This window comes from Shewanella intestini (assembly GCF_018221465.1).
In the GTDB taxonomy this organism is placed as follows: domain Bacteria; phylum Pseudomonadota; class Gammaproteobacteria; order Enterobacterales; family Shewanellaceae; genus Shewanella; species Shewanella intestini.
The window spans coordinates 115,344-156,751 of the sequence record NZ_JAAIKR010000008.1; the positions used below are offsets into that span (position 1 = coordinate 115,344).

A 41,408-nucleotide genomic window follows, 5' to 3' on the forward strand; every position below is an offset into this window, starting at 1 on the left:
TGAACTCTTCAATACCGATGGCACTGGCCCAAGCTTCGACAATCCTTGTACTCAAATTTTTTCCTTGGTAGGCATAATGCCCCAAATGACTATAAGCATCATTATTTAGAAAGATTGCGACATGATAATGGTCCGTAGCGGCACCTGCGCATTCTCTTACCCATACATAACGTAACGAGCAAGGATGTACACGCTTTCCCTCTCGCCCTTTAACTGCTCTATCATGTTTAATTTTTGCATCAAGTGATTTGAAAAACTTGCTAATAACTGATGAGTCGTAAAAGGTTGGCGAATCAGCAAAATTAATAACAGGCAAGTGTAAATCAAACCTGATCATAACAGTACGGGGATGCTCATTAAGTGCGTGTTGCATGGTTCTTAGGGTAGCGTCTAAGTACTGCTTGATTAATGGCTCATGGTAAACCCTAAAACCTTGGTATTGGCCGTTATTGATAATTTGAAGATTAGGATTTGTTGGATGATGTGGGTTCATTTTTTGTACTCCATATGGATTATTGTTCATAACCTATATGGCTTACGTATTTTTTAACTTATTTGAATGACTACACTACACTACACAGTACCAAGTAAATACCGACATCACGGCAATGCTTTAGCCATCTCTAGGCTCGTTAGATTGCGACCATAATAAATTCTTCCAACCACCAGTAATAATACCAAACAGACACACAAAAATATAAACGCGAGAAAAAGGCTAGGCGCACAAAGGCAAATTAACCTAAAAACAAAAAGCTCAACACTCGAAAGTTATGTTTTTGAGATATTAATGGTTTCTTCACTAGCCCTACTTTGAAACGACAATCAACGCGCTCCAACTTAGCTATCGCCCCTTCATGAACATAATCACCATATAATGGTACGGCAAGAGATGGAATTGGGCTTTGCCCACGACTAGCAATAGATAGGACTTGTAAACTAACAACCGCTTTCTCAGAACGCTTATCTGGTGAAATATCTTCATTGCATTGCTCTCCAATAGCCACCAAGCTATAGCCAGTATACGGTTTAATGCTTAGTGTTACTGACTCGTATTGACTTTCAAAACGCATGAGTTGCTGCTTCAACTCTTTTCGTGAAAGCAAAATCGTCTCAGCTAACACACCGTAAAAGTCATCACCTTGAGCAAAATTCGCCTTATTTTTAATAAGCTTTTTAAACTTACTATCAGATAGGCTCTGTAATTCACATACAGAAATCATATTCGTTTTAAATTTCTTAACAGGTAAAAACTGTCTCAATAACTTTTCGACTCTAGATAAATGATAATTTTCGTCATCTGAATCATTCCATACCAAAGAGATAATAAAATAGCTAATCAACTCCAACTGTCTAAAAAGCTTAGCTTTTGATTTAATCTCATAAAAAAAGTAACTCGCAAGACACAAACTTAAATCAACCTTACTACTTTTATACTCATTAAAAATCTCACTAGGGTTGCTTTTAATTTTAGAAAAAACGTTTATAGATTCATTTATATTTGCAGTCAAAAACGGAATATTGATGCGTGGCTCGACTCCCAAACAAGTCATTTGACTGATTTCCTCCACTCTATATATCAAAGGAAGCCTAGTGAATAAACGACTTACATTAACACCACCAAAGTATGAAATACCTTCTTGCTTAACTGCTTTGCTAGCAGCATTTTTTAACCTGTTATTTTTTAATCCTGTCAGGTTCTCTAATCTCGCAGCTAATTTATCGAAAACAACATAGGACTCTTGAATAAGAATGCTCGCTAGAATTACCATTCTTTGCTCAGCGGAATCGTCCTCTTTCAATGGCTTCATTAGCCAGTGATATAATAATCCCCAAACAGGTTCTTCTATTAAATCTGAACCAATTAAATTAAGTGAATCATTGCTTAGGCGAAAAGCAGGCACACCAACTGAGTTATAAATATGTGCTGGTTTTAGGTCATGAACATACCCTTGTTCAACAAGGTAGAGCAATGAACGATTAAACCTAGCTTTAGATAAGCCAATTGATTCCCAACTTTCCTCCAATTTTGGAGCAATGGTTCGTTGACCAAATATGACATACCACTTTAATAAAATGTATCTAGCATCTGTTTTTGCACCAACCATACTGTACAGTAGTTTCCTCAAATTCCCTCCAGAACACTAAAACCTTGCCTACAACGCCCGTAAAATGGCTATTCACTAATAATCAAATCATAAATTATAATACTAGTAATTATACTAGTAATTCTGGTAGAGTACAAAAAACAATCTCCCTGATTTCGCAACATATGAATAAACAATCAAGCAATAATCACTTCCACGACTTGTTCTACTTTATTGATTCAAACGATCAAAATACGGTCAATTGGATAAAACATTACGTTAAAAAACAGGGTTACAATGTAGATAATCTTGGTGATATATACTGCATACTTAATTATTTAGCAGGCTTAATTCCTTTTTTAGAACAAAGGTATTTCTCAGATAAAATGAAATGGGCTTATAGAACACATAAGTCAAGAAAAAAGAAGAAAAGCACCCAAATGTTAAATGTAATTATCGATAAGAATTTAATTAATAGCATTGATAAAGAGAGGGAAATATATAACTTATCTAGAAGTAAATTTGTTGAAGTGAATTTAAACGGTACTTTTAAAGATGAAAGGTACCTAGAAGCCCAAAAGCAAATTAAAAACGAACACAGTAGAGTTATTCAGCAAAAAGAGAGTATTGATAATTTAAAACAAAGGCTTAATACAGCTAACTCCTCATTAGAAGAGGTGCAAGAAACACTAAGTATGTTTTATGAAACGATAAAACAACGAGCTGTACTTGATAAAGAATATGACAAACTCGAACTATGCGAACTTCAGACATTATATCAAAATGCAATGAACATAAAAAAAGCCTAAACTGATAAAGCTGATACTACAGTTGCAAACCACCTCTACACATTGGCAGTACCTTCTTAAAGGTTATCGCGGGTTAAATTGTTATTGATAGATTGGCCAATTTCAGTTAAGCACAAGGAAAGAAGCGGTTTAAAGTAAAGGATTGCCAATACAAACCCAAAATTAGTATACCAATAAGTACCCCATTAAAAAGTTAAACCCACCAAAAACCATTATAAACATATACATAAAGATTTGATTCAGATGACGCCGCCCCACCAAATTAAGTAATTAAGACGTCTCAGGACGTCTTTTTTATTGCCTGAAAAACGTAAAATCAATGACTTACGGTGTCATAAGGTCTTATGAGGTTTCATAGAAGCGCAAAGTCTTGGTATTCCATCTGGTATACCAAGGTATTTTCCTCTATATCTGGAATGCTAAAGATTAACTACTACCACTGGGAGCTTGATTTATGGCCAAAAGAACAACACAGTTGACCGACACTTAATGAACAAGGTTTTGAGGCTGACTTAATTGAAGCGGCTCTATCCCATGTTGATGACAATCAAGTTCGAAGTGCTTATAACCGAACTGATTATCTAGAGCGCCGCCGTCCTATGATGTGTTGGTGGAGTAGCTATATTGAAGAAGCTTCAAAGGGCAGCTCTACTTTGACAGGCAAAAGCAATTTAAGGTGGTAAATGGTAAGTAAACCGTCAGTTTATCTGGGCAGTTTACACCATGCCGCCCACGCAAGACTAAATCATTAATTTTCTTTGGGATTAAATTAAAATTGGAAATTATATCCATGTTAACACCCTAGAGTTTTGGTGCATAATAGACTCCCCCATTATTATCGCTTAATGCTAATAACTCCAGTCCTCATACGCCAAAGGCAAGCTATTGAGTAGATTCCTGCGCTCGCGCCAATCAGGCATATTTTTATCCATAATGGCTCTGAAGCGGTCGTTATGGTGGCGTTCAATCAAGTGGACTAGCTCATGCACCAATATGTACTCCATGCACTCTGGTGGTTTTTTAGCTAGCTCTAGGTTAAGCCACAACCTTTTTGCTTGTATGTTGCAGCTTCCCCACTTGGTCTTCATCTTCTTAATGCCGATATCATTTGATTCAACACCTAGCTTCGTTTGCCAATGAGGGAGTAACTTAGCGATAGACTCTTGCATTCGCTTGCGATAAAAACCATTGAGTAACTTAAGGCGATTATCGACACTGGTATTTTTTGTTACTGCTAGCTCTAGTTTAGTTACGCCTTTTTCTGTCACAGCATGCTTACCCGCAGTATCAACAATACTCAGTCGATAGCGTTTCCCCCAAAGATAATGACTTTCACCGCTCACCATTTCTCGACTTGATTGGCGAGGCTGGGCAGCAAAATCTGCCTGCTGTTGCTTTATCCAAGCTAACTTATTAATGATGGCCAAACGGATTGCTTGATCACCAGTACCGTGTGGTACTGACAAACGCACACGTCCTTGGGGCGGCAATACACTTAAATGTAGATTTTTAATCGCTTTACGATTTACCTGAACCTCAATACCACCAATTTTAATGTCTTCGCTGCCTGTTACCGACATTAATGATATTCCTTTTGCGCTTTCACTCGCTCCATCACTTCCACAATATCAACGTCATAGCCTTTGGTTTCTTCGCGAATAGCGTTAGCTATTTCACGCTCTTTAAAGCGATCACCTAACCAATCGGCTTTTTTGGTATAGCGTACAGCCGTATCAATTTTGGCTGTCAGCACTTCATCATTACCCAAATTGTCATACAGTGATTGCTTAGCTGCCGTATCAACAGAATCAGGATAACTTGCGCTACGATTACCGCTAGGGTTTACCACTTTTTTAGCCAGCTCTCTGATCTGCTCAAGGTATTCTTGATAGTTCAGCGCTTTTTCACGGCGCTGTCTAATAATCTCATCTAACAATGACGACATTTGATCGTAATATTTCGGGTTAATTGGGTTTTCATCCACAATCGTTTTACGCACATTGTTCTCAATAGCCTCAGCCATCGCGTCTTCATTCTCGCGTAGGTCTTTAGGTAATGAATCTAACCCTTCACCGTTGTTATTCACTACTAAATCAATGAGACCTAATTCTTCAAAATCCATAAGTAATTCACTATCATCAGCACGAATGTACATATCCAGAAGATGGCGCATCGCAGGTTCAAAGCGCTTCATTTCCAGCAAGTCGCCACTGGCTAACTTAACCTCGTCACGTACCTTCTCAAAGTAGATAACTTCTTGTCGGATACTGTTGGCTTCAGTAGGTGAATAACCCGCTTGCTCCATCTCATTAGCCAAGTTGGCGTATGCCCTTAACAGCTTAGCTACTGCTTGATACAAGGTTAAACGGAGTGCTTCTTTTTCTGAGCGCTCATCGATATCAGAGGGTTCAACACCTGACTCTCCACAAAAGTAATGGATAAAATCCTTGGTATCACGCGGCGCTTTTACAGGTTCACACAAGGCACGAACCATTTCTAACGCATTGTCTAAATCTTCACGAGACTGCACTAGACGATCTTTAAGCAGACCTGCGACATCATCTTGGTCGTAACCATCAAACGCTTCTGCGGTGTAGTCCTTAATCGCTTTATCCAAAGAACGGAATAAATCTTTATAATCGATAATATAGCCGTATTCTTTATCTTCACCATCAAGACGGTTTACGCGGCAAATAGCTTGAAAAAGGTTGTGATCAGCCATGCTCTTATCAATGTAAAGGTAGGTCGCAGAAGGCGCATCAAAACCCGTTAGCAGCTTATCTACCACTATAAGCAAACGCATTTGTCCGGGTTCCTTGATGAACCGGTTCTTCACCAACTTTTCAAACTCTTCTACGCGTTTTGCTGCATCATCTTCACTTTGTTCAAAATAATCTGCCAACATTTTCCGGTAGGTATCATACTTGAATAGTTTCTCGGTTAAGCCTTCTCCCGACTCTTCACCTTTTATCGAGCCCGCTGCTGGCTGATAGCTGGTAACAATGGCACACTTGCCCGCTAAATCAGTTTTACTAAATAAGTCATATACAACACAAGCTTGATGCACACTGGCACACACCAGCATTGCATTGCCTCGGCCATCCATTAGCCTTGGTTTTAACTCCATATCCATCAAGATATCGCTAACAATCTGTTCTAAGCGAGATTTACTCGACAGCACCTTCTGCATGGTGCCCCACTTCTGTTTAAGCTGCATCCTCGCAAGATTAGAGATACCTTTAGTCTTAGCTTCAAACCATTGGTCGACTTTCTTTTGTGACGTTAAATGCTGATCAATATCACGCGCTTCATAACGTAAATCGAGTACCACACCATCTTCTACCGCTTCATTGAATTTGTAGGTGTGAATATAAGGGCCAAACACCTCTAAGGACTTTTTCTTGTCCTTCTTCATCAGTGGCGTACCAGTAAAGCCAATAAACATAGCGTCAGGGAGGATGGCCTTCATTGCGCTATGCAGCTTGCCTGACTGGGTTCTGTGGCATTCATCCACAAACACAAACAACTTACCTTGGGCGGTAAAGTTACTCATCACACTACTAGATAGTGATTCAATATATTCAGCCGTAGCTTCCTCACTCTCTTCATTATCGTCTTCACCATTACGACCAAACTTATGTACTAACGAGCACAGCAGCCATGGATTCGGCTCACCTAAGGTGGCAATGAGATCACGGCCACTTTTAGTACGATAGATTTCTTCATCAACGCCGGAGAATACCGTCTCAATCTGTTCATCAAGCTCAGTGCGGTCAGTAACAATGAGTACCCGTGAGTCACTCACGTTCTCTCTAATCCATTTAGCCAACCACACCATGGTTAAGCTTTTGCCTGAACCTTGGGTGTGCCAAATGATCCCACCTTGCTTGTTGGCTGAGTGAGATTTCACATGCTTTTTAGCGGCTTGAACTCCAAAGAACTGATTATGGCGGCAAGTTTTTTTAACCCCAGCATCAAACACAATAAAATCATGGATTAGCTGTAAGAAGCGCTTCTTATCACAAAGTTGTGCCAGATGAGTATCTAAGATGGTATCAGCCGTAATATCAGAGCGTGGTAGAGCGGTATCACTACTTGGTTCTTTCCATTCTAGATAGTACTTCTCTGTGGTTTCGATGGTGCCATAACGAATGCCTTGAGTGTCGTTACCTGCCATGACTAGCTGCATGCTGGTAAAGAAATTACGAATGAAGGATTTTTTTTGGTTATCGAGGTTTTGACGAATACCTTCACTCACAGATACAGACGAACGCTTAAGCTCAATAACCCCCAAGGCAATACCATTTACATACAGTACAATGTCAGGTCGTTTTTTATGCTCGCCTTTTACTGTCACCTCTTCTGCTATGGCAAAGTCATTCGCTTCGATGTTTTCCCAGTCAATTAGCCATACGGTCTGGTTTAGTTCACCTGCGCCTTCTTTCTCTTTTACGCCATAACGCAGTAACCGATAGACTTCTTTATTGGCGTCGTAAAGCTTTTTGCCTTCACCAAGTGCTGCGGCCATATCCAACTTTCGTAAAGTACGTGCAATCAATGCTTCAGGTATGCCACGCTTTTTTAACCAATTGCTTAGCAGATTAGTCTCAACGTTGCGATTACCTTCGCGGTACTCCCAGTTACCTAGGTAGTCATACTTTAACTGGTCCCGAAAAAATCGAATCACGCGATTTTGGGTTGCACGCTCTTTTTGGCCTACAGTACTCATCCATTAATTCCTTTCTATCAAACCCTTTCTAGCAAATAGCTATCAAGCAACGATCAAGCAAATTACAGCAATATAAATCAAGCACTTAAATAAAAATCAAGCGGGTAATCGAGAAGTTTTTGCTATTTTATCAAGCAACGATCAAGCAAATCAGCTCCAGTGAGGCACATAACGCATCGCTTTTGCCCCGGCTTCAGGATCATATGGCTTTACCAGCCCGCTACTTACTGCATCTTTAATCACTCGACTCACTGTGGCGCTGTTTTTGGTCTCGATACCAAAGCGCTCTCTCAATGAAGCGTTGTTCATGTGCTCACGGCTCACGTAACGTAAACAGCAATGCTGATAACAAGCGCGAATACGATCTTCCTTATCCATCTCTGCAAATGGCTTATGACCAAATAACACTGTGCGTGTATGCCTGTCAGTAACTTCAAAAATGGGGGCGGGCAATTGATACAACTCGGTTTGGAATATAACTTTATCAATACCTGTACCACGCTCTTCACACACGTTGATACGGCGCATAAACGAGGCCAGCATTTCATTGCGGCTTTGTGGTGGAGTATCAATAAACCGATCAGTATCCACCAGTGGTATTCCCGGATTAGTTATCTCCATCCGGGTATCAAACAGCTCTATCATGGGACCAGTACCCGTTATAGAAAAATCTTGATGAATAATGGCATTAGCCACCAGCTCACGAATCGCCAACTCTGGATACATTGGCACCTCTTTGCGAAATGCCTTGCCAATCTCTTCGTTGGCTGGGAGTAATGTTTTTATCCGATCTATCAAAGCCTCAAAGCCAACTGCATAGCCCTTGTTACCTTCTAGCTCACGAATTGTTTCAACACGACTGTTTCCTTTGTATTGAATAAGACGCATAGCTTTTCGGCCAAGATGCTGAAAACTTTGCAGCTTTTTAGCAAACAAAATCGCCCCAATATTAGCAATGCTCCAATGGCCACTGTCGGTTTTACTGATCAGCCGATCTGCTTGCAAAGCGGCTAAAATACCATCGCGTCCTTCCGGCAATGGCTGACCAGTTAATTCAAAATAAGCAGGGTAGTCGAGCAGTTGTAACACTTCCTCTGCGCTGCTGTTTTCGGTAGCCGCTTGCTGTTCAAAAGGTACTTTGTCAAATACACGCCATAACTCGCGCTCTTTCTCAGCAAACTCTCGCAGTTTCTTTTTGTACGACCCCACGCGAATGTACTCGGTGCCATCAAATTGCACTGGGGTATGGCTTGCGGCTTGTATTTCTAAAATCACTACAGGTTTTTCATTGGCGCTTTCGAACGTATAAAACTGAAAATGGATTTTAGGGGCGGTTTTTTGCAGCAACCAGCTTTCTAATTCTTGCTGCTTATGACGCGCGCTAGCTGGTTTAAAGTCCGTACCAATTACTTCTTGAGTCTTATCATCCACTCCCCAAACAATGTAAGCAGACTGCTTACCGAGCAAGGCTGCCGAATTGGCCAAAGCGGAGATATACTCACCCACCATCGGCGCATCAGCATTGTTATGTTTAAACTCCACCCACTCGGTTTCGTTTGGAAGATGGCACAGCTCACGCAGTAGCGCTTGTAGTTGCGCTAGGCTTTGCTCAGTCGGCATGCGGCTCTCCTTGCGATTTCGTATCAACCTTATCAAACGGCAAGCGGGTTTTACCTGTAAGCAGTTCTTGCATCATACCTTGTTTAATTTGACGAGTTTTAGATAGGCGTTGCTGTAGCGCCTGAATTTCCTCGTCCATATCGGAGAGGATGGTAGCAATGGCAGTTTGTTCTTCTTTTGGAGGAACAGGTAATGGCACGTCTTTTAAATTAGCCTTAGAAAGGCCATAAACTTTTAGCCCGGTTGCCAGTCGATCAAATATTGCTTTTACAGCTACTATTGTGTGTAAATAGCCTTTAAAACCATTCGCGAAGACATCATTTTTATCTCTTAACAAAAAAGTATGTAAACCTGAAATGATTTTTTTTTCACTCAAGTTAAGCACTTCAATACTTTTACCAATACCATCATAATCTTCAGATGCGTCAGCCATAATGACATCACCTTCCTTTAACAATATGGCGGAAGTTATTTTGTCTTGGCTTATATGTGGGATATTCGCTTTTGAAACATTTAAGAGATTATCCCACTTTGTATGTATATCACCATAATGGATATAACCAACCTTTCCTGATTCAGATAAATCGCTACGCGAATTTGTTGCTGTCGTCAAAAATGTAAATATCTCACCATAAGTTTTAACCTCCCAATCCTCAGGGGTTTCACCTAGTTCACTTGGTTGAGTACCTTTAGTTTGCCCTTGCTTGTCGCCATCAGTGTAAGTCGCAAACTGTGGCAAACGAGTCTTGCCTGTCAGTAGTTGCTGCATGGTGGCGGTTTTTATCGCTTGTTTTTTGGCGATGAGTTTGTCTAACTCACCGAGTAATGCGTCTACGTCTGACAAAGCATTCGCGATGGCTATTTGTTCTTGTAATTGTGGAACTGGAACCTTGATCTGCCCTATCTGTGTAAGAGAGAGAAAAGGTTGAGCACCTCCAGAAGACAAGGTTTCTAATACGCTTTCTCTCTTAAAAATCAAAGACTGGTTTAGATACCGACCATCTAACTTTTGGTCATTTGGTTTGATAAGGGCCACATTTTTTAGACTAAAATGATAATTTACAGTTACCAAAGCAGTAGTTGCAGTGCCTGCTCCTATGTTAACCATTAAAACATCACCTAATTCAGGGTTGCAGCGCTTATAAATTTCATCATGTATTTTTTGAGGTAAGTAGTAACATGAGCCGTAATCAATACTATTCTCTTTGATATGAATTGCAGTGAAAAACGGTACGCCTTCTTTCACAGGCCTAGGAGTATCATGTGTTCCATCTGTAACTTTACTTGCAATAGAAGATATATTTTCAACATCCCAATCATCAGGTATCACTTGCTTGGTAGCTTGACTCATAGCGTCCACTCCAAACCCATGGCTTTCAGGTGATTTGCGACTTTATCGCTCAAGTCATCAACCGATTTGGTGAGTGTTGGCAGTGGCGCGCTGTAACGCTCTTCCAACTGTTTTACACGATTAGCCATTTGCTGGGTTACGCGCTCAATTTCAGCAACGATATTAGTTTGTAAGGTGGTTAACCATTTATCATCAACTATCAGGCTTTTTATTTCATCAATGCTCAGTTTCGGGTATTGGTTGAAGACAGCTAAATCTAAGGCTTCTTGCGCAGTTTTAACCGCCTTCTTAGCGGTAGCATCGCCATTAAACAGCTTAGTCGCTTGCTTCAGAACTAAGAGCTCCTCGCTATCGGTTGCGAGCTTAGTTCTTGCAGTTACGCTAGCTTTTGTAATTTTGTCTTTATCATTAATAGCCTCAACCAATAAACCGTCCTCGCCCCCTTGCTCTTCAAGATAGCTTTCCAGTGCTTGAGTGGCTGCATCTTGCTTGGCTTGTAGCTCGTCAATGGCCTGCTGCTTATCGGCAAAGTAACGCGCCACGATGAGGCTTGGCGGGAGCAGTTCAGCTTTGTATTTTTTCTTAGCAATCACTAAATCTGGCGTTTCTTTACTCTTGTTACTAGAAGTCTCGCCTTTAACAGCCACCAGCTCACGCAGTACTTTGCCCGCGATCCAGTCATCTTGTACCAGCACATAAACATCGTCTTGCAATGTATCAGCCCAGTAATCCATGAGGATTTGGTAAATATCGTATTTACTTAGCAGTTCGCTGTTGGCGTAACCTGTTAGTAGTTGCTCTGAAATTTCATGGATCAGCTCTTTAGGGCTATCACCTTGGGAGATCTCCGTTAAAGCAACCTGTTTAATCCATGCTTTAAACGGCAACAAGCTGCGCTTGGCGAAGTCCTTAAATTCTTGATGAGCTAGAATACTACTTTTGACCTTGCTCGCTTCTACTAAGCCATGGCTATAGCCTTCTCGCACTGCTTGACCTTGTTTTGCACCGAACAAAGTGGCTCGAATATTTGGGAACACTTGCCAGAAATGCTCAAGGGCATCGATATCTTTATTTGGGATACCACCCTGTAGGTGGGCACTTAAATCGTGTAGATCTTCTGGTTCACTTGAGTCGATATAACGAGGGATATTAAGGTTGTAGTCATTTTTAGCGATTTCATCAACGCTAACTAAGCGGCTAAAACGCTCTAGCTCTAACCCCTTATTAAACACACCTACGATTTTGTGAATGTCTTGGCTTCGTAGGCGGTTTTTATTACCATCTTTAATAAAGCCCTTACTAGCATCAATCATAAAGATTGAGCGACCTTGCATCGTACCCTCTGACTCTGCGACTGCTTTTTGCGCGTGTTCTTTATCGATAACAATAATACAAGCAGGAATACCCGTACCGTAGAACAGGTTAGCAGGTAAACCAATAATGCCTTTTATGTAGCCTTGCTTGATTAGATTTTTACGAATATCAGATTCAGCATTACCACGGAATAACACCCCATGCGGCAAGATCACCGCACCTTTACCTGTACTTTTTAGACTGGTAAGGATATGCAGCAAGAAAGTGTAATCGCCATTTTTTTCTGGTGGAGTACCCCAAACAAAGCGCTTAAACAGATCGTCTTTTGGGTTTAGGCCACTGGTCCAGTTTTTATTAGAAAACGGAGGGTTGGCTACTGAAAAGTCGAATGTTTTCAACTTGTCTGCGGCGTCTTTCCATTGCGGGTCAGCAAGGGTGTTACCTTTCCAGATTTTAGCCGTCGCATTGTTATGCAAAATCATGTTCATGCGTGCCAATGCACTGGTGGCATTGTCCATCTCTTGGCCAAAGATAGATAAACCGCGCGGAGCTTCATTACTGGCTTTTAATAATAGAGAGCCTGAACCACAAGTCGGGTCATACACTGTCGCATCTTGCGGGGTGTCTTTGGTGATACCTACCACTTTAGCTAGAATTTGAGATACTTCTGAAGGCGTATAGAACTGCCCCTTAGATTTACCCGATTCTGTCGCAAAGTGACGCATTAGATATTCATAAGCATCACCTAGTAGATCATCACCATCGGCGCGATTATCTGACAAGTCTAAGCCTTGGAAAATACCCACCAACTTAGTAAGACGGTCAACCATCTCTTTGCCTTTGCCAAGCTTATCTTCATCGTTAAAGTCGGCTACGTCTATCACACCTTTTAAGTCATTCTCTTCGGCAAGGGCTGCGATAATTTTGTTAATTTTGTCGCCAATTTCTTTATCATTTTTAAGCGTAATCAAATCATCGAAGCTGGTACCTGTTGGCACCACAATCATGCCGAAAGGGTCGCCTTTGTATTTGTCTGATACGTACTTCATAAACAACATGGTCAGTACGTAATCTTTGTACTGGCTGGCATCCATACCACCGCGCAGTTCGTCACAGCTTGCCCAAAGAGATGAATAGAGTTCTGTTTTTTTAATGGCCATTACTTGAGAAACCTTAGTTTAAAAACTTGATGATAATTGGGCAGTTATAATTGTGTTGTGTTTAAGCCAGCCGCTTTTAAGCGAGCGGTTAGGTTGCGCATTTTTGAGAATTCAGTCCCGAAGCTACTTTTTAAGCCTACGCCTTCACAGAACTCTTTAGCTGTGATGTTTTTTAGGTCATCCGCATACTTGATCATTTGTAGGTGCATTTCTGCGGTGTATTGATTGCGAGGAGCATCATTTAAGGCTTGCTTAATGCTGTCGAAAATGGCTTGTTCGGTCATGTTATTGTGCCTTTGGTTTGCATATAGTCACACACTTTTAGCTAATTTATATAAATTAGCTAAAATCAGTGTTGATCACAATCAATAAATGAGCTTCAATGCTCATATGTGAATATAAGGGTTTTATTTATTCCAATGCCTCTTAACCGTAGCGATCCCAAAATCTAGTACTTCAGCTGCTTTAGATTGAGGTAACCCTTTGGCTTTTTGAGCTTGTACTAAGGCTGTTGTGTTGTGCGCTGCTGGTCTACCAAGCTTTTGGCCTTCGGCCTTAGCTCGAACTCAGCAAAGGCTGAGAACATCTGCAGCATCAGTTTACCCTCAGCACTTGAAAGATCTGCTACGGGGAGATCAAGGCAAACGACTTTGATGCCTTTTTCTGTAAGCAGGTTAATGGTGTTTTGTACGTCTATGTTATCTCGGCCTAAGCGGTCTAGCTTTAATACCACCAGAATATCACCACGTTCCAGCTGGTGATTGATTAGCATTTTAAACTTTTAGCGTTTCATAGCTTCAACTGAACCAGAAACTGTTTCACTGATAACTCTAGAATCATTCACCTCATAGCCTTTTTTCCTGATAGCAATAATCTGATTCTCGGTGGTTTGCTCAGTTGTAGAAACGCAACAGTAAGTGATAATGAGGTATCACTTACCTTTAATGACAACTATAAATACTTCAACCAAGGCTTATTGCTTTGGTGTTTATATTGGCTAAATCGTTTGGTTGGAAAATACAATAATACCGCTAACACTGCAGCCATTGTCCAAATATAACCAATATGATCAAAGCCAAAGAGCTCGCCCTGATTAGGGCCAATGACATTCACTGCAAACTTATACATCACTAGCAATAAATACAGGTGCACAATGTAGAAGAACATAGGTGCAGAGCCGATAGTTGATAACACATTACCAATACGTGGGTGAATATTTTCCATCACCCGCAAACACAGCAAGGTAATACCAATGGTCGACAATAAAAAGGCTAAAGAAGGTGGATACTTAGTGAAGTTTAGAATGGATTTTACGGTCATCACCAAGGTGTCGCCTTGCTGCCAATCAAGTGTTTCACCATAAAGATTAAAGCCGCGTAGCACAGCCAATATCGCTAAACAGCCCACACCTAAAGCCAGTAACCACTGATGACGCTTGTCAGCGGCAAAATGAGCACTGTATATAGGGCCTAAGCAATAACCCAAGATAATTAACCCAATCCATGGCAGAACGGGATAACTTGCCCGTATACCGATAACATCCGTTGTTAAAATGGTGCCGCGATCATGCAATATGGCCCACAAAGTGTAACCCCATTCATCAGGGGAAAAGTTAATAGGCGTTAAAAGGTTATGACCAAATACAATGGTTAAACCAATGGCTATCAACCATGCTCTTGGCAAGTTAATCACCATGGCTAACGCTAACATGCTGATACCAATTGCCCATATCACCTGTAGCCAAATCATTTGATAATTACCCATCCACTGGAATGTAATTACCGTGCACTCTAAAGCAATTAAAAATAGCCCACGTTTAATTAAAAATGTGCGCGCACAACGTTGTTCGCCAAAGGCCGGATGACGGTAAAGCCATGCCGATAACCCAGTTAAAAACACAAACGCAGGCGCACAAAAGTGAGCAGCAAAACGTGTGAAGAATAACTCAGTGCTGGTTGCATCTAAGTTCATAGGATCTGTAACTTGCTGCTGATAAAAAAATCGCTCCCGAACATGATCAAGTAGCATAATCAACATGACTATCCCACGCATGATATCAATGCTGTCGATACGCTTTTTTATGGTGGAGGCGGTTTCAATTGTCATGAAAAACTCTCTTAAAATGGCTAAGGTGTAACGTAACCGCCGCAAGTATCAAGCCTCAATGTTAACGTAACCATCTTATCCGCCTAATATTAATTGTTAAAATCAGGCTACAGTGGCAGCGGTACTCACCAGCAAGACCACATTTAAATGGCGTATTATGACCATAATGGCAAACATTCAGTGCTGTTTTGATTGAGAAAACGCGATGACAAGCAACAGAAAGTGCGTTACACAAAAAATCAAATAACCGATATAAGCTATTGTTAATATCAGCTATTTTACAAAAATAATACTTAGATTTCTGTGATGAGCACTGTATATAAACAACGATAAAAATCAACCATTGCAGCACAATAAACACATTATGTTGCAACTGTTTTGTCACAACAAAGCCATCCTCTATCAGCCCGATGGTTAAGCGGTAACAACGAGCCTCTGCCCTTAAGTTGGTAAGCAAACCTGAGTTATTTTTTGTAAAAAGGTGAGATAATTGTTAGTTTGCCAAACAAGGAAAATCAAAAACCATAAAAAATATGATTAATAAGAAAGGATTAATTAATACCAATACCAATACCAATACCAATACCAAATAATATTTAATAAATGTTTTTTATTACAACCAAAGACGTTGGCCATTCAAATAAAAAAGAAAACGCATTAAATAAAGAGATTAGTTTATCAAAGCGCAACATTAACAAATATTAATACACATAAGTATTAGTTATCTTATACAATTTAAGCATCTACATTATTGATGACACATAATGAAAAAAAGAATGGTTTATTTCACATTGCTACTTTCTTTGTTGGGACAGTTTATTCTGACTCCAGCAATGGCGATGCCGAAATTCTTACATTCTGTAGCTATGGGTCAAATGCAGATGATGCATAACATGCCGATGACAACGAGTATGCCTCACGCAATAAAGGGACAACACTCGACTGAATGCCATCAACATATGAAAATTGCAGCATCACAGATAAATTGTTCTGCACTTTGTGCCAATATGGGGCATATTAATTTCATTGCCCATTTCCCCTCAGTCATCAACATTGACATTTTCGCATTATCTTCAATATCATCACCACAAAGTGATGTTATTCATCTCGCCGGTTGGACCGCTCTTACCGCCGAGCAGTCTCGCTTATCCCGACCTCCCAAACATCAACTTGCTTAATATTATCTTTATTTCTATCAAATAATTTAAGTTATTGTTGATGTTAGGTTTTATGAAATAAAACATACCTAATGCGCTGTAAAAAGTGCATGACTATGTGACTATATTCATCTTTTACCTAGCACCAATTCATTGAATCCTACAGATTCAGTTTGTTATTGGAGCTTTACCATGAAAAACTTTTATCTCTCTGCCCCCGTTTTATTCACACTAGCTTGCACATTTAATGCCTTTGCTACACCAAGCGAAAGCATCACAGTTAGCCTTCCCGACCCTCTTACTATCGAATCAATCGACGGAACACCACTCGTTACTCCTGTTCATTCGGTGCATTTATCAAACGAAAATCAGCAACTTCAGCTGCGTTATATTGACCGTTTTGAAGATAATGCCGACACTGCGCACCCACTACAAAAGTCAGCAGCACTTTATATTGATATCCCCTCTTTACTCAAAAAACTCACGACACCGCTACCACAAAACATTGTTGTATCAATGCCTTCAATTAATAACGCTGAGCAAGCCAAGCAATACCTGGCATCACCATCAGTGACCATTAACACGACTTCAAAAAAACTAAATATTAAATTATTAACGTTAAACCAGTACTTGTTATCGATTACTAACAAATACAAGAAATAATAAATCGGCAATTTACCTTGTGAAAAACTTATTATTTATCACAAGGTAATTTCCACAGAGACAGAATTAAAGACGAAGTTAACTAATTAGCTTCGTCCGAGCTCGGCTTGTTATTTAAAAGCTGTTAAGCAATAAGTTCAATTAAATTATTTAATAATTATTCGAGAGTAATTCCATGATTAAAAATATAATTTTCATTATATCAATGGCCTGTTATTCATCGGCTTATGCCCAAGCACTATCTCCGATAGATAATCACCCTTTATCACTCTCGGAGGTATTAAACATTGCTGCGAAGCAAGATTATCAGCAGCAGTCCATCAGTGCACAGGTAACCCAAATTAAGTCGAATGCCACAAAAGCAGGTGCGTTAGCCGACCCGGTTGTGTCACTTAATCTTCAAAACCTTCCCACCGATTCAATGTCCCTCAAACAAGAGGCAATGACGCAGTTAAAGCTTGGTTTTAGCCAAAAATTCAATGCGGGAGATAGTCTGCATTACCAAAAACAACAACTGTTAAACCAAGCTGACAGCAAACAATTTTCACTCGGCATTCGTGAAAAACAGCGCCAACAAAACCTAAAAACCCTTTGGCTGCAGTTAACGAATATCAACAAAAAAATTAGTCAAACCAAGCAATTATTAACTAAAAACCATCAGCTAAAAAAACAAATGCTAACGAATTTAACCGTTAATAAAGCCAATCAAAATGTCATTTTTCAAATTGAAATATACAGCGCCCAAATAAGTAATGCCTTAACTGCACTTAAATTGCAGCAAAGTACAGCCGTGTCATCACTTGCAAATTGGATAGGCAACGCCGCATATAGACCCTTAGCGCTAAGTTATCCAGATTGGACATTTAAACCGCAAACCCACTGGAATTGGACTCAACAAGCTCAACGCTTACGTGCTCACCCAGAAATTCAGCAACAACAAGCCTTATTGGCCAGTGCAAAAGATATCGTCAATATTGCCAAGCAAAAATATCACCCCCAATGGGCGCTTAATGTTGGATACGGCCACCGACAAGACGCATCCAATAATGCCCCACGTAGTGACACATTATCTGTTGGCGTGTCGATGAGCGTGCCGTTATTTACTAGCAATAGACAAGATCAAGGCTTATTGGCAGCCAAAAGTGGCGTGGTGATGCAGCGAAATCAACTCCAAGACGCATTACGAGGATTAACAGCACGTTGGGTACAAGCGCAACAAGCTGTTGAATTACAACAACAGCAACTGCAGCAATATACCCAAACCATATTACCCACAGCACAACAGGCAACGGCACTGATCAAGCAAAATTATCTTACTGGCAATGCCAGTTACCAGCAGTTAATCAAAAGCCAAATGGATTTACTCAACTTAAACAACCAATTTTCAGATGCCCAAGCTGCGTTGTATATCGCCTTGGCTCACCTTCAATATTTTAATATAAAATAAGGGATATCTTCATGAAACCTAATAAGTTATTTACTTTATTATTCTCTATCGTGGGCATCATTCTCGGTTATAGTGCGGCGCATATAGACCAATCGATGAATCAACAGCCATCATCAAACCACGCAGCGACCGATCCAAGTTCATCAGCCACGATTAATACCACTGACACAGCCCAAGCTAAGCGTGAAATTTTATATTGGGTTGCGCCAATGGACCCCAAATATAAACGTGACAAACCAGGTAAGTCACCTATGGGCATGGCATTAGTGCCTGTATATGCCGACATTAACACCGCACCGAGTGCTCAAGTAAGCACTACCCAAGTTAAGCGTGAAATTTTATATTGGGTTGCGCCAATGGACCCGAAATATAAACGAGACAAACCGGGTAAATCACCGATGGGCATGGCATTAGTGCCGGTATATGCCGACAATGACACCGCTTCAATACAACAGCATCAAGGCGATGTGAAAATTGCTGCTCGATTTCAAAATGCATTTGCGCTACAAACTCAAATTGTTAAACAAGGTCAGCTTGAGTTACAGGTAAATACTTTCGGTAATATCGACTTTAATGCCAACTTAATTTCTCGTATTCACCCACGTGTTGCAGGCTGGATAGAAAACCTCCAGGCCAATGCGGTTGGTGACAACGTCACACAAGGCCAAGTGCTCTTTTCGTTATATTCACCCGATTTACTGAGCGCGCAACAAGAATTTGTTAGTAGCCTCAACTTGCAACAACCCACCATGATTACTGCCGCCAAGCAAAAGTTACACTTAATGGGCATGGCTGCGAGTCAAATTACCCAACTTGCCAAAACTCGCCAGCCTCAAATTAAAGTCAAAATGTTAGCCGCCCAAACTGGTGTCATTGCCAAACTTAATATCCGTAACGGTATGTACATTAAACCCGACACTGATTTATTAACTATCTCAGGGTTAGATACGGTCTGGGTTGATGCCGAGGTATATAGCCAACAATCGGCGCTAGTTAAGCAACAACAAAATGTAACGGTAACAGTAGATTCATTAAGCAACAGTACATTTACAAACCAGTTCCCAGCCAAAGTGAGTTACGTTTATCCGTTTTTAAATCCCCAAACTCGTACGCTAAAAGTACGCATTGAAATCCCGAATCCAAAGCATATTTTAAAACCAGGCATGTTCGCCAATATACACATTCATGCAGGCAAGTCTGCCACGGGGATCATCGTACCACGGGCAGCACTTATTAAACGTGTAGGTGCGCAACATGTCATTTTACAAACTGATCCACAGCACTTTCAGAGTGTTGCTGTAAATGTTGTCGCCGCCAACAACAAACAAGTTGTGGTCAGCAACGGCATTAATAGCGGCGACACCTTAGTCACCTCTGGCCAATTTCTCATTGATTCAGAGTCAAATCTCGACGCGGGTCGGCTACGCACCCAAGGTACAACTCAATAAATTCAATTTTTATTACCCAATAACGCGTTAATAACAGCGCATTACAACCTAGAAGGATCCAAAAATGAATACCCGTACTCATTGTGTTAACCACAAACGTTTTAGCACTTATGTCACCAGCATCGCTTTAGTTACCAGCAGTGCATTGGCATTGATGATATCAAGTAGTTCGATGGCCGCAGAGCAACAGCACATGAACATGAGCAATATGAATATGACTCAACCCCAAACAACGGTTAAACATGCAAAAGCACATGGCGTATTAGTAAGTATTGACGCCGCTCACCACAGCGTTGTGATTAAGCATCAAGCGATTAAAAAATGGCAAGAACCCGCCATGACAATGCCATTTGATGTCGCAACATCGATTGACCTCAATGCATTTAGCGTGAGCAATAGCATTGATTTCACCATCACTAAAGACGCCAACAATAACGTCACAATTATTTCGATGACACCCGCTAACTAGCCATTAGCTTGTTACCGTGACACTGATATTTTCAGCTTAATTTGTGCCACGGTAAGCCTTCTTGATTCAAGTTATTTTAGGTATATCAAATGAATAAAATTATCGACTGGTCTATCAACAATCGTTTGTTAGTCTGCATCGGCGCACTACTGTTACTTGCAGCCGGAATTTATGCCGTTAAACATATTGCTGTAGATGCTATTCCCGACCTGTCTGAAATTCAGGTCATTGTTAAAACTAGTTATCCGGGTCAAGCTCCGCAAGTGGTAGAAGACCAAGTCACTTATCCTTTAACAACCGCAATGTTATCGGTGCCTAAAGCGAAGAGTGTCCGTGGATACTCTTTCTTCGGTGATTCGTATGTTTATATCATTTTTGATGAAGGCACTGACCTTTATTGGGCACGCTCACGTGTTCTAGAATACCTATCACAAGTTAGCGGCAAATTACCGCCTCAAGCCAGTCCCGAATTAGGGCCTGATGCCACTGGTGTAGGTTGGGTATTTGAATATGCCCTCACTGATAAAACTGGGGCACACAACTTATCTCAACTACGCGCACTACAAGATTTTTATCTTAAGTATCAACTACAAACTGTCGCTGGTGTATCAGAAGTCGCCTCGGTGGGCGGTATGGTAAAGCAGTATCAAATTGAAGTTGACCCCAACAAATTGCGTGCATACAACTTATCATTGCAACAAGTTTCTAGCGCCATTAAACGCGCCAACCAAGAAACAGGGGCATCTGTTGTAGAAATGGCCGAAGCGGAATACATGGTGCGTGCCAATGGCTACATTGCCAACATTAACGACATTCAAAAAATTCCATTAACCGTTTCCCAAAACGGGACACCCGTTACCTTAAATCAAGTCGCCAACATTCATATTGGCCCACAAATGCGCCGCGCCGCAGCCGACTTAAATGGTCAAGGTGAAGTTGCCGGCGGCATTGTCGTTATGCGCTATGGTGAAAATGCCCTTGATACCATCAATGCAGTAAAAGCAAAGTTAACGCAATTGCAGTCAGGATTACCTAAAGGAGTGCAAATTGTTACCACTTACGACCGTTCAACGCTTATTGCCCAAGCTCAATCAAATTTAGTCCATAAACTTATCGAAGAGATCATCGTTGTTGCGCTTATTTGTGGGTTATTTTTATGGCATGTGCGCTCAACTTTAGTGGTTATTTTCACCCTGCCCGTCGGCATATTGAGTGCCTATTTAATCATGTATTATCAAGGCATTAATGCCAACATAATGAGTTTAGGCGGTATTGGTATTGCCATTGGTGCTATGGTTGATGGCGCAATTGTCATGGTAGAAAATTTGCACAAACACCTTGCCATCGATGATAACCGCAGTCACTGGCAAAAAGTGGCCGATGCCAGTAAAGAAGTAGCTTCACCGCTATTTTTCTCTTTGTTAATCATTACGGTCAGTTTTATTCCGGTATTTGTTTTACAAGGACAATCTGGCAAGTTATTTCATCCATTAGCATTCACTAAATCTTACTCCATGGCAGCATCGGCTATTTTAGCCATTACACTGGTTCCCGTATTACTAGGTTTCTTCGTTCGCGGTCATATCACCCCTGAACATAAAAACCCTATTAACCGTTTTTTCAGTGCATCTTATCGCCCAATATTACACTGGGCGCTAAGCCATCCTAAAAGTATCATCTTATTTGCATTAGTAATTAGCGCATCAACTCTGTTCCCGCTTAAACACATTGGTAGTGAATTTATGCCGCCACTTGATGAAGGCGACCTAATGTATATGCCAACCACTTATGCAGGTATTTCAATTGGTAAAGCAAGGGAAATACTACAACTTACCGACCGTCAAATTAAAACCTTACCTGAAGTAAAAAGCGTTTTCGGTAAAGTGGGGCGCGCAGAAACTGCCACCGATCCAGCACCATTAACCATGATAGAAACAACCATTCAATTTAAGCCACAAAGCCAGTGGCGTGAAGGAATGACCAAGGAAAAAATTAAACGCGCATTGAATGATTTAGTTAAATTTCCAGGGCTATCTAATGCGTGGGTCATGCCAATTAAAACCCGTATTGATATGTTATCAACAGGCATTAAAACACCTGTGGGAATAAAAGTAGCAGGCAGTGACTTAAAAGTAATTGAATCCATTGGTAAACAGTTAGAGTCAATATTAGCAAAAGTCCCCGGAACAGACAGTGCTTATGCAGAACGTTCAGCAGGAGGTCGTTACATCAATATCGATATAAACCGCGACAGCATTGCCCGCTACGGCTTGAACATTGCCGATGTACAACAAATTATTCAAACTGCTGTCGGCGGCATGAATGTCACAACAACGATTGAAGGCATTGAACGATACCCTGTTAACTTACGCTACCCACAGCAGTATCGTGACTCTGATGACAGCCTTAAACAGTTACCAATCGTCACGCCTAAAGGGCAGCACATTCAACTTAGTGACATTGCCATCGTTGCCGTTGAAGATGGTCCGCCAGCAATAAAAACAGAAAACGCAACGCCAAATGGTTGGGTGTATGTCGCCTTAGCAGATAACGTTGATGTAGGTTCTTATGTAAAACGCGCGCAAATTGCTGTGGCACAACAACTCACCCTACCTGCAGGTTATGCGCTTAATTGGTCTGGGCAATATGAATACATGCAACAATCCGCCGCGCAGTTGCAAGTGGTGATCCCTGTGACCATCGCCATTATATTTCTATTGCTCTATCTCAATTTTAAAAATTTAGGTCAAGTTAGTTTAGTGATGCTCAGTTTACCGTTCGCCCTTGTCGGCGGTGTTTGGTACTTATACATTGCCGACTATAACTACTCGGTTGCTGTGGCCGTCGGCTTTATTGCTACATCAGGCTTAGTGGTCGAAATAGGGGTGCTGATGCTGACTTATCTAGACATGTCAGTGACTCCTCTATTCCAGCAGGCTGAGCAGTTAAATACGTTACCTACTTTGGAACAATTAAAAAACGCCATTATTGACGGGGCAGCCAAACGGGTCAGACCAATAATCATGACTGTTGCCACCGTAGTTTTAGGTTTATTGGCGGTAATGTCAGGCCACGGGGCGGGAGCAGAAACCATGCGCCGTATTGCAGCACCAATGGTAGGAGGCATGGTAACGGCATTATTTTTAACCTTATTATTATTGCCAACATTATATTATTTATTACGTAAACCTAAATCGGCTTAATGGCTTATCATCTGTTACGCTTTTCAGTCATCATGTGATAAAACACATTTGAAATTTTCAATAAAAAACGCCGTAAAGGTTACCCTTTACGGCGTTTTTCTTTTATCTAATTAGCACTAAATAACACTAATAACACTAATAACACTAATAAGACTAATAACGTCAAATATCATAAGTGACAAATTACTTAACTGCCTGCTGAGTTATCAGCTTATAAACCACATTCAATTAATGAATGGCCTAAACCAATATTGTGGGTTTGCTTAACAATGCTTAGCCCAGCAAGTTCAATTAATGGCAAAAACTCATGGCTCATATAAAAACGGCTGTTGCCGTTGGCAATGGCGGTAAAGTATAAACTGGTGGCGTTAAGCGAATAACTGGCTGACTCGTAATCTTGGCAGTCTGGAAATAACTCCAAAATAAATATCCGCGACTGTGGTTTCATCGCTTCTTTTACTCGTACCAAAATACTGACAATTTCTTCTTTAGAGAAACAATCAAGGAATTGGCTCATCCAATATACATCTTGACCCGCTGGTAACGGATTTTTCGGTGCTAATAAATCACATGTAAACGGAGTCACGCGCTCAGTAAAGCCTGCTTGTGCCATGTTTTCGTTAGCAACGGCTAATTGTTGCGGTAAATCCACCATGGTCACATGCACATCGTTATTGTGTTGGCAACATTGCTTGGTCCACTTACCGGTGTTGGCACCAATATCACATAAGGTCGCCGTGTCTTGGGCAAACACTTCTGTTAATAATGTTGGGAAACTGCGGTCAGAGTAATAATGGTCAAAGCCAAACCAGCTGTCTTTTTCGCGCTGATTTAACTGCGACAAACCTTGATATAACGTATCCCACTCGCCTAAATGCTTCAAACCAGCAGGTTTAGTGTGTTTAATCGCTTCGGTGAGCTCTCCCATGCCTTGATAGCAAATGTCTGCAACAAAATCCATGTTGGCAATGGTCATGGGATCAAAATCAACAAACTGACCTAACTTGGTCAGTTGGTATTTGTCGTTTTGCCAAATAACTAATCCAGCCGATAAGCCCATATCTAACAACACCGCCACACCATATTCAGTCACGCCACAACGTTGGGCTAACTCTTTAGCACTCGCGGCTGAATCAGGCGCATTACCTAACGCGGCCAAAATGCCTAAGTCACGTAAACTTTTACTGGCTTGAAATGCAATAGGCGCAAAAGCTAAGCGCTGCGCTTCTTCTTTCGCACTTAATGCTGTGCGAGTATCTTCACGATAAAACTTCATTGATATCTACTATGTACTAAGGCTATTGACTAGCGACTGCTCGGATTGACTTGTTAATGTCTAAATTAAGGTTTCTTATCCAAGTCGCCACTTTCTTATGTATTTTGCCATCGTGGTATTTCAGATTTTCTGAGCTGTAGTACTCAATGGCGTACTGTTGACTATCATAGGGTATATCGACCACCAACTGATGTGAGCGAACATCCAATGTGCCGCGCAGTAACGTGTCATTAACTGGAATAATCTGCCAGTCACGCACAAATCCCGCTTTTATAATCGCATTTTTAACTTGCTCTTGAGTGAGGTTATACCCGACAGGCTGTGATTTTACTTCCGGTATCGGGATTGTTTTACAACCAGTTAAAATAATTGCGAACAGTAATATAACTATCTTTTTCATTTTCACTCCATGTAACATTTTATTGAAACAGACAAGGTCAGTTAATCAACATCAAATACACTAACGCTGAGCGACAGTTTTTTATAATCGTCAAGAAAAGTGGTAGCATACGCGATTATATTTTAAAGAGATAGCCAATTACCCATGCAGGTTAACTGTCAATTACGCGCTTGGTCCGCCACATCAGACAACCTTACCGCGCTCAGTGGCCACCCCATTTCGGTTAATGAATATAAGATACCGAGCGCAATTAAACGCCGAGCAAGTGCACTGACAAAATTGGTTATCGGTACTTGTTTACCTATTTTGTCTGAAACTGACATTGACTATATTGTGTTTGCCACTCAACACGGTGAAATTAATCGCACCCTAACCTTGTTAAATTCATTGGCTCAAGAACAAGAATTGTCACCCACTGCATTCGCGCAATCAGTCACTAGCACCGCTCCTGGGTTGTTAACCATTGCCGCCAAAAAGCCTATCCCTTTTACCACAGTGTCGGGCAATAACAATACATTAGAGGCTGGGTTAATTGAGGTGGCTATTCGTTTACAACAACAACCTCAACATCAAATACTATTAATTGTGGCCGATGAGTCTTTACCTGAAATCTACAAGCAGCATAATCCAAACCAGCATCAAGCAAATTTATTAGCCATGCATTTTGCGCCGGGGCAGCAATGGCAAATTAGCATCTCCGCCGCCGCGCAGCTAGATGACGATTCAAATACAGCCAATAACACCGTTCACCCTGCTAATGAAACAAAACAACGACAACAATTTATTGATCAGTTAGCGAATCAATTGTCATTTAAGGTCAGGTTCAACAACTCAACCCAATGGACATGGGTTAAGCAATGAATACCTTAAGCCGCTACCTTCGCGCATGTGCTTCGGCGATTGCATTTTTTTGCTTTGGATTTGGCGGGCTAATCTTATCTTATATTTGGTTCCCAATATTGTGGTTGGTGCACAAAGACGCCACCAATTGTGAGTTGGCGTGTCAAAAAAGTATTTGTAAAAGCTTTCGGTTTTTTGTGCAGTTTATGCACGTGCTGCGCATCCTCGATATCGACATAAAAAACGCCGAACGATTATCTACCCAACACGGCTGTATCGTGGTAGCAAACCACCCAACACTTATCGATGTGGTCATTTTAATGGGCTATATGCAACAATGTGACTGCATTGTAAAAAATGATCTTTTTCACAATCCATTTATTCGCCATATCGTTAACATGGCTGGCTTCATACCTAATCAAGCTGATGATTTAATTACACTGTGCCAACAAAAACTGCAGCAACAGCGTAAATTACTCATTTTTCCTGAAGGCAGTCGCACAGTCCCTGGAGAACGTGTAAAATGCCAACGTGGTGCGGCGCAGCTTGCAGTGCGATGTCACACAGACATTCAAACAGTCCGGATCCATTGCTCACCGCTGGCGTTATATAAAGGCTGTCCTTGGTATAACATGCCTGCTTCACCAATGACATTTACAATTGATGTTGATAAACCAACATCAGTATTGCCTATAATTGAAGAGACACCAGCACCAGCAACTGCGGCAAGAAAGTTAACTCGGTATTTAAATACCCATTTGCAACCCAACACCATTTATTAACGATTTTAAAGGACCCGACAGTGAACGACATTGAAGTAAAGTTAAAGCAACTGATCATTGAAACGTTGAATCTTGAAGATTTATCTATCGACGATATTGCTTCAGAAGAACCGTTATTTGGTGACGGCGATGGGCTAAATTTAGACTCAATTGACGCGCTTGAATTAGGGTTAGCAATCAAAAAACAATTCAATGTATTGATTAATGGTGACGACCCAACCGTTCGTGAACACTTTGCCAGTGTTGCTACATTAACGCGCTTCATCAAAGCCCAACAAGCTCCAGAGGTGTAACGTGACTCGTCAGGAAATTTTCGACATTATCAAACAAGGTATGGTGGAGTTATTTGAACTTGAGCCAGACCAAATTACCAATGAAGCCAAGCTTTACGAAGATCTAGACTTAGACAGTATCGACGCGGTTGATCTTGTGGTTTACCTACAAAACAATACCAGCTCTAAATTCGAAGCGGCAACATTTAAGTCAGTTCGTACCATCGCAGATGTTGTTGATGCCGTGGTAAAATTAGAAGCTGAGTCTAAAACATCGGCATGAGGTTAACCACCTTGCTTCCAGCCAGCTTGCTGGCTTTGTATCCCTTTTTAGTTTATTTCGGTATTCAACAGCAACAGACGTCAGGGTTGCTGCTCATTCTCGGCGGCGCTTTTGTGGCGCGGCTGATATTTGCCCCAGACAATAAACCACTTAAAATAATGACTTACATTACCAGCACCTTAGGTTTATGCCTGGTATTGGTCAGTCATTTTGCGTCACAAAAAGCTTGGTTACTGTTTTATCCTGTGGTGATTAACATCAGCTTGTCACTGCTCTTTTTAAGCAGCGTGTTAGTCAACCAACCCATTATTACCGCCATTGCCAAATGGCGTGAACCTGACTTACCTGAAACAGGCATTATTTACACTCGCAAACTCACTTATGTTTGGGCTGTTTTTTGTGCCATTAACGCCGTTATCGCCGCGATAACCACCACGTTATCGATGGACATTTGGACCTTATATAACGGCCTTATTAGCTACGTGTTAATTGGCAGCTTTATGGCCTTAGAGTGGGTTTATAGACAAAGAGTAATGCGCCGTGACAACTAGTCTTATTCATCAAATATTATTGTCAGCCCCACAGCAGCAACTCTTAGCCATTGAAGATGACCAAGTGTTTACCGCCGCGCACCTAAGGTATGACTGCAACGCATTAATGACCCAACTAAGCCTGTGCCCGCAAACCAACATTGGTATTTTGTGCCAACACTCTTGGCATTTTTTAGTGGCATTATTGGCTTGCCAACAACTGGGTAAGCGGCCAGTGGTGTTCTCTAATATTCAGCCACGCCAAGCCCAAGAGTACGCTAAACAATGGCAATGTCTGTGTGACATTCCTGAAGTGATTGCCAGCACTAACGCTATTTCGGTATCGCACCTTAATAAGACGTCAAGCTCGACAAACTACCCATTTGCTGCCATTGACAGCCAGCAAGCACTGCTGACGTTATACACTTCAGGCAGCACTGGCCAACCAAGCGCGGTAGATAAACGCTTAGCGCAATTAGAACTTGAAGCGCAAACATTAGAAGCCCAATTTGGCTCACACATTGTACCCAACGCGTTATTTGTCGGCACGGTGGCGCATTATCATATTTACGGCATTTTATTTCGCTTGTTATGGCCGTTGTTAACTCAACGCGTTTTTGATTGTACGCTAATCCAAACGGAAGAAAATCTGCAAAGCCTATTAGCCACGCCTTTGTGTTTTATATCAAGCCCCGCATTTTTAAGCCGCTTAACCGACATGCCAAGCATTCAAAGCCAGCAAGTGAGCTTTAGCTCCGGCGGGCCATTAACTATCGCCAGCGCCCAAGCTACATACAAACAATTAGGCAACTACCCATTTGAAGTGTACGGCAGCACCGAAACGGGCGGCATCGCTTGGCGACAACAAACCCAAGCAGCAAAACCGTGGCGTAAGTTTGACTTACTTAGCCTTAGCATCAATGACGGCTGTTTAACGGTAAACTCACCGTATATTGAAGGTGGCAAGTTTATGACACAAGACTGTGTCACACTGCACGATGACAATCACTTTAGTTTACAAGGTCGTGCAGATAGAATTGTTAAAATTGCTGAAAAACGCATCTCACTTGACGCTTTAGAGCACAATTTAAACGCTTGCGACGGCATTGTAGATTGTGCGGTGATAGCGATTGCAGCCAATAAGCCTGGCCCTAATGAAAACCAAGCCAAAGCACAACAGCTGCGTATTGGCGCCGTGGTGGTATTAGATGCCGCATGGCAACAAACTTATCAAGCTCAAGGCCATTCATGGTTATGGAAGAACATTCGCCAGCAATTAAAAGGCTTAATTGAGCCCGTTGCCCTGCCAAGGCAAATTCGCGTGCAAGCTGTTATCCCTAAAAACCAGCAAGCCAAACGTAGCTATGTCGAATTAGAGAAGTTATTTCAATGACCTTGCAAAAATTACCTGAGGTTGTCGCTAGTCGCCTTGATGAACAGTCACTACAAGTAGATTTATTTGTCAGTGAAGATATCGTGTACTTTAAAGGCCATTTTGATAGCCATGCACTGCTGCCGGGCGTTGTGCAACTCGACTGGGTGCTGCATTTTTTCAAACTGCATTTTTGCCCAAACTTTACATTTTTAGGCAGCGATGTGATTAAATATCAACAGCCGATATTGCCAAATACCCATGTCACACTGCAAATTGAATGGCAGCCTCAGCGCAGTAAAGTGGTATTTAAATATGTTTCACTAACAGGCACTCACGCCTCAGGTAAAATAAAGGTAATGGTTAAATGAGTTTTTCATTAGCGGCATTAATCCCTTGTTATAACCATGGCGACACCGTTGAAGCTGTGGTGCAGGCACTTCAAAGCAAAGCATTAGATGTCATCATCGTTAATGACGGCAGTAACCAAATGACAACCCAAACCCTGCGTGAAATTAAACAACGTTGCAATATCCACTTGCTAGAGCTTGAGCAAAACTCAGGTAAAGGCGGCGCGGTCATGGCCGGGCTAAGCCATTTACATCAACTAGGTTACAGCCACGCGGTGCAAGTAGACGCCGACGGCCAGCATGACTTAGCCACATTAACCGAGCTTATCAAGCAGGCAAAACTCGCGCCTAATGCGGTTATTTCAGGCAAGCCAGTTTATGGCGACGATGTGCCTAAAGGACGTTTATACGGGCGCTACCTTACCCATGTTTGTGTGTGGCTTGAAACCTTGTCACTGCAAATTAAAGATTCCATGTGCGGCTTTCGAGTTTATCCCCTTGCCCAAGTACAACAATTATTGAACCGCACTGAGCTTGGCACCCGTATGGACTTTGACATTGAAATACTGGTCAGGCTTTACTGGCAAGGACTAAATATCAAACATGTCGATACGCCAGTTAGCTACCCAGAAGATGGCATTAGCCACTTCAACGCCATTGACGATAATATTAAAATTTCATGGCTCCATACCCGCCTGATTTGCGGTATGTTGCCACGTATTCCTAAATTATTACTGCGAAAATTCACTCATGGCAGCTAATCATTGGTCTAGCAGCAAAGAGCGCGGAAGTGTATTAGGCATCAAGTTTATGCTTGCCACCTATCGCCTATTGGGACGCAAAGCGTTTTCGCTGATACTTTACCCTATCATTGGCTACTTTTACTTGTTTGATCACAATAGCCGCCAAGCATCAAACCTATTCTTGCTGCGTGTACAGCAACATTTAGTCGCAAACGGGCAACCCTGCCCCCCACTTTCAAGCTTCAAGCATTTATATTCCTTTGGGCAAAGCATACTCGACAAACTGGCTGGTTGGGGCGGTGACATAACCTACGAGCAACTGACATTTCATAACGAGCAAGTGTTAGCTAGCACCCTTACCAGCAATAAAGGTGGGCTTATTTTAGGTAGCCATTTAGGCAACTTAGAGCTGTGCCGCGCATTAAGCAGCCAGTATGTTGACCTTAAAATCAATGCCTTGGTGTTTACTCAACACGCTGAAAACGTTAACTCAGTTATGGAAAAAGTTAACCCAGACAGTAACTTAAACTTAATTCAGGTCACCGAGATGGGGCCTGATACATCAATACTATTAGAACAGAAGTTAAATAATGGAGAGTGGGTTGTCATCGTTGGCGATCGCACCTCAGTGACTCAACACAATCGGGTAGTTTGGCAACCGTTTTTAGGTCAGCCAGCCCCCTTTCCTGTTGGGCCTTTTATCTTAGCAGCCATCCTCAAACACCCTGTGTATTTGATGTTTGGTTTTGCCAACCAACACGGTAACGGATACGACATCTTCTTTGAAGAATTTGAGTCATCCCCTTCATTACCCAGAGCCAACCGCACAGAAGCACTTAACGATTTAATTGCCCGTTACGCGAGTCGACTTGAGCACTTCGCAGTGCGATACCCACTGCAATGGTTTAATTTTTTTGATTTTTGGAAGTTAGATAATGATTCAAAATAACAACCCAGTTGTATTTGGAGACAAACAGATCTCCATTTCTGAGGTTTGCCAATTAGCTCGCCAGCAAAGAACTGCAGCGTTGTCTACCCAAGACGTTTTTGTTAATAAAGTCCAAGCCGGTGTCGATTTTCTTGACGACCTATTAAAGAATGACGGTGTCATTTACGGCGTAACCACCGGTTATGGCGACAGCGTTACTGTGTCGATTCCAAGTCATTTAGTGGAAAAACTGCCGTACCAATTAACCCGTTTCCACGGTTGTGGTTTAGGCGCGCATTTTGACAACCAAGAAGCGCGCGCCATTATTGTGTCACGCTTAGCCTCTTTAAGCCGCGGTATGTCTGGGGTCAGTTATGAGCTATTAAGCTTATTAACGAGTTTACTTGAACACGACATTTTACCCTTGATCCCAGAAGAAGGTTCAGTGGGAGCGTCGGGCGACTTAACCCCGTTGTCATACCTTGCGGCGGTATTAATTGGTGAGCGCCAAGTACGTTATAAAGGTCAAGTGATGGACACCTTGACCGCCTTTGAGCAAGCCGGATTAACGCCAATTACACTGCGCCCCAAAGAAGGGTTAGCGTTAATGAATGGCACCGCAGTAATGACTGCGATTGCTTGTTTAAATTGGCAACGAGCTCAATACCTGTGTGACTTATCCACCCGCATTACCGCCATGGTCAGTGTGGCAATGCAAGGTAACGCGTTTCACTTTGACGAAGCCTTACATGCAGTAAAACCGCACCAAGGCCAAGTTTTGTGCGCCGAGCGTTTACGTAGCGACTTAAACTCAGACTTACCACCAAGTAATTCAGACCGCTTACAAGACCGTTATTCATTACGCTGCGCGCCGCATGTTATTGGTGTATTACAAGACACCTTAGATTGGGCTAAAGGCGTGATTGAAATTGAGCTTAACTCGGCCAATGATAATCCGATTATCGACGGTGAGAATCGGCGCGTATTACATGGTGGTCATTTTTACGGTGGCCATATCGCCATGGTAATGGACAGCTTAAAAACGGCAGTAGCAAACGTAGCTGACTTACTTGACCGTCAATTAGCACAATTATGTGACTATAAGTTTAACAATGGCTTACCATATAATTTAAGCGGCGCACCTGCTGATGTGCTGCCAATAAACCATGGCTTTAAAGCCGTGCAAATTGGCGTGTCATCGTGGACCGCCGAAGCGCTTAAAAACACCATGCCAGCGTCTGTATTTTCACGCTCGACTGAATCGCACAATCAAGATAAAGTCAGCATGGGGACGATTTCATCGCGCGATTGTCGCCGGGTTTTAGCGTTGTCAGAACAAGTGGCTATTGCCTGTTTATATGCCGCAACCCAAGCCATTGAGCTGCGTATTAATGCCCAGCAACTGTCAAAGCAAAGCCTGACACCTGCTCTGCTTAATACCATTGACGATGTGCGTGCAGTCTCGCCATTTTTAAGCGAAGACCGCCCACTTGAAACCGAACTACGTAACGGCTTACGCGCCCTTGCTAATAACTCATGGACGTTCTATTAAATGAAACTAACCGCCGAAGCAGAGCTTTCTGTTCCCTTTCAAGACTGCGATCCAATGCAAATTGTTTGGCATGGTAACTATTTTCGTTACCTTGAAGAAGGCCGTCAGGCTTTATTGAGTAAGCTCGACTTCGGTTATAACGTCATGAAAGCCGAAGGCTTTGCTTATCCGGTTATTGATACGCGCATGAAGTACGTCAGTGCAGCGCGTTTTCAAGATAAACTAAGGGTGATTGCCAGCTTAGAAGAGTGGGAAAACCGCCTAAAAATAAGTTATCGGATAATCCGGATCAGTGACGGCAAAACCTGTATAAAGGCTTATACCACTCACTGCGCAGTAGGTATTGAAGACGGTGAAATGCGATTCGCCTCGCCAAATTGCTTATTAGAGCGAGTCAATAAATGTCTAAATCAATGCTAAAAGCAACCTTAATTAGCCTAATGGCAATACTGAATATTGCCTTAGTACAACTAAGCTGGGCTAACAGCGTGCCTGCAGCGCCGGTGCAAAAACCAACGTTTGACATTAATGTGTTAGCGCAATTATTTGCCCATACCACCCGCGGCCACGGCAGTTACCAACAGCAAAAGAAAATGTCGGTTTTAACCCTGCCATTAGCTTCCCAAGGCGTGTATTACGTTGAGCCGGGCAACACCATTGTGTGGCAGCAACAACAGCCTTTTGCGCAAACGACTTTGATTAAAGATGGCGCACTGAGCCAATTTATCAATGGCGAATTACAACCCAACACTAAAGCGGCCGGCGGACAGGCCGCGTCGCAAATGATCATGGCGTTATTTTCTGGCCAATGGCAATCATTAAGCCAAGACTTTAGCGTTAACCTAACGGGCAACGCCGCGCAGTGGCAGATCAAACTAACGCCAAAATCAGGGCCGATGGCAAAGGTATTTAGTGCCATTAACTTGCAAGGCCAACAGCAGGTCATTAACCACATTAGCCTAACTGAGCACAGCGGTGACAATACTCAAATTACCTTACTGCCCGCCAATGACAGCCCAATACCCACATCCATTAGCCGAGTGCTAAACCATGGCTAAGCCTGAGCCGCACGCCCAAAAAACGGATTTTAACCAACAACATAAGCTATCGCGTCATAAAAAATTGGCGTGGTTATGGCTATGTTGTCAGTTGACCTTAGTGGCATTTTTAACCTTCAACATGGTCAATGGTCTGCGGCCACAAAATAATTTTTTAGCCCTGCTACCTGTCGATGAACAACGCCCTTGGGTGCAAGACACCATAGAAGCGGCCGCATCGAGCCTTGAGCGACGTTTAGTGTTTATTATTGGCGCAGACGATAAAGCCCAAGCACAACAAGCGGCGCAAAAATGGCAACAGACATTAACAAATATCGACAATATTGAAGTGTTGTCACCTCAGGCCAGCCAACAAGCTTATTACCAACAGTTATTTCCATATCGCTATGAATTACTCGACTCACAAGCCACTAAATGGCTTAGCCAGCAACAAGCAGACAAAGTGACCCAGCGCGCCATGGCGCAAATTTATAACCCCTTTGCTGGCGTCAGCGCCGGCGAGTTAAAGCAAGACCCTTGGTTGCTGTTTCGTCATTACATGCAGCAACGCTTTGCTGATAATCGCTTTGACTTACAAAATGGTTTGTTGCATACCCAGCATGAACATAAAGACTATTTTTTAATTCAAGCAAAGTTAACCAGCGGCGCTTATGCGCGTAAATCGCAGCAGGTGGTCAACGACATTAATCGTCAAGCCAGCTTGCTTGAACAAACTGACAAGGTTGAAGTATTACGCCAAGGCGTGGCGTTTTATGTGACCGCTGCAGCCACCAGCGCCCGCAACGAAATAAGCCTAATTGGCGGCGGCTCATTACTTGGGATCATCGCCCTTATCATCCTCACCTTTAAAAGCATTCGGCCGTTATTATTGTGCTTATTGTCCATCAGCCTTGGGGTGATTAGCGCTGCCAGTGCCACTATTTTATTTTTTGGCGGTATTCACAGCTTTACCTTGGTGATTGGTGCGAGCTTAATTGGGGTATCAGTTGATTATGCGTTTCATTATTTGTCTTATCGCGCCTGTTGTAACAACCGCTGGGACAGCATAAAAGCCGCAGCGCACTTACGCCCTGTGTTAGTACTTGGGCTCGCATCAAGCGTGCTGGCTTACGGCGCATTATTAGGGGCGCAATTTCCCGGATTAAATCAAGTCGCGGTATTTTCAAGTGCAGGCTTAATTGCAAGCTTGCTTAGCGTACTGCTGTTTTACCCTTTACTAACCAAAACAACAGCGCGCCATCAACCCATCCCGCTTGCCAATGGTTTATTAGCGGCAATAAAGGGGTATCAACAAAGCCACTTGGGCAAAATGGTGTTAACGACATTACTGTTACTAAGTGCGCTAGGCATTAGCCAACTTCACTTTGACGATGACGTGCGCTTATTACAAAGTGCACCCGCTTGGTTAAAGCATCAAGAAGCACAAATTTCAACATTAACAGGGGTAAGCCAGTCACAGCAATGGATGGTACTCACAGGCCATGATCAAGCTCAACTTCGCGAAGCTGAGCAAACACTTTCCCGTCAGTTACAACCTTTGGTAGAACGCGGCGTCATAAGTGGCTTTAGCGGGGTATTTCAACTGCTGCCTGCCAACTCAAACCTGAAACACAACTATCAGCAAGTGGCCAAGTTAGTCGATAATCAAGCTCAAGTATTGCAGCAAAACCTAGGGTTAACCGCGCGGCCACAACTGCCCGCATTTACACCGTTAAATTGGGATAAACTTAAACAGCTTGCGCCGCATATGCCTTACTTATGGGGCACTTTAGCCGATGGCGAAGCCTACTCAGTTATTATGCTAACCGGCGTCACCGATACAACACCATTAATGGCGCTGCAAACACTTCGCCCCCAAGGTATTAATCATGCAAACAGTGCAAACAGTGCAAACCAAGCTGACAATCCTTCTCCACTGCGGATAACCTATGTGTCACGCGCAGATGAAATAAGCCAGCTACTTGGGGATTATCGCAGTGATACCTTAACCATGTTACTGATAGCTTACGTGGTAGTATTTATTGGCTTAGCCTTAAAATACAGCGCTTGGGACAGCTTGTTGTTGTTAGCATCGCCCCTATTAGCCAGCTTATTTGCGATTGCCTTACCGGGGCTATTTGGCATTGAGGCCAATGTATTTAACGTCATCGCCCTGCTGCTTATTTTTGGCATTGGCATCGATTACAGTTTATTTTTACGCTTTCATCTTGGCCAAGCTCATGCTGCACTGGCGGTATTACTGGCAGGATTAACTACCCTATTGTCATTTGGACTCATGGCCGTTTCAACCAACCACGGTATTGCCAGTTTTGGGTTAACAATTGCAGGTGGTATCTTGGCGTCATGGCTACTGGCACCGTTATTTTCAACCTATAAAAATCCATTACAAGGCCAACAAGGTGAAAGCTGATTTAGCCCTCCCCCTATGGGCACAAACAACGCATATTTTAACTATGCTGACCATCATAATGCGCAAATGCAAGCAACTTAAGCACGCAGGTTTGGTTGTCGTTACCCTAGTATTGTCATTAAGTTTACCCGGCTGCGCATTACTGCGCCCTATGGTAATGCCTACATCACCACAAGACAGCTGGCCAACACCGAGTGAGCTTGGTTACTCACTTCAGGCCCAGCAAGTGTTAGGATTAACTTACCAAGGCCAAACCCATAAAATGTCCGTTGCCCTTGAAGTGTCGGCACAAAAAATGACCTTAGTAGCGATTTCAGCCGTTGGTGTCCCTATTGCCATTATTAACTGGGACGGCGAGCATTTAGACAAACAAAGCCCTACAGGAATGGATCTTAATGCCATCCCATTTGAGCTGATTATGGATACCATTTTTTACGCATATTGGCCGCAGCCAAGTTTGGCCGATATGCTCAAGCAACAACAATGGACAATGACCGCCACGGCGCAACAACGCAGCTTGTATAATCATCAACAACAAAGCCAAATTGATATTAGGTTTAACCAATACCAGCGCCCCAATGGCAGCATAGCCATCACGGACTATCGCACCGGACTTGATATCGCGTTAACGACGATACAATGGATAACAACAAAATGACCGCTACTTTTATCCACGCAATTGGCGCAATTAGCGCCTTAGGTTGTGGAAAACAAGCCACGATGGCGAACTTACAACAAGGGCAATCGCCAGGATTAACGGTGTACGATAAAGCGCTTTATTCAGGGCGCAGCACTTATGTGGGTAAAGTGATTGACCCATTAGTGAACTTACCGCAAGCGCTAGAAGATGCCAGCAATCGCAATAACCTCATTGCAGCCACCGCCTATGAGCAAATAAAGCCTGTGGTTGAGCAATATAAACAAACCATTGCAGCTAACCGCATTGGGGTGATCATTGGCACCAGCACCACCGCAATTGTTGAAGGCGAAAAGTCCATTAAACATATGCACCAACATGGTCAATTGCCCGATGACTTTAGGTTTGAACATCAAGACATTGCCGACCCAGCGTTATTTATTGCCCGTTTAGCCCAAGTTAGCGGCATAACCTATAGCTTGTCGACAGCATGTTCATCGTCAAACCGTGCTTTTATTAGCGCCCAAAGCCTATTAGATGCCGATTTGTGTGACGTGGTTATTTGCGGCGGCGTCGACAGTTTATGTGACTTAACCGTCAATGGTTTTGACTCTTTAGAACAAGTTGCGGCGAGCCCAAGCAGGCCATTTGATCAGCATCGCAGCGGCATTAATATCGGCGAGGCCGCCGCACTATTTGTGTTATCTCGTGCCCCCAGTGCAATTAAGCTAACCGGTTGGGGCGAGTCAGGTGAAGGCCATCATATATCAGCGCCAATACCTTGTGGTACTGGCGCGAAACAAGCCATGGAACAAGCATTAAGCCGCGCCAACATTGTGCCAACTGACATTGGTTATATTAATGCTCACGGCACAGCAACGCAGTTAAATGACGCCATGGAATCGATTGCCATTGCCGAGCTATTTGGCAGCCAAGTACCAGTGAGTTCCACCAAAGCATTAACAGGCCACTGCCTTGGCGCAGCGGGCGCAATAGAAGCTGCAATTTGCTGCTGGGCTTTGCAACAACAGCAACTGCCACCACAATGGCCACAAGACTTTACGGCTGCCGATAATGTTAGCGCGCTCAACTTTAGCGCCAACAAAGGACAATTATTGACGCCAAGAGTATTATCCAATAGCTTTGCCTTTGGCGGTAACAACGCATCCTTAGTTTTTGAGTTACACGAGCAATAATATGACCAGCACCAAGCCAACATTTCCAAGTATTGAAACACTCCTCCCCCACAAAGCCCCCATGCTGCTTATTGATAGAGTGGTATGGGCAAACAACGACGCCATTGGTTGTGAGGTTATCATCAAGCCAAGTTGCGTGTTTTATGATGAAAAAATTAATGGCATTGCATCGCATGTTGGCATTGAATATATGGCGCAAACCATTGGCGCACTCGCAGGCTTAAAAGCCCACAATAACAATCAGCCACCGCCAATTGGTTTTTTACTGGGGGGCCGCGCATATAAAGACAGTGGTCAAGTATTTACTGTCGGCCAAACGTTGCAAGTTAGTGCCACGTTGGCCATGAGTGATGAAACCATGGGCGTTTACCAAGCAAAAATTGAAGTAAACGGCGAACAAATAGCCAGCAGCCAAATTAATGCTTATGTCCCTAGCGCAGCGGTTTTAGCTCAGTTAACTGCGGCAAAATAAACAAATTTAAAGGTATGAAAATGAAGCAAGTACTCGTAACCGGAGCCAGTAAAGGCATTGGTAAAGCCATTGCGATAGCACTGGGAAAAGCAGGTTTTGAGGTAGCCGTACATTATGGCCATGATAAACAAGGTGCATTAGATACGCTTGCGCAAATTGAATCCGATTCAGGCAAGGGGCGCATTGTAAGTTTTGATATTGCTAATCGCGAACAATGCAAAGCCGAAATAGACCAAGACATTACTAAACATGGCGCTTACTTTGGCGTGATAATTAACGCAGGCATTACCCGAGACACCGCTTTTCCATCAATGATCGGCGAAGATTGGGATCAAGTGATCCATACTAACCTTGATGGCTTTTATAATGTCGTGCATCCAACCGTGATGCCAATGGTTGGCCTGCGTGAAGGCCGTATTGTGACAATTTCATCATTATCTGGCCAAGTAGGTAATCGTGGTCAAGTGAACTATTCAGCCTCAAAAGCAGGCTTAATTGGTGCAACGAAAGCCTTGGCGGCAGAGTTAGGCAATAAACGTCGCGCCATTACCGTTAACTGCGTGGCACCAGGACTCATTGACACCGGCATGGTAGAAGAGCACGTAAAAGAACATGTTTTGCCGGCGGTGCCATTAAAACGCATGGGAAAACCAGAAGAAGTAGCAGGTTTAGTCGCCTTTTTACTCAGTCCATCAGCGGCTTATATTAACCGCCAAGTCATTGGCGTAAATGGAGGATTACACGGATGACTAAACGTGTTGTTGTAACCGGTATGGCAGGCATTACAGCCTTAGGTGATAACTTATCCACCGTCATAGCCGCGTTAAAACAAGGGCAAAATGCGGTTGTCAAAATGGACGACTGGCAAAAATATGATGGCTTAAAAGTCAATCTAGCGGCACCCATTACTGATTTCAAGTTACCTGCCCATTACACCCGTAAACGTATCCGCTCAATGAGCCGCGTGTCGCATTTATCAACCCGCGCGACAGAGCTTGCCTTAACAGAAGCAGGGCTAATTGATTCAGACATACTCACCAACGGCCAAATGGGCATTGCCTACGGCAGTTGCTCAGGTAGTACAACTGCGGGCAATGCCTTTACCACGTTACTAAAAGATCACAGCACCCGCGAAATGAATGCCAATACCTACGTTGCCATGATGTCGCACACCACCGCCGTTAATACTGGATTATTTTTTGGGATCCGCGGCCGGGTGATTCCGACCTCAAGCGCTTGTACATCAGGTTCGCAAGGCATTGGTTACGCGTACGAAGCCATTAAATACGGGCAACAGCAAGCCATGGTTGCCGGCGGCGCAGAAGAGCTATGCCCTACCCAATCGGCGGTGTTTGACACCTTATTTGCCGCCAGTACCCGTAACGACACCCCTAAAATGACGCCGCGCCCTTATGATAAAGATCGCGACGGCTTAATCATTGGCGAAGGCGCAGGATCATTAATTTTAGAAGATGCCGACCTTGCTCATGCTCGCGGCGCAAAACCTATCGCTGAAATCGTGGGTTTTGCCACTAACTGCGACGCAGCCCATGTGACTCAACCCCGCGCTGAAACCATGCAAATTTGTATGCAAATGGCATTAAAAAATGCTGGCTTACAACCTGAACAAATTGGTTATGTAAATGGTCACGGCACCGCCACTGAACTCGGTGACATTGCAGAAACCACCGCCACCCACGCGGTATTTGGCAATCAACAACCTATTTCAAGTTTAAAAAGTTACTTTGGCCACACCTTAGGCGCTTGCGGTGCAACCGAAGCATGGCTAGCCATTGAAATGATGCGCAGCAACTGGTTTGCTCCCACCATCAATCTTGACAATATTGACCCACGTTGCGCCGAGCTAGACTACATAACAGGTCAAGGAAAACAAATGTCATGCGAGTACATCATGAGTAATAACTTCGCCTTTGGCGGCATTAACACCTCATTGATTTTTAAGATTTTGTAATTGTAGATGCCGTATTTTTTGGCGATAAAACAAGTAGCTATTGACTTAATCCCATAAAAGGCAAATGCATATAGCATGAAATGAACCTATAAGTATGGTTGGCATAATATAAAAGGTATGGTTATGCCAGCTATGCCCTTATCCACAAGGAGGACAAAAAGGTAATAGGTTTCTGTGGTGTGAAATATGAGTCGGAACTTGGTTGCCCAGACATAGGTTATCGTATGTTACCTAAGTACTGGCGACAGAGGCTAGTTAAAACAAATGCGCTGACTCATAAATGCCCCATTGCTTGTTTACTGTTTTGAAAACTCTACGTCTTGGTACTTAGTTAATATCAGTTTTAGACATATGGATTTCACACAAGATTTCCAAACCCTGTTTGGATTAACGTCGTGGCGCTTCGCCCACACCAGAGCAAGAAGGGGGAAACTGCTCCCCCCTCTTGCATCTCCCCAGCAGCCCCGGCGAAATTTTCTGGAAAGCGAAAGATTTCCAACGGGGAACAATCCAGCTTTGAACTTCGTTTGTAGTTCTAACGCGTTTATGCCCCATTCCTTGTTTACTGTTTTGAAAACTCTACGTCTTGGTACTTAGTTAATATCAATTTTAGACATATGGATTTCACACAAGATTTCCAAACCCCGTTTGGATTAACGTCGTGGCGCTTCGCCCACACCAGAGCAAGAAGGGGGAAACTGCTCCCCCCTCTTGCATCTCCCCAGCAGCCCCGGCGAAACTTTCTGGAAAACGAAAGATTTCCAACGGGGGACAA

At 42.7% G+C, this 41,408-nt stretch carries 37 protein-coding genes and 1 pseudogene (1 of these 38 only partly in view); 26 read left to right on the forward strand and 12 right to left on the reverse strand.

The annotated features are described in order from the left end of the window. Positions 1 to 493: the 5' portion of an inovirus Gp2 family protein gene (locus G3R48_RS09960; protein ID WP_153662887.1), read on the reverse strand. It extends 173 nt beyond the left edge of the window; the window shows 493 of its 666 coding nt (coding positions 1-493); the start codon lies at positions 491 to 493; its stop codon lies beyond the left edge, outside the window. 241 nt (positions 494 to 734) lie between these two features. Beyond that, the gene (locus G3R48_RS09965) at positions 735 to 2,105 is read right to left on the reverse strand and encodes a hypothetical protein (RefSeq protein ID WP_153662889.1); all 1,371 of its coding nucleotides are present in this window, start codon (positions 2,103 to 2,105) and stop codon (positions 735 to 737) included. A 164-nt stretch (positions 2,106 to 2,269) separates the two neighbouring features. Here G3R48_RS09965 and G3R48_RS09970 point away from each other — a divergent pair, with 164 nt between their 5' ends. Continuing rightward, complete coding sequence (locus G3R48_RS09970) at positions 2,270 to 2,893, forward strand: hypothetical protein (RefSeq protein WP_153662891.1); 624 nt, start codon at positions 2,270 to 2,272, stop codon at positions 2,891 to 2,893. A 482-nt stretch (positions 2,894 to 3,375) separates the two neighbouring features. Further along, a pseudogene (locus tag G3R48_RS17250) lies at positions 3,376 to 3,576 on the forward strand (integrase); the annotation flags it as partial. A gap of 165 nt (positions 3,577 to 3,741) precedes the next feature. Here G3R48_RS17250 and G3R48_RS09975 read toward each other — a convergent pair. The 8 genes from G3R48_RS09975 to G3R48_RS10010 all read right to left on the reverse strand — a co-directional run bounded on the left by G3R48_RS09975 (position 3,742) and on the right by G3R48_RS10010 (position 15,173). Beyond that, positions 3,742 to 4,473, reverse strand: a complete 732-nt coding sequence (locus tag G3R48_RS09975) for a M48 family metallopeptidase (protein WP_153662893.1) — start codon at positions 4,471 to 4,473, stop codon at positions 3,742 to 3,744. Continuing rightward, positions 4,473 to 7,622, reverse strand: coding sequence for a type I restriction endonuclease subunit R (locus tag G3R48_RS09980; RefSeq protein WP_153662895.1), 3,150 nt, complete (start codon positions 7,620 to 7,622; stop codon positions 4,473 to 4,475). The genes G3R48_RS09975 and G3R48_RS09980 overlap by 1 nt, the downstream gene beginning before the upstream one ends. Positions 7,623 to 7,772: 150 nt before the next feature. Further along, on the reverse strand, positions 7,773 to 9,242 hold the full coding sequence (locus tag G3R48_RS09985; protein WP_153662897.1) for an ATP-binding protein: 1,470 nt from the start codon (positions 9,240 to 9,242) through the stop codon (positions 7,773 to 7,775). Further along, complete coding sequence (locus G3R48_RS09990; protein WP_153662899.1) at positions 9,232 to 10,593, reverse strand: restriction endonuclease subunit S; 1,362 nt, start codon at positions 10,591 to 10,593, stop codon at positions 9,232 to 9,234. Before G3R48_RS09990 ends, G3R48_RS09985 begins: the two co-directional genes overlap by 11 nt. Beyond that, positions 10,590 to 13,067: a type I restriction-modification system subunit M gene (locus G3R48_RS09995; RefSeq protein WP_153662901.1), complete on the reverse strand. Its 2,478-nt coding sequence runs from the start codon at positions 13,065 to 13,067 to the stop codon at positions 10,590 to 10,592. The genes G3R48_RS09990 and G3R48_RS09995 overlap by 4 nt, the downstream gene beginning before the upstream one ends. A gap of 44 nt (positions 13,068 to 13,111) precedes the next feature. Then, on the reverse strand, positions 13,112 to 13,351 hold the full coding sequence (locus G3R48_RS10000) for an HTH-like domain-containing protein (protein WP_153662903.1): 240 nt from the start codon (positions 13,349 to 13,351) through the stop codon (positions 13,112 to 13,114). 218 nt (positions 13,352 to 13,569) lie between these two features. Next, positions 13,570 to 13,839 (reverse strand): recombinase family protein, encoded by a 270-nt coding sequence (locus G3R48_RS17255; protein ID WP_228497338.1) that lies wholly within the window; start codon positions 13,837 to 13,839, stop codon positions 13,570 to 13,572. Positions 13,840 to 14,018: 179 nt separating this feature from the next. Beyond that, positions 14,019 to 15,173: an acetyltransferase domain-containing protein gene (locus G3R48_RS10010; RefSeq protein WP_153662905.1), complete on the reverse strand. Its 1,155-nt coding sequence runs from the start codon at positions 15,171 to 15,173 to the stop codon at positions 14,019 to 14,021. A gap of 764 nt (positions 15,174 to 15,937) precedes the next feature. Here G3R48_RS10010 and G3R48_RS10015 point away from each other — a divergent pair. The 6 genes from G3R48_RS10015 (at position 15,938) to G3R48_RS10040 (ending at position 23,560) form a co-directional block, all read left to right on the forward strand. Further along, a complete protein-coding gene (locus G3R48_RS10015) occupies positions 15,938 to 16,351 on the forward strand; it encodes a hypothetical protein (protein ID WP_153662907.1) in 414 nt (137 codons plus the stop codon). Positions 16,352 to 16,522: 171 nt separating this feature from the next. Beyond that, on the forward strand, positions 16,523 to 16,993 hold the full coding sequence (locus tag G3R48_RS10020) for a DUF2057 family protein (protein ID WP_153662909.1): 471 nt from the start codon (positions 16,523 to 16,525) through the stop codon (positions 16,991 to 16,993). Between the two features lie 175 nt (positions 16,994 to 17,168). Then, positions 17,169 to 18,440, forward strand: a complete 1,272-nt coding sequence (locus G3R48_RS10025) for a TolC family protein (RefSeq protein ID WP_153662911.1) — start codon at positions 17,169 to 17,171, stop codon at positions 18,438 to 18,440. An 11-nt stretch (positions 18,441 to 18,451) separates the two neighbouring features. Next, positions 18,452 to 19,888, forward strand: coding sequence for an efflux RND transporter periplasmic adaptor subunit (locus G3R48_RS10030; protein ID WP_153662913.1), 1,437 nt, complete (start codon positions 18,452 to 18,454; stop codon positions 19,886 to 19,888). A gap of 64 nt (positions 19,889 to 19,952) precedes the next feature. Next, complete coding sequence (locus tag G3R48_RS10035; RefSeq protein WP_153662915.1) at positions 19,953 to 20,357, forward strand: copper-binding protein; 405 nt, start codon at positions 19,953 to 19,955, stop codon at positions 20,355 to 20,357. Between the two features lie 89 nt (positions 20,358 to 20,446). After that, positions 20,447 to 23,560, forward strand: coding sequence for an efflux RND transporter permease subunit (locus G3R48_RS10040; RefSeq protein WP_153662917.1), 3,114 nt, complete (start codon positions 20,447 to 20,449; stop codon positions 23,558 to 23,560). 211 nt (positions 23,561 to 23,771) lie between these two features. On the opposite strand, the gene G3R48_RS10045 is transcribed toward G3R48_RS10040, so the two are convergent. After that, entirely contained in the window at positions 23,772 to 24,836 is a 1,065-nt protein-coding gene (locus G3R48_RS10045) for a methyltransferase (RefSeq protein ID WP_153662919.1), read from the reverse strand. 22 nt (positions 24,837 to 24,858) lie between these two features. Further along, complete coding sequence (locus tag G3R48_RS10050; RefSeq protein WP_153662921.1) at positions 24,859 to 25,236, reverse strand: hypothetical protein; 378 nt, start codon at positions 25,234 to 25,236, stop codon at positions 24,859 to 24,861. A gap of 144 nt (positions 25,237 to 25,380) precedes the next feature. Here G3R48_RS10050 and G3R48_RS10055 point away from each other — a divergent pair, with 144 nt between their 5' ends. The 18 genes from G3R48_RS10055 to G3R48_RS10140 are packed head-to-tail and all read left to right on the forward strand — an operon-like array spanning position 25,381 to position 40,633. Continuing rightward, positions 25,381 to 26,097: a beta-ketoacyl synthase chain length factor gene (locus G3R48_RS10055; protein ID WP_153662923.1), complete on the forward strand. Its 717-nt coding sequence runs from the start codon at positions 25,381 to 25,383 to the stop codon at positions 26,095 to 26,097. Further along, on the forward strand, positions 26,094 to 26,858 hold the full coding sequence (locus G3R48_RS10060) for a lysophospholipid acyltransferase family protein (RefSeq protein WP_153662925.1): 765 nt from the start codon (positions 26,094 to 26,096) through the stop codon (positions 26,856 to 26,858). Before G3R48_RS10055 ends, G3R48_RS10060 begins: the two co-directional genes overlap by 4 nt. Positions 26,859 to 26,878: 20 nt before the next feature. After that, complete coding sequence (locus G3R48_RS10065) at positions 26,879 to 27,151, forward strand: phosphopantetheine-binding protein (RefSeq protein ID WP_212593306.1); 273 nt, start codon at positions 26,879 to 26,881, stop codon at positions 27,149 to 27,151. A 1-nt stretch (position 27,152) separates the two neighbouring features. Then, a complete protein-coding gene (locus tag G3R48_RS10070; RefSeq protein ID WP_323741253.1) occupies positions 27,153 to 27,413 on the forward strand; it encodes an acyl carrier protein in 261 nt (86 codons plus the stop codon). An 11-nt stretch (positions 27,414 to 27,424) separates the two neighbouring features. Then, entirely contained in the window at positions 27,425 to 27,964 is a 540-nt protein-coding gene (locus G3R48_RS10075; protein WP_153662927.1) for a COG4648 family protein, read from the forward strand. Next, positions 27,954 to 29,336, forward strand: coding sequence for an AMP-binding protein (locus tag G3R48_RS10080; RefSeq protein ID WP_153662929.1), 1,383 nt, complete (start codon positions 27,954 to 27,956; stop codon positions 29,334 to 29,336). The genes G3R48_RS10075 and G3R48_RS10080 overlap by 11 nt, the downstream gene beginning before the upstream one ends. Then, complete coding sequence (locus G3R48_RS10085) at positions 29,333 to 29,686, forward strand: ApeI family dehydratase (RefSeq protein WP_153662931.1); 354 nt, start codon at positions 29,333 to 29,335, stop codon at positions 29,684 to 29,686. Before G3R48_RS10080 ends, G3R48_RS10085 begins: the two co-directional genes overlap by 4 nt. After that, positions 29,683 to 30,426 carry a glycosyltransferase family 2 protein gene (locus G3R48_RS10090; RefSeq protein WP_212593307.1) on the forward strand — a complete coding sequence of 248 codons (744 nt, stop codon included), beginning with the start codon at positions 29,683 to 29,685 and terminating at the stop codon, positions 30,424 to 30,426. The genes G3R48_RS10085 and G3R48_RS10090 overlap by 4 nt, the downstream gene beginning before the upstream one ends. Continuing rightward, on the forward strand, positions 30,416 to 31,357 hold the full coding sequence (locus tag G3R48_RS10095; RefSeq protein WP_212593308.1) for a lysophospholipid acyltransferase family protein: 942 nt from the start codon (positions 30,416 to 30,418) through the stop codon (positions 31,355 to 31,357). The genes G3R48_RS10090 and G3R48_RS10095 overlap by 11 nt, the downstream gene beginning before the upstream one ends. Continuing rightward, positions 31,344 to 32,888: an HAL/PAL/TAL family ammonia-lyase gene (locus G3R48_RS10100; protein WP_153662933.1), complete on the forward strand. Its 1,545-nt coding sequence runs from the start codon at positions 31,344 to 31,346 to the stop codon at positions 32,886 to 32,888. The genes G3R48_RS10095 and G3R48_RS10100 overlap by 14 nt, the downstream gene beginning before the upstream one ends. After that, positions 32,889 to 33,308, forward strand: a complete 420-nt coding sequence (locus tag G3R48_RS10105; RefSeq protein WP_153662935.1) for an acyl-CoA thioesterase — start codon at positions 32,889 to 32,891, stop codon at positions 33,306 to 33,308. Beyond that, a complete protein-coding gene (locus G3R48_RS10110; protein WP_153662937.1) occupies positions 33,290 to 33,946 on the forward strand; it encodes an outer membrane lipoprotein carrier protein LolA in 657 nt (218 codons plus the stop codon). Before G3R48_RS10105 ends, G3R48_RS10110 begins: the two co-directional genes overlap by 19 nt. Continuing rightward, positions 33,939 to 36,356, forward strand: a complete 2,418-nt coding sequence (locus tag G3R48_RS10115; protein ID WP_153662939.1) for an MMPL family transporter — start codon at positions 33,939 to 33,941, stop codon at positions 36,354 to 36,356. Before G3R48_RS10110 ends, G3R48_RS10115 begins: the two co-directional genes overlap by 8 nt. A 58-nt stretch (positions 36,357 to 36,414) precedes the next feature. Continuing rightward, complete coding sequence (locus G3R48_RS10120; protein ID WP_194823859.1) at positions 36,415 to 37,014, forward strand: DUF3261 domain-containing protein; 600 nt, start codon at positions 36,415 to 36,417, stop codon at positions 37,012 to 37,014. After that, complete coding sequence (locus tag G3R48_RS10125; RefSeq protein WP_228497342.1) at positions 36,996 to 38,189, forward strand: beta-ketoacyl-ACP synthase; 1,194 nt, start codon at positions 36,996 to 36,998, stop codon at positions 38,187 to 38,189. The genes G3R48_RS10120 and G3R48_RS10125 overlap by 19 nt, the downstream gene beginning before the upstream one ends. Position 38,190: 1 nt before the next feature. Then, positions 38,191 to 38,661, forward strand: a complete 471-nt coding sequence (locus G3R48_RS10130; protein ID WP_153662943.1) for a hotdog family protein — start codon at positions 38,191 to 38,193, stop codon at positions 38,659 to 38,661. A 14-nt stretch (positions 38,662 to 38,675) separates the two neighbouring features. After that, positions 38,676 to 39,410 (forward strand): 3-oxoacyl-ACP reductase FabG, encoded by a 735-nt coding sequence (gene fabG / locus G3R48_RS10135; protein ID WP_343227754.1) that lies wholly within the window; start codon positions 38,676 to 38,678, stop codon positions 39,408 to 39,410. Then, a complete protein-coding gene (locus G3R48_RS10140) occupies positions 39,407 to 40,633 on the forward strand; it encodes a beta-ketoacyl-ACP synthase (protein WP_153662947.1) in 1,227 nt (408 codons plus the stop codon). The genes fabG and G3R48_RS10140 overlap by 4 nt, the downstream gene beginning before the upstream one ends. Positions 40,634 to 41,408 lie beyond the last annotated feature (775 nt).

Coding starts and splice junctions, on each gene's coding strand:
- G3R48_RS09965 (WP_153662889.1), bottom strand. CDS start 2,105: ATGGTTGGTGCAAAAACAGATGCTAGATACATTTTATTAAAGTGGTAT.
- G3R48_RS09970 (WP_153662891.1), top strand. CDS start 2,270: ATGAATAAACAATCAAGCAATAATCACTTCCACGACTTGTTCTACTTT.
- G3R48_RS09975 (WP_153662893.1), bottom strand. CDS start 4,473: ATGTCGGTAACAGGCAGCGAAGACATTAAAATTGGTGGTATTGAGGTT.
- G3R48_RS09980 (WP_153662895.1), bottom strand. CDS start 7,622: ATGAGTACTGTAGGCCAAAAAGAGCGTGCAACCCAAAATCGCGTGATT.
- G3R48_RS09985 (WP_153662897.1), bottom strand. CDS start 9,242: ATGCCGACTGAGCAAAGCCTAGCGCAACTACAAGCGCTACTGCGTGAG.
- G3R48_RS09990 (WP_153662899.1), bottom strand. CDS start 10,593: ATGAGTCAAGCTACCAAGCAAGTGATACCTGATGATTGGGATGTTGAA.
- G3R48_RS09995 (WP_153662901.1), bottom strand. CDS start 13,067: ATGGCCATTAAAAAAACAGAACTCTATTCATCTCTTTGGGCAAGCTGT.
- G3R48_RS10000 (WP_153662903.1), bottom strand. CDS start 13,351: ATGACCGAACAAGCCATTTTCGACAGCATTAAGCAAGCCTTAAATGAT.
- G3R48_RS17255 (WP_228497338.1), bottom strand. CDS start 13,839: ATGCTAATCAATCACCAGCTGGAACGTGGTGATATTCTGGTGGTATTA.
- G3R48_RS10010 (WP_153662905.1), bottom strand. CDS start 15,173: ATGACAATTGAAACCGCCTCCACCATAAAAAAGCGTATCGACAGCATT.
- G3R48_RS10015 (WP_153662907.1), top strand. CDS start 15,938: ATGAAAAAAAGAATGGTTTATTTCACATTGCTACTTTCTTTGTTGGGA.
- G3R48_RS10020 (WP_153662909.1), top strand. CDS start 16,523: ATGAAAAACTTTTATCTCTCTGCCCCCGTTTTATTCACACTAGCTTGC.
- G3R48_RS10025 (WP_153662911.1), top strand. CDS start 17,169: ATGATTAAAAATATAATTTTCATTATATCAATGGCCTGTTATTCATCG.
- G3R48_RS10030 (WP_153662913.1), top strand. CDS start 18,452: ATGAAACCTAATAAGTTATTTACTTTATTATTCTCTATCGTGGGCATC.
- G3R48_RS10035 (WP_153662915.1), top strand. CDS start 19,953: ATGAATACCCGTACTCATTGTGTTAACCACAAACGTTTTAGCACTTAT.
- G3R48_RS10040 (WP_153662917.1), top strand. CDS start 20,447: ATGAATAAAATTATCGACTGGTCTATCAACAATCGTTTGTTAGTCTGC.
- G3R48_RS10045 (WP_153662919.1), bottom strand. CDS start 24,836: ATGAAGTTTTATCGTGAAGATACTCGCACAGCATTAAGTGCGAAAGAA.
- G3R48_RS10050 (WP_153662921.1), bottom strand. CDS start 25,236: ATGAAAAAGATAGTTATATTACTGTTCGCAATTATTTTAACTGGTTGT.
- G3R48_RS10055 (WP_153662923.1), top strand. CDS start 25,381: ATGCAGGTTAACTGTCAATTACGCGCTTGGTCCGCCACATCAGACAAC.
- G3R48_RS10060 (WP_153662925.1), top strand. CDS start 26,094: ATGAATACCTTAAGCCGCTACCTTCGCGCATGTGCTTCGGCGATTGCA.
- G3R48_RS10085 (WP_153662931.1), top strand. CDS start 29,333: ATGACCTTGCAAAAATTACCTGAGGTTGTCGCTAGTCGCCTTGATGAA.
- G3R48_RS10090 (WP_212593307.1), top strand. CDS start 29,683: ATGAGTTTTTCATTAGCGGCATTAATCCCTTGTTATAACCATGGCGAC.
- G3R48_RS10095 (WP_212593308.1), top strand. CDS start 30,416: ATGGCAGCTAATCATTGGTCTAGCAGCAAAGAGCGCGGAAGTGTATTA.
- G3R48_RS10100 (WP_153662933.1), top strand. CDS start 31,344: ATGATTCAAAATAACAACCCAGTTGTATTTGGAGACAAACAGATCTCC.
- G3R48_RS10105 (WP_153662935.1), top strand. CDS start 32,889: ATGAAACTAACCGCCGAAGCAGAGCTTTCTGTTCCCTTTCAAGACTGC.
- G3R48_RS10110 (WP_153662937.1), top strand. CDS start 33,290: ATGTCTAAATCAATGCTAAAAGCAACCTTAATTAGCCTAATGGCAATA.
- G3R48_RS10115 (WP_153662939.1), top strand. CDS start 33,939: ATGGCTAAGCCTGAGCCGCACGCCCAAAAAACGGATTTTAACCAACAA.
- G3R48_RS10120 (WP_194823859.1), top strand. CDS start 36,415: ATGCGCAAATGCAAGCAACTTAAGCACGCAGGTTTGGTTGTCGTTACC.
- G3R48_RS10125 (WP_228497342.1), top strand. CDS start 36,996: ATGGATAACAACAAAATGACCGCTACTTTTATCCACGCAATTGGCGCA.
- G3R48_RS10130 (WP_153662943.1), top strand. CDS start 38,191: ATGACCAGCACCAAGCCAACATTTCCAAGTATTGAAACACTCCTCCCC.
- fabG (WP_343227754.1), top strand. CDS start 38,676: ATGAAAATGAAGCAAGTACTCGTAACCGGAGCCAGTAAAGGCATTGGT.
- G3R48_RS10140 (WP_153662947.1), top strand. CDS start 39,407: ATGACTAAACGTGTTGTTGTAACCGGTATGGCAGGCATTACAGCCTTA.